The 56308-nt window shown below is 74.8% G+C and carries 50 protein-coding genes and 1 pseudogene (1 of these 51 only partly in view); 28 read left to right on the top strand and 23 right to left on the bottom strand.

Going from position 1 to position 56308, the window contains the following annotated elements:
• Together ACPFP2_RS01325 and ACPFP2_RS01320 are read right to left on the bottom strand one after the other, a co-directional pair.
• Window positions 1-123 carry the beginning of a sensor histidine kinase gene (locus ACPFP2_RS01325; protein WP_424085190.1) on the bottom strand. 1233 nt of this gene lie to the left of the window's left edge, so the window shows 123 of its 1356 coding nt (coding positions 1-123); the start codon lies at window positions 121-123; the stop codon falls past the left edge of the window.
• Entirely contained in the window at window positions 120-794 is a 675-nt protein-coding gene (locus ACPFP2_RS01320) for a response regulator transcription factor (protein ID WP_424085188.1), read from the bottom strand. The genes ACPFP2_RS01325 and ACPFP2_RS01320 overlap by 4 nt, the downstream gene beginning before the upstream one ends.
• A gap of 198 nt (window positions 795-992) precedes the next feature.
• On the opposite strand from ACPFP2_RS01320, the gene ACPFP2_RS01315 reads away from it, so the two are divergent.
• Window positions 993-2111 carry an FUSC family protein gene (locus tag ACPFP2_RS01315; RefSeq protein WP_424085187.1) on the top strand — a complete coding sequence of 373 codons (1119 nt, stop codon included), beginning with the start codon at window positions 993-995 and terminating at the stop codon, window positions 2109-2111.
• A gap of 58 nt (window positions 2112-2169) precedes the next feature.
• Here ACPFP2_RS01315 and ACPFP2_RS01310 read toward each other — a convergent pair whose 3' ends face one another.
• A complete protein-coding gene (locus ACPFP2_RS01310; protein WP_424085185.1) occupies window positions 2170-4083 on the bottom strand; it encodes a sulfatase-like hydrolase/transferase in 1914 nt (637 codons plus the stop codon).
• A gap of 103 nt (window positions 4084-4186) precedes the next feature.
• Window positions 4187-4945: pseudogene (locus ACPFP2_RS01305) on the bottom strand (CDP-alcohol phosphatidyltransferase family protein); the annotation flags it as partial.
• Between the two features lie 93 nt (window positions 4946-5038).
• On the opposite strand from ACPFP2_RS01305, the gene ACPFP2_RS01300 reads away from it, so the two are divergent.
• The 11 genes from ACPFP2_RS01300 to ACPFP2_RS01250 all read left to right on the top strand — a co-directional run bounded on the left by ACPFP2_RS01300 (window position 5039) and on the right by ACPFP2_RS01250 (window position 14099).
• Complete coding sequence (locus ACPFP2_RS01300) at window positions 5039-6016, top strand: zinc-dependent alcohol dehydrogenase (RefSeq protein WP_424085679.1); 978 nt, start codon at window positions 5039-5041, stop codon at window positions 6014-6016.
• A 2-nt stretch (window positions 6017-6018) separates the two neighbouring features.
• The gene (locus ACPFP2_RS01295; RefSeq protein ID WP_424085183.1) at window positions 6019-6417 is read left to right on the top strand and encodes a 6-pyruvoyl trahydropterin synthase family protein; all 399 of its coding nucleotides are present in this window, start codon (window positions 6019-6021) and stop codon (window positions 6415-6417) included.
• Between the two features lie 3 nt (window positions 6418-6420).
• The gene (locus tag ACPFP2_RS01290; RefSeq protein WP_424085181.1) at window positions 6421-7452 is read left to right on the top strand and encodes a glycosyltransferase family 4 protein; all 1032 of its coding nucleotides are present in this window, start codon (window positions 6421-6423) and stop codon (window positions 7450-7452) included.
• On the top strand, window positions 7449-8270 hold the full coding sequence (locus ACPFP2_RS01285) for a class I SAM-dependent methyltransferase (RefSeq protein ID WP_424085179.1): 822 nt from the start codon (window positions 7449-7451) through the stop codon (window positions 8268-8270). Before ACPFP2_RS01290 ends, ACPFP2_RS01285 begins: the two co-directional genes overlap by 4 nt.
• 59 nt (window positions 8271-8329) lie before the next feature.
• Window positions 8330-9355, top strand: a complete 1026-nt coding sequence (locus ACPFP2_RS01280) for a lysylphosphatidylglycerol synthase domain-containing protein (protein ID WP_424085176.1) — start codon at window positions 8330-8332, stop codon at window positions 9353-9355.
• Window positions 9356-9367: 12 nt separating this feature from the next.
• On the top strand, window positions 9368-10024 hold the full coding sequence (locus ACPFP2_RS01275; RefSeq protein WP_424085174.1) for a GTP cyclohydrolase II: 657 nt from the start codon (window positions 9368-9370) through the stop codon (window positions 10022-10024).
• Window position 10025: 1 nt separating this feature from the next.
• Window positions 10026-10763: a RibD family protein gene (locus tag ACPFP2_RS01270; protein ID WP_424085172.1), complete on the top strand. Its 738-nt coding sequence runs from the start codon at window positions 10026-10028 to the stop codon at window positions 10761-10763.
• Window positions 10764-10913: 150 nt separating this feature from the next.
• Window positions 10914-11465, top strand: a complete 552-nt coding sequence (locus ACPFP2_RS01265) for a sigma-70 family RNA polymerase sigma factor (RefSeq protein WP_424085677.1) — start codon at window positions 10914-10916, stop codon at window positions 11463-11465.
• A 12-nt stretch (window positions 11466-11477) separates the two neighbouring features.
• Entirely contained in the window at window positions 11478-12281 is an 804-nt protein-coding gene (locus tag ACPFP2_RS01260; RefSeq protein ID WP_424085170.1) for a zf-HC2 domain-containing protein, read from the top strand.
• 101 nt (window positions 12282-12382) lie between these two features.
• Complete coding sequence (locus ACPFP2_RS01255; protein ID WP_424085168.1) at window positions 12383-13078, top strand: response regulator transcription factor; 696 nt, start codon at window positions 12383-12385, stop codon at window positions 13076-13078.
• Window positions 13071-14099: a sensor histidine kinase gene (locus ACPFP2_RS01250; RefSeq protein ID WP_424085166.1), complete on the top strand. Its 1029-nt coding sequence runs from the start codon at window positions 13071-13073 to the stop codon at window positions 14097-14099. The genes ACPFP2_RS01255 and ACPFP2_RS01250 overlap by 8 nt, the downstream gene beginning before the upstream one ends.
• Window positions 14100-14134: 35 nt before the next feature.
• On the opposite strand, the gene ACPFP2_RS01245 is transcribed toward ACPFP2_RS01250, so the two are convergent.
• Genes ACPFP2_RS01245 through ACPFP2_RS01235 form a run of 3 tightly spaced genes read right to left on the bottom strand, consistent with a single transcriptional unit; the run spans window position 14135 to window position 16112 of the window.
• The gene (locus tag ACPFP2_RS01245; protein ID WP_424085164.1) at window positions 14135-14764 is read right to left on the bottom strand and encodes a class I SAM-dependent methyltransferase; all 630 of its coding nucleotides are present in this window, start codon (window positions 14762-14764) and stop codon (window positions 14135-14137) included.
• Complete coding sequence (locus ACPFP2_RS01240; protein ID WP_424085162.1) at window positions 14761-15441, bottom strand: TIGR04282 family arsenosugar biosynthesis glycosyltransferase; 681 nt, start codon at window positions 15439-15441, stop codon at window positions 14761-14763. Before ACPFP2_RS01240 ends, ACPFP2_RS01245 begins: the two co-directional genes overlap by 4 nt.
• Complete coding sequence (locus tag ACPFP2_RS01235; RefSeq protein WP_424085160.1) at window positions 15438-16112, bottom strand: glycosyltransferase family 2 protein; 675 nt, start codon at window positions 16110-16112, stop codon at window positions 15438-15440. Before ACPFP2_RS01235 ends, ACPFP2_RS01240 begins: the two co-directional genes overlap by 4 nt.
• Before the next feature lie 145 nt (window positions 16113-16257).
• Between ACPFP2_RS01235 and ACPFP2_RS01230 the strand changes: the two genes are divergently transcribed.
• Entirely contained in the window at window positions 16258-17673 is a 1416-nt protein-coding gene (locus tag ACPFP2_RS01230) for a hypothetical protein (protein WP_424085158.1), read from the top strand.
• A 37-nt stretch (window positions 17674-17710) separates the two neighbouring features.
• Here the strand turns inward: ACPFP2_RS01230 and ACPFP2_RS01225 are convergent, their stop codons facing one another.
• Entirely contained in the window at window positions 17711-18772 is a 1062-nt protein-coding gene (locus ACPFP2_RS01225; protein WP_424085156.1) for an NAD-dependent epimerase/dehydratase family protein, read from the bottom strand.
• Window positions 18773-19083: 311 nt separating this feature from the next.
• Between ACPFP2_RS01225 and ACPFP2_RS01220 the strand changes: the two genes are divergently transcribed.
• Both ACPFP2_RS01220 and ACPFP2_RS01215 read left to right on the top strand, forming a co-directional pair.
• On the top strand, window positions 19084-20376 hold the full coding sequence (locus tag ACPFP2_RS01220; protein ID WP_424085676.1) for a molybdopterin-dependent oxidoreductase: 1293 nt from the start codon (window positions 19084-19086) through the stop codon (window positions 20374-20376).
• Complete coding sequence (locus ACPFP2_RS01215; protein ID WP_424085154.1) at window positions 20369-20896, top strand: hypothetical protein; 528 nt, start codon at window positions 20369-20371, stop codon at window positions 20894-20896. Before ACPFP2_RS01220 ends, ACPFP2_RS01215 begins: the two co-directional genes overlap by 8 nt.
• Before the next feature lie 63 nt (window positions 20897-20959).
• Here the strand turns inward: ACPFP2_RS01215 and ACPFP2_RS01210 are convergent, their stop codons facing one another.
• From ACPFP2_RS01210 to ACPFP2_RS01200, 3 genes are all read right to left on the bottom strand, one after another.
• A complete protein-coding gene (locus tag ACPFP2_RS01210; RefSeq protein WP_424085152.1) occupies window positions 20960-21397 on the bottom strand; it encodes a DUF4395 domain-containing protein in 438 nt (145 codons plus the stop codon).
• A gap of 158 nt (window positions 21398-21555) precedes the next feature.
• Complete coding sequence (locus ACPFP2_RS01205; RefSeq protein WP_424085150.1) at window positions 21556-21993, bottom strand: TlpA family protein disulfide reductase; 438 nt, start codon at window positions 21991-21993, stop codon at window positions 21556-21558.
• A gap of 107 nt (window positions 21994-22100) precedes the next feature.
• On the bottom strand, window positions 22101-22505 hold the full coding sequence (locus ACPFP2_RS01200) for a four-helix bundle copper-binding protein (protein ID WP_424085148.1): 405 nt from the start codon (window positions 22503-22505) through the stop codon (window positions 22101-22103).
• Window positions 22506-22708: 203 nt separating this feature from the next.
• On the opposite strand from ACPFP2_RS01200, the gene ACPFP2_RS01195 reads away from it, so the two are divergent.
• A complete protein-coding gene (locus ACPFP2_RS01195) occupies window positions 22709-22918 on the top strand; it encodes an SHOCT domain-containing protein (RefSeq protein WP_424085146.1) in 210 nt (69 codons plus the stop codon).
• Window positions 22919-22961: 43 nt separating this feature from the next.
• On the opposite strand, the gene ACPFP2_RS01190 is transcribed toward ACPFP2_RS01195, so the two are convergent.
• On the bottom strand, window positions 22962-25235 hold the full coding sequence (locus ACPFP2_RS01190; RefSeq protein WP_424085143.1) for a heavy metal translocating P-type ATPase: 2274 nt from the start codon (window positions 25233-25235) through the stop codon (window positions 22962-22964).
• A 229-nt stretch (window positions 25236-25464) separates the two neighbouring features.
• Between ACPFP2_RS01190 and ACPFP2_RS01185 the strand changes: the two genes are divergently transcribed.
• Entirely contained in the window at window positions 25465-26697 is a 1233-nt protein-coding gene (locus ACPFP2_RS01185) for an acetyl-CoA hydrolase/transferase family protein (RefSeq protein WP_424085141.1), read from the top strand.
• Between the two features lie 4 nt (window positions 26698-26701).
• On the opposite strand, the gene ACPFP2_RS01180 is transcribed toward ACPFP2_RS01185, so the two are convergent.
• Window positions 26702-27598 (bottom strand): DUF4231 domain-containing protein, encoded by an 897-nt coding sequence (locus ACPFP2_RS01180; protein ID WP_424085139.1) that lies wholly within the window; start codon window positions 27596-27598, stop codon window positions 26702-26704.
• A 291-nt stretch (window positions 27599-27889) separates the two neighbouring features.
• Between ACPFP2_RS01180 and ACPFP2_RS01175 the strand changes: the two genes are divergently transcribed.
• Complete coding sequence (locus tag ACPFP2_RS01175; RefSeq protein WP_424085137.1) at window positions 27890-29230, top strand: PHB depolymerase family esterase; 1341 nt, start codon at window positions 27890-27892, stop codon at window positions 29228-29230.
• Window positions 29231-29299: 69 nt separating this feature from the next.
• On the opposite strand, the gene ACPFP2_RS01170 is transcribed toward ACPFP2_RS01175, so the two are convergent.
• On the bottom strand, window positions 29300-29641 hold the full coding sequence (locus ACPFP2_RS01170; RefSeq protein WP_424085135.1) for a hypothetical protein: 342 nt from the start codon (window positions 29639-29641) through the stop codon (window positions 29300-29302).
• 292 nt (window positions 29642-29933) lie between these two features.
• On the opposite strand from ACPFP2_RS01170, the gene ACPFP2_RS01165 reads away from it, so the two are divergent.
• Both ACPFP2_RS01165 and ACPFP2_RS01160 read left to right on the top strand, forming a co-directional pair.
• Complete coding sequence (locus tag ACPFP2_RS01165) at window positions 29934-30524, top strand: hypothetical protein (RefSeq protein WP_424085133.1); 591 nt, start codon at window positions 29934-29936, stop codon at window positions 30522-30524.
• Window positions 30525-30535: 11 nt separating this feature from the next.
• Window positions 30536-31177, top strand: coding sequence for a copper resistance CopC family protein (locus tag ACPFP2_RS01160; RefSeq protein ID WP_424085131.1), 642 nt, complete (start codon window positions 30536-30538; stop codon window positions 31175-31177).
• Between the two features lie 637 nt (window positions 31178-31814).
• Here the strand turns inward: ACPFP2_RS01160 and ACPFP2_RS01155 are convergent.
• Window positions 31815-33995 carry a peroxidase family protein gene (locus ACPFP2_RS01155; protein ID WP_424085129.1) on the bottom strand — a complete coding sequence of 727 codons (2181 nt, stop codon included), beginning with the start codon at window positions 33993-33995 and terminating at the stop codon, window positions 31815-31817.
• Between the two features lie 308 nt (window positions 33996-34303).
• The gene (locus tag ACPFP2_RS01150; protein WP_424085127.1) at window positions 34304-35158 is read right to left on the bottom strand and encodes an AfsR/SARP family transcriptional regulator; all 855 of its coding nucleotides are present in this window, start codon (window positions 35156-35158) and stop codon (window positions 34304-34306) included.
• A gap of 379 nt (window positions 35159-35537) precedes the next feature.
• Between ACPFP2_RS01150 and ACPFP2_RS01145 the strand changes: the two genes are divergently transcribed.
• Window positions 35538-36518 (top strand): NAD-dependent epimerase/dehydratase family protein, encoded by a 981-nt coding sequence (locus tag ACPFP2_RS01145; RefSeq protein WP_424085125.1) that lies wholly within the window; start codon window positions 35538-35540, stop codon window positions 36516-36518.
• 127 nt (window positions 36519-36645) lie between these two features.
• On the opposite strand, the gene rfbH is transcribed toward ACPFP2_RS01145, so the two are convergent.
• From rfbH to ACPFP2_RS01125, 4 genes are all read right to left on the bottom strand, one after another.
• The gene (rfbH, locus tag ACPFP2_RS01140) at window positions 36646-37947 is read right to left on the bottom strand and encodes a lipopolysaccharide biosynthesis protein RfbH (protein WP_424085123.1); all 1302 of its coding nucleotides are present in this window, start codon (window positions 37945-37947) and stop codon (window positions 36646-36648) included.
• A 119-nt stretch (window positions 37948-38066) separates the two neighbouring features.
• The gene (locus tag ACPFP2_RS01135; protein ID WP_424085121.1) at window positions 38067-38684 is read right to left on the bottom strand and encodes a TIGR03086 family metal-binding protein; all 618 of its coding nucleotides are present in this window, start codon (window positions 38682-38684) and stop codon (window positions 38067-38069) included.
• A gap of 208 nt (window positions 38685-38892) precedes the next feature.
• Window positions 38893-39915: an alcohol dehydrogenase catalytic domain-containing protein gene (locus ACPFP2_RS01130; protein WP_424085119.1), complete on the bottom strand. Its 1023-nt coding sequence runs from the start codon at window positions 39913-39915 to the stop codon at window positions 38893-38895.
• Between the two features lie 181 nt (window positions 39916-40096).
• Entirely contained in the window at window positions 40097-41506 is a 1410-nt protein-coding gene (locus ACPFP2_RS01125; protein WP_424085117.1) for a nucleotide disphospho-sugar-binding domain-containing protein, read from the bottom strand.
• Window positions 41507-41858: 352 nt separating this feature from the next.
• Between ACPFP2_RS01125 and ACPFP2_RS01120 the strand changes: the two genes are divergently transcribed.
• From ACPFP2_RS01120 to ACPFP2_RS01110, 3 genes are all read left to right on the top strand, one after another.
• On the top strand, window positions 41859-43076 hold the full coding sequence (locus ACPFP2_RS01120) for a cytochrome P450 (RefSeq protein ID WP_424085115.1): 1218 nt from the start codon (window positions 41859-41861) through the stop codon (window positions 43074-43076).
• 33 nt (window positions 43077-43109) lie between these two features.
• Entirely contained in the window at window positions 43110-44225 is a 1116-nt protein-coding gene (locus ACPFP2_RS01115; RefSeq protein ID WP_424085113.1) for an abortive infection protein, read from the top strand.
• Window positions 44226-44405: 180 nt separating this feature from the next.
• Window positions 44406-46589 (top strand): molybdopterin oxidoreductase family protein, encoded by a 2184-nt coding sequence (locus ACPFP2_RS01110; RefSeq protein WP_424085111.1) that lies wholly within the window; start codon window positions 44406-44408, stop codon window positions 46587-46589.
• Between the two features lie 156 nt (window positions 46590-46745).
• On the opposite strand, the gene ACPFP2_RS01105 is transcribed toward ACPFP2_RS01110, so the two are convergent.
• Window positions 46746-47927: an acyltransferase family protein gene (locus ACPFP2_RS01105; RefSeq protein WP_424085109.1), complete on the bottom strand. Its 1182-nt coding sequence runs from the start codon at window positions 47925-47927 to the stop codon at window positions 46746-46748.
• Window positions 47928-48286: 359 nt separating this feature from the next.
• Between ACPFP2_RS01105 and ACPFP2_RS01100 the strand changes: the two genes are divergently transcribed.
• Complete coding sequence (locus ACPFP2_RS01100) at window positions 48287-49534, top strand: cytochrome P450 (protein ID WP_424085107.1); 1248 nt, start codon at window positions 48287-48289, stop codon at window positions 49532-49534.
• Between the two features lie 77 nt (window positions 49535-49611).
• A complete protein-coding gene (locus tag ACPFP2_RS01095; protein WP_424085105.1) occupies window positions 49612-50832 on the top strand; it encodes a cytochrome P450 family protein in 1221 nt (406 codons plus the stop codon).
• A 63-nt stretch (window positions 50833-50895) separates the two neighbouring features.
• On the opposite strand, the gene ACPFP2_RS01090 is transcribed toward ACPFP2_RS01095, so the two are convergent.
• Both ACPFP2_RS01090 and ACPFP2_RS01085 read right to left on the bottom strand, forming a co-directional pair.
• On the bottom strand, window positions 50896-51450 hold the full coding sequence (locus ACPFP2_RS01090; RefSeq protein ID WP_424085103.1) for a TIGR03086 family metal-binding protein: 555 nt from the start codon (window positions 51448-51450) through the stop codon (window positions 50896-50898).
• A 192-nt stretch (window positions 51451-51642) separates the two neighbouring features.
• Window positions 51643-53028 (bottom strand): aspartate aminotransferase family protein, encoded by a 1386-nt coding sequence (locus ACPFP2_RS01085; protein ID WP_424085101.1) that lies wholly within the window; start codon window positions 53026-53028, stop codon window positions 51643-51645.
• A gap of 497 nt (window positions 53029-53525) precedes the next feature.
• Between ACPFP2_RS01085 and ACPFP2_RS01080 the strand changes: the two genes are divergently transcribed.
• Both ACPFP2_RS01080 and ACPFP2_RS01075 read left to right on the top strand, forming a co-directional pair.
• Window positions 53526-54341 carry a hypothetical protein gene (locus ACPFP2_RS01080; protein WP_424085099.1) on the top strand — a complete coding sequence of 272 codons (816 nt, stop codon included), beginning with the start codon at window positions 53526-53528 and terminating at the stop codon, window positions 54339-54341.
• Window positions 54342-54725: 384 nt separating this feature from the next.
• Window positions 54726-56081: an FAD-dependent oxidoreductase gene (locus tag ACPFP2_RS01075; RefSeq protein WP_424085097.1), complete on the top strand. Its 1356-nt coding sequence runs from the start codon at window positions 54726-54728 to the stop codon at window positions 56079-56081.
• The last annotated feature ends 227 nt before the right edge of the window (window positions 56082-56308 follow it).

Here is a 56308-nt window from a genome sequence, read left to right as displayed (position 1 = left end):
CCGCTCCTCCAGCAGCGAGCGCCGGACCAACTCGTACGAGACCAGGGCCATCAGCGCCGACAGCAGCAGGGCGCCCACGGCGAACGCGGCCGTCACCCGGGCCCGCAGGCCGAGACGCCTCATCGCTGCAGCTTGTAGCCGAGACCGCGGAGGGTGACCAGGTGCCGCGGGTTGGCCGGATCGGCCTCGATCTTCTGCCGCAACCGGCCCACGTGCACGTCGACCAGCCGTTCGTCGCCGGTGTCGTACCCCCAGACCCGGCTGAGCAACTGCTGGCGCGACAGCACCCGGCCGGCGTGCTCGGCCAGCTCGCACAGCAGCCGGAACTCGGTGCGGGTGACCGACACCGGGTGGCCGTCCCGGCGTACCTCCCCCTCCTCCGGGCTGATCTCCAGGCTGCCGAAGGCGTACACCGGCACCGGCGCGGCGGCGGTGCGGGCCCGGCGGCGCAGCGCGCGCAGCCGGGCGGAGAGCTCCTTGATCGCCACCGGCTTGACCACGTAGTCGTCGGCGCCGGCCTCCAGAGCGGCGACGATGTCGTGGGTGTCGTCACGAGCGCTGACCACCACGATCGGCACGTCGTCGTCGCGGCGCAGCTGCCGGATGCACTCGAAGCCGTCCAGGCCGGGCAGCATCAGGTCGACCAGCACCTGGTCGGCGGGGTCCTGCCGCTGCGCGCGCAGCCCCTCCTCCGCGGTGGCCGCCCCACGCACCACGTAGCCCTCGTCCTCCAGGGCCAGCAGCAGCGCCAGACGGATCCGGTCGTCGTCCTCGATCACCAGTACGCCCGCCATATCCGCATCGTGCCCGGGCCGGGGCGGGGACGGCCAACCGTGTCGGCCGGACGCGAAATTTGTCACCCAACTGTCATCCGAGCGGCGGTCCGGTCCACCCGGCGCGCCGTACCCCGTTTGCGCCACGCGCCGCTCGGGGTAGTCACGGCCCCGGGGCCGGGCGGCACGATCCGGTGGACAGCCGGAGGAGAGTCGGGGATGACGCGCGTGCGGCAGTGGGCGGGGACGGCGGCGGGCCGGCTGCGGCAGGGCTGGCGGCCCGCGCTGGAGGCGGCCGTCGCCGCGACGATCGCCTGGGTGGTGGCGGCCCGGCTGATCGGCCATCCCGACCCGTTCTTCGCGCCGAGCGCCGCGCTCATCGTGCTCGGCGAGGCGCGCGGCAAGCGGGTACGCCAGACCGTCGAGATGGTGCTGGGGGTGGCGGCCGGGGTGCTCGCCGCCGACCTGGCCGTGCAGGCGCTGCCCACCGGCACCGGCACCATCTTCCTCGTCCTGCTGCTGACCATCGGTCTGATGGTCGGCGTCGGGGCGAGCAGCACCCTGACCGTCCAGGCCGCGATCTCCGCGCTCTACCTGGTGGTGGTGGCCGCGCCGCAGGGCACGATGGTGCCGTTCCGCTTCGTCGACGCGCTGATCGGCGGCGCGGTGGCACTGGCCGCCAGCCAGCTCATGGTGGCCCGCGACCCACTCGCCCCGCTCGTCGCCGAGGCCCGCCGCACCTACGGCGACCTGGCCGAGCTGCTCACCCGGCTCGACGACGCGCTGTGCCGCTGCGACGAGCAGGCCGCGCGGGCGGCGCTGGAGCGGGCCCGCGAGGTGGACGGCTGCGTGGACCGGTTCCGCACCGCCGTGCGGGCCTGCACCGAGTCGCTGCGGCTGCGGGTGCGCAAGCGCCGCCACCTCGGCCAGGTGGAGGAGGTCGAGGCGACCTGCCGCCAGCTCGACTACGCCGTGCGCAACATCCGGGTGCTGGCCCGCAACGCGGTCACCCTGACCCGGCTGCACACCGCGACCCCGCCGGAGCTGGGCGCCGCGTTGCGGGCGCTCGCGCGGGCGGTCCGCGCCGCCGCCGACGCCCTCTCCACCGACCTGGTCGGACGCTCCGACGCCGACCGGCACGCCCAGCGGGCCGACGAGCACGCCATGGAGGCGGTCCGGATCGCTGCCGGGCTGCTGCGGACCGACCCGCCGCTGCCGGTGGTGATGATCGTGGGCCAGATCCGGGCCACCGCCATCGACCTGCTGCGCGGCGTCGGCGTGGACGACGCGGCCGTGCTGGGTCGGGTCGACGAGGCTCTCGGCCTGCCCCACGGCTGACCGGTCCCGCGGCACCGCCGTCCGGGCGGCGCACCGCAGCGACCGGCGGTGGGACCGGTCAGCGGGACGGCGGGGTGGCGTGGGCCGGTGGCTGGGGTCCGAAGGTGGTGAGGAAACGGTCCCGGAAGGCGTCCATCCGCCACACCGGCGCGTCCCGGCCGGGCCGCAGCCCCTCGTGCCAGCCCCAGCCGTCCACCCGGGCCAGCACCGCCGGGTCCCGGGCGACGATGGTGACCGGCACGTCCCGGCCGGCGTCCTCGCCGGTGACCATCGGGGCGGGCTGGTGGTCGCCGAGGAAGACCAGCACCAGGTCGTCGTCGCCGTACGTCTCCACGTAGGAGATCAGGCTGTTCAACGAGTACTCGACGGCCCGCCGGTAGCCGGTGCGCACCTCCGGGACGCTGCGCCCCACCACGTCGGACGGGTTGGCCGCCACCGAGGTGGGCCGCCGGTAGATCGAACCGTCGCCGACGTGGTCCCAGTCGAGCATCCGGGGGATCGCCGCCCACGGCGAGTGGCTGGAGATCAACGGGATCTCCGCCATGATCGGGGCGCGGTCCTTCGTGGCGCGCTCGCGGCGCTGGAACTCCGCCAGGGTGTACTGGTCGGGCATCGGGGCGTAGCTGAACTTCGGGCCCCGGTAGCCGAGACCGGCCGCGTCGTGGTAGCGCACGTAGTCGAAGAACTTCCCCTCCGGCCAGGGCGCGGTCGCCGCCGGCATCACCCCCACCGTGTCCCAGCCGGCCCGCCGGAACGCGCCGTTGAGGGTGAGCCGGTCACTGGCCAGCAGGGTCAGGTGGCGCTGCTGGTTGTCGACCCAGAGTCCGGACAGCAGCGTGTCGTGGGCCAGCCAGCTGCCGCCGCCCGCCGTCGGGGAGGTGAGGAAGCCGCTGCGGGCCGCATACCCGGCCGCCGCCAGCCGACGGGTGCCGCCGTCGAGGACCGCACCGACCCGGGGCGCGTACTGCGGGTCCTCGACCGCGTCCCGGCCGTAGCTCTCCACGAAGGCCAGGACGACGTCCTTGCCGCGCAGGCCGGTCAGCAGCCGGTCGCCCGGGACGTCCCGGAAGGCGTCGGCGGCGAGTTCGTCGGTGAACGCCTGCCGGTCCCGCAGCCCGGCGCCGACCTGGCCGACGTGCTGGCCGACCAGGACCGACGAGCGGGAGTCGGCGACCGGCACCCCGATCGTCGCCCCGGCCACCCAGACCGCCACGAGGGCCGCGAGCACCCGGACCGTCGCCCGGTCGTGCCGGGCCACCAGCCGGGTCAGCCGCAGCACCGACCGGATGGTCAGCACCAGCAGCGCGAGGACCAGGGCGACCAGCCCGACGGCGGCGCCGACCGCGCCACCGGGGCCGACCGAGTCGGTGACGAAGCCGTACGCGTCGTCGAGCAGCACCCAGTCGAGCACCAGGTCGAAGGGGCGGGCCAGGCTGGCGGACATGCCCATGTCGAGCAGCTTGACGATGGCGAGCAGCCCGAGGGCGGCACCCAGCAGCAGGGCCGCCGCCCGCCGGGCCCACCCGCGCAGCACCAGCAGCAGCACACCGGCGGCCAGCGCCTCCACCGGCACGCGCAGGAACGCGGTGGGGGTGAGCTGGTCGAGCCGGTTCGGCGCGGCCAGCACCGCGAGGACCAGCAGCCCGGCCAGGACGCTGGTCACCGCCCCGGCCACGGTACGCAGCCGACCGCGCGCGGTGGCGGCTCCGCCGTCGACGCGGGCGGCGTCGGTGGCGACCTCCCGCGGCACGCCGGCCGGGTCACCGTCCGGAGCGGGCACCGACGTGGAACCGCCCTCGCCGGCCGGGGTCGGGGCAGCGTCCGGGCCGGCGGGTGGGCGGACGGCGTCCGCCGTCGACGCGTCCCGCTCGGGCCCGGTGTCCCGGGACGGGTCGGGGCTGGCGGCGTCGCCCCCGATGCCGGACGGGTCGTCCGCCGCCGGTCGGGGCTCGGAACGCGACGGCACTGACACGGTGGTGTCCCTTCCTGGGCAGGTCCCGGCGCTCGCCGGGCGGGCGTACGGCTCAGACCGGCTGGTGCGCGACCAACGGACGCTCGGGCACGGCGGCCTCCCGCCGGGACCGTCCACCCGCGACGGGCTGCGGCGTCCCGACGGGCTGCGGCGCCGGGGGCACGGTGGCGGCGCGGGCCGGACGGTGCCACCAGAGCCAGCCGACGTCGTGGCCGAACGACTCCACCAGCAGCGCCAGCGAGACCGCCACCAGCACGGCGGTCACCGGCCGGGGCAGCAGGTCCGCGACGGCGGTCAACAGGAAGACGCCCTGCGCGGCGGCGACCACCTTGCGCCAGTAGCGCGGCGGCAGGGAACCGCGCATCCAGGGCAGCACCCAGCTCGCGGCGACGAAGGCGTACCGCATGCCGCCGATGGCGAGCGCCCAGGGCCCGACGACCGGGGCGACGTGCAGGCTCAGCACCAGGATGAGGAACGCGTCGACCTCCATGTCGAACCGCGCCCCGAGCGCGCTGGCGGTGCCGGTGCGCCGGGCCACCCAGCCGTCCACCGCGTCCAGGGCCAGCGCCACCGCGGTCAGCGGCACTAGCACCGCCAGCGGGGCCGGGGAGTCGACGGCGTCCACCACCAGCGCGGTCACCCCGCCGGCCAGCACCGCCCGGGTCAACGTCACCCGGTCGGCCGGTCCGAGCCGGCCGCCGTGCCGGCGCAGGCCGCGCGCCAGCACGACGCACAGGACGATCCCGTACCCGGCGCCGGCCAGCCACCCGGCGACGTCGAGCCCGACGGTCGCGGCCAGCACGGCCAGCAGGACGAGCTGCGCGGTCAGTCCGAGCACCGGACCGGTTCGAACCCTGGACACGCTGCCTCCGTGTTTATGATCGACGACCTCGACAGAGCAGTACGCAGCGCGCGGCCGATCGGTTCGGTTCGCCGCCGGATGGGAGACGACCGCGTGATCCGCGACGCCCGCGCCTTCTGGCTCCGCTCCCCCGGCGAGGGCGAGATCCGACCGGTGACGCTACCCGGGCCGGGACCCGACGACGTGCTGGTGCGCAGCCTCTTCTCCGGCGTCAGCCGGGGCACCGAGACGCTGGTGTTCACCGGCGGCGTGCCGCAGGGCCAGTACGCCGCGATGCGCGCCCCGTTCCAGGAGGGCGACTTCCCCGCCCCGGTCAAGTACGGCTACCTCAGCGTCGGGGTGGTCGAGGCCGGGCCGGCGCGGCTGCACGGGCGTACCGTCTTCTGCCTGCACCCGCACCAGACCGCGTACGTGGTGCCCGCCTCGGCGGTGACCCCGGTGCCGGACGGCGTGCCGGCCGCGCGGGCGGTGCTGGCCGGCACGGTGGAGACCGCGGTGAACGCGCTCTGGGACGCCGCCCCCATGGTCGGCGACCGGGTCAGCGTGGTCGGCGGCGGCATGGTCGGCTGCGCGGTCGCCGCCCTGCTCGCCCGCTTCCCCGGCGTCCGGGTGGAACTGGTCGACACCGACCCGGCGCGCGCCGCCGTGGCCGACGCGCTCGGCGTCGGGTTCGCCGCCCCGCAGGACGCCACCGGCGGGCGGGACCTGGTGGTCCACGCCAGCGCCACCGGCGCGGGCCTGCAACGCTCGCTGGACCTGCTCGCGCCGGAGGGGACGGTGGTCGAGCTGAGCTGGTACGGCGACCGGCCGGTGCAGGTGACGCTGGGCGGCCCGTTCCACTCGGGACGGCTGACGATCCGCAGCAGTCAGGTCGGCACGGTCTCGCCGAACCGGGCCCGGCGCAGCTACGCCGAGCGCCTCGCGCTCGCCCTGGAACTGCTCGCCGACCCGGCGTTCGACGCCCTGCTCACCGGCCGGTCACGCTTCGACGACCTGCCCGACGTGCTCGACCGACTGGCCGCGGGGACCCTCCCCGCGCTGTGCCACCTCATCACCTACGACGGGGAGTGACCGTGTTCAGCGTGACCGTACGGGACCACATCATGATCGCCCACAGTTTCCGGGGAGAGGTCTTCGGGCCGGCGCAGAAGCTGCACGGGGCCACCTTCGTGGTGGACGCGACGTTCCGCCGGGCCGACCTCGACGCCGACGGCATCGTGGTCGACATCGGCCTGGCCACCACCGAGCTGAAGGCCGTGCTGGCCGAGCTGAACTACCGCAACCTGGACGACGAGCCGGCCTTCGCCGGGGTCAACACCACCACCGAGGTGCTCTGCCGGACGATCGCCGACCGGCTGGCCGAGCGGGTGCACGCCGGCTCGCTCGGCGAGGGCGCGCACGGGCTGGCCGGGATCACCGTCACGCTGCACGAGTCGCACGTGGCCTGGGCCGCCTACGAGCGGTCGCTGTAGCCCGTGCCCGTGGTGCACGTCGTCCTGCCCGGCGACATCGACGACCCGGCGACCCCGAGCGGCGGCAACAGCTACGACCGGCGGGTCTGCGACGGGCTGGCCGAGCGGGGCTGGACGGTGCGCGAGCACGCCGTACCCGCGGACTGGCCGCGTCCGGACGGCCCGGCGCGCGCCGGGCTGGCCGGGCTGCTCGCGGGCCTGCCCGACGGCACGCCGGTGCTGCTGGACGGGCTGGTCGCCTCGGTGGTGCCGGAGGTCCTGGCCGGGCACGCCCGGCGGCTGCGGCTGGTGGTGCTGGTGCACATGCCGATGGAGGGCGACACCGAGGACGCCGCGCTGGCCTGCGCCGCCGCCGTGGTCACCACCAGCGACTGGACCCGGCGGCGGCTGCTCGACCGGTACCGGCTCGACCCCGCCCGGGTGCACGTGGCCGTCCCCGGCGTGACGCCGGCCGAGGCGGTCGCGGGCACGGCGGCCGGCACCCGGCTGCTCTGCGTCGCGGCGGTCGTCGCGCACAAGGGACACGACGTGCTGCTGCGCGCCCTCGCCGAGGTGCCGGCGCCGTGGACCCTGGACTGCGTCGGCGCGCTCACCCGGGACCCGCGGTTCGCGGCGGGGCTGCGCCGGCTCGCCGGCGACCTGGGGCTGGCCGGGCGGGTACGGTTCACCGGCCCGCGTACCGGCGCCGCCCTGGACGCCGCGTACGCCGACGCCGACCTGCTGGTGCTCGCCTCACGCGCCGAGACGTACGGGATGGTGGTCACCGAGGCCCTCGCCCGCGGCCTGCCGGTGCTCGCCACGGCGGTGGGCGGGGTGCCGGAGGCGCTGGGCCGGGCCCCCGACGGCGACCTGCCCGGCCTGCTGGTGCCGCCCGACGATCCGGCCGCCCTGGCCGACGCGCTGCGCCGCTGGCTCGGCGAGGCGCGGCTGCGTGACCGGCTGCGCCGGGCCGCCCTGGCCCGGCGCGGCACGCTGGCCGGCTGGCCGGCCACCGCGACGCTGATCGCCCACGTCCTGGACGGAGTGACGACATGACCCTGCCCGCCACCGACCCCTTCGCCGACTGGCTCGCGCTGCGCGAGCCCGCCGACGCCGCCGCCCGCGCCGAGGACCTGGTCGACCGGGTCCGCGCCCGGCTGACCCCCGGCCGGCCGCTGGTGGTGCACGACCTCGGCAGCGGCACCGGTTCGATGGCCCGCTGGCTGGCCCCGCGACTGCCCGGACCGCAGCAGTGGATCCTGTACGACCGCGACCCCGGCCTGCTCGACCGGGCCCGCGCACGGCCGCCGGTGGCGGCCGACGGCAGCCCGGTGCAGGTGCGGACCCGACAGACCGACATCACCCGGCTCACCGCCGCCGACCTGTCCGGGGCCGGCCTGGTCACCGCGTCCGCGCTGCTGGACATGCTGACCGGCGAGGAGATCGACCGGATCGTCGCGGCCTGCGCCGGGGCCGGCTGCCCGGCGCTGTTCGTGCTGTCGGTCGTCGGGCGGGTGGCGTTCGACCCGGCCGACCCGCTGGACGCCGAGGTCGCCGCCGCGTTCGACGACCACCAGCGCCGTACCGTCGACGGCCGGACGCTGCTCGGGCCGGACGCCGCCGCGGCGACCGTCGCCGCGTTCACCCGGCACGGCGTGCCCACCGAGGTGCGGTCCACCCCGTGGCGGCTCGGCCCGGCGCAGGCCGCGCTGACCGCCGAGTGGTTCACCGGCTGGCTGGAGGCCGCCGTCGAGCAGCGCCCCGAGCTGGCCGACCGGACGGTCGGGTACGCGCGCCGCCGGCTGGCGGCGGCCGCCGAGGGTGAGCTGACGGTGACCGTGGGGCACGACGACCTGCTCGCCGGGGCGGAATGAACCGGCCGGCCGGTTGGTACGTGCAAGGAGGTGACGATCTTCGCGCTAGGAGGCTCCGCGTGCCACAGGCTGCCGGCGACACATCCCCCGCGTCCGCCCGCCCGGTCTGGGCGTGGGTGAGCAACCTGGGCGGCGTGGCGCTGGTGGCGGCGCTGCTGTGGGGGTTGGGCACCGGACCGGTGCTGGCGGCGCTGCGCCGCATCGACGCCCCGACGGTGGTGGCGGCGCTGCTGCTCGGCGCGGTGGCCACCCTCTGCTGCGCCTGGCGGTGGCGGCTGGTCGCCGAAGGGCTCGGCGTGCGGCTGCCGCTGGGCACGGCCGTCGCCGACTGCTACCGCTCGGTCTTCCTCAACGCCACGCTGCCCGGCGGGGTGCTCGGCGACGTGCACCGGGCCGTCCGGCACGGGCGCGAGGCGGGGGACGTCGGCCGGGCGGTGCGGGCCGTGGTCTGGGAGCGCGGCGCCGGGCAGGTGGTGCAGGTGGCCCTGGCGGCGGTGATCCTGCTGACGCTGCCCTCACCGGTGCGGCCGTACCTGCCGGCCGCCGTCGGGCTGGCCGTGGCCGCCGCCCTGGCCCTGGTGCTGCTGGTCCGGGCGCTGCCCCGCTCCGGGCCGTCGCGCCGGGCCCGCGCGCTGCGCGCCGCCGCGTCCGACGTCCGCGCCGGCCTGCTGGGTCGCCGGAGGGCGTCGGGCGTGCTGCTGGCCTCGGTGGTGGTGGTGCTGTGCCACCTGGCCACGTTCGTGCTCGCGGCCCGGGTGGCCGGGGCCACCGCCCCGGTGGCGCACCTGGTGCCGTTGACCCTGCTCGCGCTGCTGGCGATGGGGCTGCCGGCGAACATGGCCGGTTTCGGCCCGCGCGAGGGCACGGCCGCCTGGGCGTTCGGGGCCGCCGGCCTCGGCGCGGCCCAGGGGGTGTCCACCGCGCTGGTGTACGGGGCGCTGGTGCTGCTCGCCGCGCTCCCGGGCGCCGCCGTGCTGTTGCTGCGCCGCCGTCCGGCCAGTCGGCGGGATCGGTCCACGGCTCGTACGGTGAACCAGGGTGGTTCTGCCGCGGTACCCGCTGCCGGGCTGGCCGGCGGCGTCTGACGGAGGAGACACATGTACGAAGCACTGCCGGTCGCGACGGTCCGCACGCAGGTCACGGTCCCCCTCCGCTTCCCCGACGGGTACGCCACGACGGCCCGGGTCTTCTCGTTCGACGGGTTGGTGGACGGCCGGGAGCATCTGGCGTTCGGGTTGGGCGACTGGGCGGGCTCGCTGCGGCGTCACGCGGCGGGCGGCGTCGCGCCGCTGGTCCGCCCGCACAGCGAATGCCTCACCGGGGACGTCTTCGGCAGCCAGCGCTGTGACTGCGGCCCCCAGTTGCGCGAGGCGGTGGAGCGGATCGCCGAGGCCGGCGGGTTCCTGCTCTACCTGCGGCAGGAGGGCCGGGGCATCGGCCTCTACCCGAAGCTGGACGCGTACGCGTTGCAGGACGCCGGCCTGGACACGTACGAGGCGAACGTGGCGCTCGGGCACGGCGAGGACGAGCGGGACTACCGGGCCGCCGCGCAGATGCTCGCCGTGCTGGAGGTGGAGCAGATCGCCCTGTTCAGCAACAACCCGGAGAAGGCCGAGCAGCTCGGCCGGCTCGGGGTGACGGTGACCGAGGTGGTGCCGACGGGGGTGTTCCTCTCCCCCGCCAACGCCGACTACCTGGCGGCGAAGGCGAACCGGGCCGCTGCCCGGACCGTCGACGCGCCGTCGCTGACCTGACATGGACGCGGCACCGAACCCGGCGGCGGTCGCCGCGGTCCCGGCGTCGACCGGGCGGCCGTACGTGCTGCTCAGCTGCGCCACGTCGATCGACGGCTACATCGACGACGCCACCGAGCAGCGGCTGCTGCTGTCGAACGACGAGGACCTGGCGCGCATCGACGCGGTCCGGGCCGGCTGCGACGCCATCCTGGTCGGCGCGGGCACCGTCCGCTGCGACGACCCACGCCTGGTGATCCGCTCCGAGGGGCTGCGCCGGGCGCGGGTGGCGCGGGGGCTGGCGCCGTCGCCGGTGAAGGTCACCCTGACCGCCCGCGGCGATCTCGACCCGCAGGCCCGGTTCTTCACCGTCGGCGACGCCGACAAGCTCGTCTACTGCGCGTCGCCGGCGGTGGAGAAGACCACCGAGCTGCTGGACGGCCTGGCCACCGTGATCGACGCGGGAGATCCCCTGTCGCACGACGTCGTGCTGGCCGACCTGGCCGCCCGGGGGGTGCGGCGGCTGATGGTGGAGGGCGGCGGCACGGTGCACGCCCAGTTCCTCGGCGCCGGGCTCGCCGACGAGTTGCACCTGGTCGTCGCCCCGTTCTTCGTCGGCGACGGCCGGGCGCCGCGCTTCGTCGGCGACGGCCGGTTCCCCTGGCACCCGGGGCGGCGGGCCCGGGTGGCCGAGGTCCGCCAGATCGGCGACGTGGTGCTGGTGCGGTACGCCCTCTCGGAGCGCTGCGACGGCGAGTGACGCAGGTTACCGCGGGTGACCGCTCGTCGCGGTTGAACCACCAGGCGTGTCCGTCCGTACCATCGGGCGCAGCCGACCGACGATCTACTACTGTCCGTCGTACAGTCGAGCCGTCGGACGACGGGCTGCCGGTGGACGGAGGTCAGGGTGATCGCGGAGGAGGACGACGGCCAGGTGACCGCCTGGGCGCTGGCCGCCGGTCAGGGTGACCGGCAGGCCCTGGCAGCGTTCGTCCGGGCCACGCAGGCGCAGACCTGGCGCTTCCTGCGCCACCTGCTCGCCTCGGCGGAGACCGACGACCTGGTGCAGGAGACCTATCTGCGGGCGATGCGCTCGCTGCCCCGCTTCGCCGGCCGCTCCTCGGCCCGGACCTGGCTCTTCAGCATCGCCCGCCGGGTCGCCGCCGACCATCTGCGCGCGGCCCGCGCCCGGCCGGAGGTCACCGCTCTCGACGGCCGGGAGCCGCCGGCGGACGGGCGGTTCGAGAACGGGGTCGTCCTCGACCAGTTGCTCCGGGAGCTGCCGGCGGAGCGGCGGGAGGCGTTCGTCGCCACCCAGGTCCTCGGCCTGTCCTACGCCGAGGCGGCCGAGGTGTGCGGCTGCCCGGTGGGCACCATCCGGTCCCGGGTCGCCCGCGCCCGGGAGGACCTGGTCGCGGCCGTCGAGGGGCGTACCGGCCGGCGCGCGGGACGCGTCGGCTGACGGCGGGACCTGATGAACGACCTCCGGTACGTGCGGTGCGCGAGCTGGCGGGAGATCCTGTCGGCCCGGCTGGACGGTGAGGAGAGCGCCGAGGAGGCCACCGCCGCGCAGCGGCACCTCGACGGCTGCGCCGACTGCCGGGACTGGCTGGACGGGGCCGCGGCGGTCAACCGGCGGGTGCGTACCCGGGCGGCGACCCCGCTGCCCGACCTGACCGACGCCATCCTCGCCGCCGCGCCGCCACCGCGCCGGCTGGCCGGGTGGCGGGTCCGGCTGGTGGCCGCGCTGCGGGTGGCGCTCGGCGTGCTCGGCGCCGGGCAGTTGGTCCTCGGGCTGGCGCAGGCCGGCCGGGGCGCGCTCACCGACCACCTGCACCCGGCCGGGCAGCACCTGTGGCACGAGGCGGCCGCCTGGAACGTCGCCGTGGGGGCGGGTTTCGTCTTCGTGGCGCTGCGCCGGACCCCACCGGCGGGTCTGTTGCCGACGCTCAGCGCGTTCGTCGCCACCCTGGTGCTGCTGTCGGTCAACGACCTGCTCACCGCGCGAGTGGACCTGTCCCGGCTGGTCAGCCACGCCCTCCTGCTCGGCGGCTGGGTGGTGACGGCGCTGCTGTCCCACCCGGCGCTGCGCGCGGGCCGGCCGCCGCCGGTCGGTGGGCGGGCCGGACGGTCACGGTGGCGGCTGCGCCTCGACGAGGCCGAGCAGCCGGCGGTGGGGCCCCGCCCCGCCCCGCCGTACGGCGCGCGGGCCGCGGTCGCCGTTGCACCGGTCGCCGACCCGGCGGAGCAGGCCGACGCCGACCGGTCCGCCGCCTGACGCCGCCCGCGCGGCGGGCGTAAGGAGTTCGCAAGCATCAGGCGTCCCGCCGCGCCGGCCGCGCGCGGCTACGCTGACCCGGCACGTGGGGAGGCGGGGCGATGACGCAACGGGTGCTGGTGGTCGACGACGACCGGACGGTCAGCGACGTGGTCTGCCGCTACCTGGAGCACGCCGGCTACCGGGTGGAGCACGTCGCCGACGGCCTCGCCGCGCTGGCCGCCGTGGCCGCCGCCCCGCCGCACCTGGTGGTCCTCGACGTGATGCTGCCCGGGCTGGACGGGCTGGAGGTCTGCCGGCGGCTGCGGGAGCGGCCGGACGGCGTACCCATCGTGATGTTGACCGCGCGCGGCGACGAGGCGGACCGGATCCTCGGCCTGCAACTGGGCGCGGACGACTACCTGAGCAAGCCCTTCTCCCCGCGTGAGCTGGTGCTGCGGGTCCGGTCGGTGCTGCGCCGCGCCGGTGGTGAGCCGGCCGGCGTGGCGCCGGAGGTGCTCTCCGACGGGGGCCTGACCGTCGAGACCGGCCCCCGGGTGGCCCGGCTGCACGGCCGTGAGCTGTCCCTGACGCTACGCGAGTTCGACCTGCTGGCCCACCTGATGCGGCACCCGGCGCGGGCGTTCCGCCGCGCCGAACTGCTCGAGCGGGTGTGGGGCTGGCAGTTCGGCGACCAGTCCACGGTCACCGTGCACGTGCGCCGGCTGCGGGAGAAGGTCGAGGCGGACCCGGCCGATCCCCGCCGGATCGTCACGGTCTGGGGTGTCGGCTACCGGTACGAGCCGGTCGATGGCTGACCTCGCACTGATCTTCGGCGCGGCCCTCGCGGCGGCCTGCGCCGTCGGGCTGCTCGGGGCGGGCGCGCTGCGGCTGCTGCGCGGCCGGTCGATCACCGTGCACATCACCGTGCTGCTGGCGATGACCGTCAGCGCGGTGGTGGCCGGCGTCGCGGTGATCGCCGAGGCGATGTTCCTCTCCCCGCACGACCTGGAGGTCGTGCTGATCACCGTCTCCGCGGCGGCGGTGGTGAGCCTCGGCGTCGGCTGGCTGTTCGGGCGGCGGCTCGCCGCGGCGGCGGTCTGGGCCGACCAGGCGCGGGAGCGGGAGCGGCGGATCGAGAAGGGCCGCCGTGATCTGGTCGCCTGGGTGTCGCACGACCTGCGCACGCCGCTGGCCGGGCTACGCGCGATGGCCGAGGCGCTGGAGGACCGGGTGGTCGCCGACCGGCGCACGGTCGACGAGTACCACCGCCGGATCCGGGTGGAGACCGACCGGATGACCCGCCTCGTCGACGACCTGTTCGAGCTGTCCCGGATCAACGCGGGGGCGCTGCGGCTGTCGCTGTCCGCCGTGCCGCTGGGGGACGTGGTGTCCGACGCCCTCGCCGGCACCGCGCCGCTGGCCGCGGCCCGCCGGATCCACCTGGTCGCCGCCGACTCCGGCTGGCCCACGGTGAGCGCCAGCGAGCCGGAACTGGCCCGGGTGGTGGGCAACCTGCTGCTCAACGCGGTCCGCTACACCCCGGAGGACGGCACCGTACGGGTCGACGCCGGCCGCGACGGCGACGACGCCTGGCTGGCCGTCGCCGACACCTGCGGCGGCATCCCGGAGACCGACCTGCCCCGGGTGTTCGACGTGGCGTTCCGGGGCGAACCGGCCCGCACCCCCCGGCCGGGCAACGGCGGCGTCGAGGGCTCCGGCGGGCTGGGCCTGGCGATCGTGCGCGGGCTGGTCGAGGCGCACGGCGGCCGGGTGGACGTGCAGAACGTCTCCGGCGGGTGCCGGTTCGTGGTCCGGCTGCCGCTGGCGCACGCCTGACCGGGCCGCCCGCCGCGCCCGGTGCACCGGCCCGGTCAGGGACGGGTCAGTTCGGCGAACCAGCGCCGGCCGGCGCGGAACACCTCACGCACCGCCAGGCCCGCCGACGCCGCCGCGTCGGGCGTCGCGCCGGCGTCCAGCCGCGCCCAGCGGAACACCGGCCCCCGGCCCCGCCCCGACACCACGTGCGCCAGACCCTGCCAGGCCCCCGCGCCGGGCGGGTCCACCTCGACCAGCACGGTGCCGGCCGGACGGAGCAGCGCCCGGCAGCGCGCCAGCAGCGCCACCGGGTCGCCGCCGATGCCGATGTTGCCGTCGAGCAGCACGACGTGCGCCCAGCGGCCCTCCGCCGGCAGCGGATCGAACAGGTCTGCCCGCACGGCGACCGCGCCACGGGACCGGGTCAGCGCCACCGCCCGCGCCGAGACGTCGACGCCGAGCGCGGTCAGCCCGGCCCGGGTCAGCGCCACGGTGAGCCGGCCGGGCCCGCAGCCCAGGTCCAGCGTCGGGCCGGCGCAGCGGGCCACCACCGGGACGGTCGCCGGCTCCGCCGGGCCGTGCCACCGGTCGACCGGCAGGCGGCGGCGGACCCCGTCCGGCCCCACCAGCCAGTGCCTGCCGGCGTCACGGTCACGCAGCGCGGTGGCGAAGCCGTCGATGCTCACCGTCGGCCTCCCACCACCAGCTCGCGCCGGACCGCGGCGACCTGCCGGGCGAACCGGCCGCCCGGGGTCGCCGCCGCGACGGCGAGCGCGTCGGCCCAGCCGTCCACGTCGCGCAGCACCGGCAGCGGCGCGACCCGCACCCCGTCCCGGGTCAGCGCCGCCCGGGTGAGCCGGCCGGTGTCGGCGGTGGACATCGGCACCGCCCGCAGCACGGCGGCCCGCCGGGGGTCGCGCAGGCCCAGCGCCCACCAGCCGCCGTCGGCGGCCCGGCCCAGCACCGCGTCGACGTCGGCCAGCCGGCGTACGGCCCCGGCCAGCGACGCCGGGGTGAGCTGCGGGGTGTCCATGCCGACCTGGAGCACCGCCCGCCCCGGGAACGCGTCCGCGACGTCGGCGTGGGCGCACGCGAGCCGCTCCGCCAGGTCGACGCCGCGCTGCGGCAGGACGGTCCACCCGGCCGTGGCGGCGGTCAGCGCGGCGGCGTCCACCCCGTCGGCGAGGCGGCCGGCCAGCGCCAGCACCGGGGTCACCCCCGCAGTGGCGGCGACGACGTCCAGGGTGTCGCGCAGCGCGGCGGCGGCGATCCGGGCCGCCCGGTCGGGCGTGGCGGGCGGGCAGAGCCGGGTCTTCACCGCGCCGGGCACCGGCGCCTTCGCCACCACCAGCAGCACGGTCACCGGGGGCCGTCCACGCTGCGCAGCACGGCGGCGAAGTCCCGGGTGGCGCGCAGCGTGCCGCGTACCGAGCCGGAGACCTTGGAGCGGGTGCCGGCGGCCCGCGGGGCGTACGCGACGTCCCGCTCGTGGATGCGCCAGCCGGCGGCGGCGGCGCGGATCAGCAGTTCCAGGGGGTAGCCGAAGGCCCGGTCGGTGACGCCGAGCCCGAGCAGCGCCTCGCGGCGGGCCACCCGGATCGGACTGAGGTCCCGCAGCGGCACGCCCCGGTGCCGCAGCAGCGCGGCGACCAGCGCGGTGCCGGCCCGGGCGTGCCACGGCCAGACTCCGGCCCGCACCGGCCGGCGACGGCCCACCGCGAGGTCGGCGACGCCGGCGGCGACCGGGGCGACCAGGGCGGGCAGCTCCCCCGGGTCGAACGAGCCGTCGGCGTCGAGCACGCAGACCAGCTCCGTACCGGCGGCCTCGACACCGGCGTGCACGGCCGCGCCGTACCCCCGGCGGGGTTCGTGCACCACCCGGGCGCCGTGCCGGGCGGCCACCTCCGGCGAGCCGTCCCGGGAGCCGTTGTCCACCACGATCGCCCGGTAGCCGGGCGGCAGCGCGGCCAGCACGCCGGGCAGGGCGGCGGCCTCGTCCAGGCAGGGCAGCACCACGTCGATCTGAGTCGGCATGCCGCCGACGCTAGGTCCACGCCGGGCCGCCGGAGTCCTGATCTGCCTTACGGAACCCTTACCGACCAGGGATTCCTTACCATCCGGTGACGGACCGGCGGTTCCGCTGACGGGCGCGGCCGGTGGTGCGTACCGTCCGGTCGACATGAGACCCGCCACCCTCGCCGACCGCCGCAGCGCCGACCGGCAGCCGAGACGGGACCGGGGCGACCTGGTCGTGCTGGGCGTCGAGGCGGCGCTGCTGCTCGCCGCCGTGGCGGTCGGCGCGGTGCTCAACCACCGGGGCGTGGGCCTGCACGCCGACGCCGCTCCGCTCTACGCCACCTGGCAGCCGCACGCCGGCTGGGGCACGCCGGCCGCGGTGCTGGTGGCGCTCGCCGTGCTCGGTCCCGGCACGCGCTGGGCGCGGACCGCCCGGTGGGGGCCGCTGCTGGCCGCCGGCTGGCTGGCGGCGACCGCCTGGACGCTCGCGCTGGCGCTGGTCGACGGCTGGTCGGCGGGGTTCACCCGGCGGCTCACCGTGCAGGCGGAGTACCTGCACGAGGTGCCCGGAGTGACCGACGTGCCCCGGATGCTGGCCGGTTTCGCCGACCGGATCCTCGACTTCCAGCCGGACTCCTGGTCGACCCACACCGCCGGGCACCCGCCGGGCGCGTTGCTGGTCTTCGTCGGGCTGGACCGGGTCGGCCTCGGTGGCGGCACGGCCGCCGCGCTGGCCTGCGTCCTGGTCGGGGCGACGGTGACGGTGAGCGTCCCGGCCGCCCTGCGGGCGCTGGGCGCGGCCGACGCGGCCCGCAGCGTGCTGCCGTTCCTGGTGCTGCTGCCGGGCGCGGTCTGGGTGGGCGCCTCGGCGGACGGCCTCTTCACCGGCGTGGTCGCCGCCGGGCTGGCCCTGCTGGTGGTGCGCGGACCGGGCGCGGCGCTGGCCGGCGGACTGCTGCTCGGCTGCGCGCTGTACCTGTCGTACGGTTTCGTGCTCGTCGGACCGCTCGCCCTGGCGGCGCTGGCGTTGCGCCCGACGGGCCGGGCCCGGGCCCTGCTCGCCGGGGCGGTCGGGGTCGGCGCGGTGGTGGTGGCCTTCACCCTGGGCGGTTTCGCCTGGTGGGAGGGGTACGACCGGGTGGTGCAGCGCTACTACCAGGGCTGGGCCGCCGACCGGCCGTACGTCTACTGGATCTGGGCGAACCTGGCGGCGCTGCTGCTCTCGGCGGGGCCGGTGCTCGGGCCGGCGGTGCGGCGCACCCTGCTGGCCGCCCGGGCGGGCCGGTGGGGCGCCACGGCCGACGGCGCGCGGGCAGGTCGGTGGCGGTGGTCCGTGCCCGCCGACCGGGTCCGGGCGCTCGGCCCGACGGTCGCCCTGCCGGCGGCCGCCGCGCTGGCGGTCGTCGCGGCGGACCTGTCCGGGATGAGCAAGGCCGAGGTGGAGCGGATCTGGCTGCCGTTCGTGGTCTGGGCGCTGGTCGCCACCGCGCACCTGCCCGCACCGGCCCGGCGCTGGTGGTTGGCCGGGCAGGCGGCCACCGCGCTGGCCGTCAACCACCTGCTGTTCACCGTCTCCTGAGCGCCGCCGGCCGGATCGGCCGGCCAAGCAGGCCGGGTCAGCCGGCCACGGCGGCCGGGTCGCGCAGCGGGTCGGTGGCGAAGGCGGTCACCCCGTCGACGAAGCCGACCACGGCGGTGTAGCCGAGCAACTCCCGCGCCCGGCGGGGGTCGGCGACCACGTGCCGCACGTCGGCCGCCCGGGCCCCGCCGACCACCACCGGGGCGGGGCCGTCCATCGCCGAGGCGAGCGCTGCCGCGAGGTCGCCGACGGTGTGCGGCTCACCGGAGCAGACGTTGACCGGGACCAGGCCGTCCGGCGGCGGCGCGGTGAGCGCCAACAGGTTCGCCCGTGCCACGTCGGTGACGTGCACGAAGTCCCGCCGCTGCCGGCCGTCCTCGTACAGCCGGGGCGGCTGCCCGTCGGCCAGGGCCGAGCGGAAGATCGAGGCCACCCCGGCGTACGGGGTGTCGCGGGGCATCCGGGGGCCGTAGACGTTGTGGTACCGCAGCGCCCACACCCCGCCGCCGGTCTGCCGGGCCCAGGCGGCGGCCAGGTGTTCCTGGGCCAGCTTGCTGGCCGCGTACGTGCTGCGCGGTTCCAGCGGGGCGTCCTCGCCGACCAGACCGGGGGCGAGGGTGCCGGCGCAGTGCGGGCAGGTCGGGTCGTACCGGCCGGCGGCCAGGTCGGCGGGGCGGCGGGCGGTGGGACGGACGGCCCCGTGCCGGCCACACTCGTAGCGCCCCTCGCCGTAGACCACCATGGAACTGGCCAGCACCAGGCGGGACACCCCGGCCCGGTGCATCGCGGCGAGCAGCACCGCCGTGCCGTAGTCGTTGTGGCTGGCGTAGTCGGGGGCGTCGGACGGGTCGAGCCCGTGTCCGACCATGGCCGCCTGGTGGCAGACCGCGTCGACACCGGACAGCAGCCGGTCGAGCAGCACGGGATCGCGGACGTCCCCGACGACCGGGGCGTGCCGGCGGGACCACTCGGGCAGCCCGCCCCCGTGTGCCTGGGGCAGCAGCGCGTCCAGGCACACCGCCTCGTGCCCCTCGGCGACGAGCAGGTCCGCGACCTGCGATCCGATGAAGCCGGCCGCGCCGGTGACCAGTACCCGCATGCCGGTCAGGCTAGGCCGGCCGCGGTGCCCGGCGGGCCGGTTCGGCGACGACGTCAGCACTCCGTAAGGCACCGCCGGTAAGCCTTCGGTAATGCGGCGAAGCGGATCCGCCGGCGGCGGCGACGTCTAGCGTTCGGGATGACGTCCTGCCCACGAGAGGCGGGAGTCGGCGACCGACAGGAGGTCCCGTGTCCACGCCGCCGCCCGATCCACCGCCGACCGCCGGCCACGGCGGGTCCGCCCGGCGAGGCGATCCCGGTGGTCCGGGCGCCGCCGGGTCCGGCCGACCGGACGCGCCCACCGGGTACGCCGTGCCGGCGCGGCTGTGGCGGGCGCTGGACCGACGCCGTCCGCCCGGTGCCGACGCCGTCGCCGACGCCTGGCGCAGCCCGGTACGCGGTGAGTGGCTGACCTCGGTGCTCGGTGCGGTGCTGCTCGCCACGCTGCCGCTGGTGATGCTCACCGGCCTGCTGGACTGGATCGCCTACGGCCCCCGCCTCGACCAGGCGTTCCCGCGCGACGTGGGTTGGCTGCGACCGCCCGTCTTCGACTGGCCGACCCGTCCGGCCTGGCTGTTCCGGCTCACCCAGGGGCTGCACGTGACGCTGGGGATCGTGCTGGTCCCGGTGGTGCTGGCGAAGCTGTGGTCGGTGGTGCCGAAGCTGTTCGCCTGGCCGCCGGCCCGCTCGACGGCCCAGGTGCTGGAGCGGCTGTCGCTGCTCCTGCTCGTCGGCGGGATCCTCTTCGAAACGGCCACCGGCCTGCTCAACGTCCAGTACGCCTACCTGTTCGGGTTCGACTTCTACACCGCGCACTGGTACGGCGCCTGGGTCTTCACCGCGGCCCTGGTCACCCACGTGGCGATCAAGCTGCCCCGGCTGGTCGCCGCGCTGCGCGGGCCGGGCCTCACGGGTACCCCGGTCGGACGGACCGGGCCGGAGCCGGCGGATCCGGACGGTCTGGTGGCCCGACGGCCCGGCCCGGCGACGATGAGCCGGCGCGGCGTACTGGCGTTGACCGGCGGCGGCGCGGCGCTGCTGGCGGTGCTGACCGTCGGGCAGAGCCTGGACGGCCCGCTGCGCCGCACGGCCCTGCTGCTGCCCCGGGGCCGGCAGCCCGGCGAGGGACCGAACGGCTTCCCGGTCAACCGGACCGCCGCCGCGGCCGGTGTCGGTGCCGACGAGACCGGCGACGGGTGGCGGCTGACGCTGCGTGCCGCCGGGCGGACGGTCGAGCTGGACCGGCCGGCGCTGCTGGCGATGGCCCAGCACACCGCCCGGCTGCCGATCGCCTGCGTGGAGGGTTGGTCGACCACACAGACCTGGACCGGAGTACGGCTGCGTGACCTGGCCGCCCTGGCCGGCGTGCCCGCGCCGGACACCGCGCGGGTCCGTTCGCTGGAACGCGCCGGCCTGTTCAACCGGGCCGCGCTCACCGCCGGCCAGGTCCTCGACGGCGATTCGCTGCTCGCGCTGCGGGTCAACGGGGTCGACCTCTCCCCCGACCACGGCTGGCCGGCGCGGATCATCGTGCCGGCGCTGCCGGGGGTGCACTGCACCAAGTGGGTCCGGGAGATCACCTTCGAGGGGGCCGGCGGTGGTTGAGTTCCGGCGTCGCTACGGCGCGGCCCCCTGGCACCTGCTGCTGCTGTTCGGCTGCTTCGCGGTCACCGGCGGGATCGCGCTGCGGCTGGCCGGGGAGCCGACCGCCGGGCGCATGCTGCTCTGGTTCCTCGGCGCGGTCGTCGCCCACGACCTGCTCCTGTTCCCGGCGTACGCGCTGGCGGACCGCGCCCTGCGGCGTGCTTTACGCCCGGACGACGCGCCCCGCACGCCGGGCGACGAGCCCGGCGTGGCCGGGCGGCCGGGCGACGCGCCGGTGCGGGACGGCGGGCGGCCGTCGGCGCTGAACCACGTGCGGGTCCCGGCGCTCGCCGCCGGACTGCTCCTGCTGGTGTACCTGCCGGGTGTGCTCGGGCTCGGCGGCGACACCTATGCGGCGGCGACGGGTCTGACGCCCAGCCCGCTGCTGGACCGCTGGCTGGCGCTCACCGCCGTACTCTTCGCCGCCAGTGGGGCGATCTACGCGCTCCGCCGGCTGCGGGGCGGCCGGGCCGGGGCCTGACCGACGCCGTCGCGGCTACGGGCGGTGTCCCGGCCCGGGGCACCTCTGATCGGGGTCGGGCGGTCAGGGACCGACCGGCACCCGGGCGGTGACCGGCCGGCCGGTCACCCGGCGCAACGCCAGGTACGCCTCGCAGCCGAGGCAGAGGTCGAAGGCGACGTTGAGGAAGGCGGCGGCGAGCGCCGCGCCGGTCGCCGCCAGGGCGAGCACCGGCGCGCCGGTCAGCGCTCCCGCGATCGCCAGCAGCGTGAAGACCAGCCCGACGAGCTGCGCGAAGCGCACCGGAGCGGCGGGTTCGAGTTCGGTCGGCGGGTCGAGCCGCGGCGCGACGAGCACCCGCCAGGCCAGCGAGTACGGGCCGAGACGCGGGTTGGCGGCGGTGAGCGCGAAGACTGCCGCCTGGGCGAGCAGCACCGGCACCGCGCCGGTGACCAGCGCGGCGGCGAGGACGACGGTGGTGACGGCCGCGGCGAACCGGGGCGCGCGAGGATCGAGCAGCATGCGGGGATTCCGTTCGGCGACGAGGGCGCGACCGCCCGGACCGGTTGGACCGGCGGGCGCGCGGGGGCGGAGACGTCAGGCGGAGCGGAAGCCCGGACAGAGGCTGGCCGAGAGCCAGCCGTGGTCCACCGTGCGCCGGCGGGTCAACCGCACGCCGGTCATCGCCGGGCCTGCGTCAGCAGCGGCCGCAGGGCGGCGGTCAACTCGTCGGGGGCCGGCACCCCGGCGGCGCGGCGCACCACGCGACCCGCGCCGTCGACCAGCAGCACGGTGGGGGTACGCCAGACGTCCAGCGCCCGTGCCGCGTCGAGGTGCCGCTCGGCGTCGACCTCCAGCAGGCGTACCCCTCCGACGTCACCGGTGACCTGTTCGAGCACCCGTCGGGTGGCCCGGCAGGGCGCGCAGACCGGGGCGGAGAACTGCACCAGGGTGACCTCGCCGGACCGTACGCCGAGGGTGTCGAGCGCGGCGTGGCCGGGCGCGGCGGCTGACGCGGCGCGGAGCCGGCCGTCGCGACGCCGACGCCACACGCCGAAGGCGGTGGCGGCCATCAGGACGGCCACCACCACGACGACCCCGGTCATCGACACGCGCACCGCTCCAGCCTGCCACAGTCGTCGTCGGGGCGTCCCGACCGTCCCGCCGGCCGGGAGCCCGCGCCGGGGCAGGTCGGCCTCGGACGGCCGGCGGGGTGCGGGCCCGGTCAGCTCATGGTGGCGAGCAGGTCCCGGCAGGCCCGCTCGCAGGCGCGGCAGGCGTCGGCGCAGATCCGGCAGTGCTCGTGCATCTGGGCGTGGGCGGCGCACTCGTCGCCGCAGGAGCGGCAGGCCGTGGCACACGCCTCCACCAGGGCGCGGCTCAGGTTGGCGTCATAGCCGGTGTGTCGGGACAGCACCCGGGCGGTGGCGGCGCAGACGTCGGCGCAGTCGAGATTGGTCCGGATGCACTTGGTCAGCTCGGCGACCATCTCCTCGCTCAGGCAGGCGTCGGCACAGGCGGTGCAGGCCTGCGCGCAGGCGTTGATCGCCTCGATGGCCGCCGCCAGCTTCGCCCGGTCCAGGTCGATGGTCCGCGGGTAGGTCTCCAGCATCGGCATGGTCGTGGTCATGGTCGGCCTCCTGCTCGTCTCGTGGAATCTCCTTCCGATGCCGTACCCGACCGGCCGGAGGCCATGCCGGATGCGGTCGTCCGGAGGCTGCGAGCGGCCACCCGTCCGGGCGGACCGGAGCCGGACGACCGCCCGGCGGGTCCGGACGGCCGTAGCGTGGACGGACGCGGGGGGAGCCGGGACGCCGTGGGAGGGGACCGACGATGCACGGCACGGGAATGGCGGGCTGGATGTGGATCTGGCCGCTGCTGGTGGTGGCCGCCCTGGTGGTCCTCGCGGTGCTGGTGGTCCGGGCCGTCGCGGGAGGTCCGCAGCCGAAAGCCCGCTCCGCCCGGCAGATCCTCGACGAACGCTACGCACGCGGCGAGATCGACGAGGAGGAGTACCGGCGCCGCCGCGACGCCCTCGGCTGAGCGGGGGCGTCGCGGCGGCGGTCGGGGCGCGGTGCGGTCCGTCTCAGCGCCGGCCCGGGGTGAGCCGGACCCGGCGCAACAGCTGCGCGTTGAGCGCCACCACGATGGTGGAGGCGGACATCAGCACCGCCCCGACGGCGGGGCTGAGCGCGACGCCGGCCCAGGCGAGCGCACCGGCCGCGAGCGGGATCGCCACCACGTTGTACCCGGCGGCCCAGGCCAGGTTCTGGATCATCTTCCGGTACGACGCCCGGGACAGCCGGATCACCCCGGTGACGCCGCGCGGGTCGGAGGAGGCGAGCACCACCCCGGCGGACTCGATCGCCACGTCGGTGCCGGCGCCGATGGCCACCCCGACGTCGGCGCGGGCCAGGGCGGGGGCGTCGTTGACGCCGTCGCCGACCATTGCCACGGTCAGTCCCCGGGCCTGCAGGTCGGCCACCGCCCGGTCCTTGTCGGCGGGCAGCACCTCGGCGAAGACCTCGTCCACGCCGGGGCGGAAGCCCAGGTCGGCGGCGACCGCCTCGGCGACCGGCCGGGCGTCACCGGTGATCATGACGATCTTCCGGACGCCCTGGTCGCGCAGCTCGGCGATCGCCTCGCGGGCCTCGGGGCGCACCTCGTCCTCCAGGGCGAACGCGCCGACCGCCGTCGGCCGGCCGTGCGTCGGCAGCCGGAGCAGGTGCAGCACCGCCGCGCCCCGACGGGACCACCCCTCGGTCGCCGCGACCAGGTCCTGCGGCACGGTCACGTCGAGTTCGCGCAGCAGCGCAGGGCCGCCGACGGCGTACGCCTCGTCCCCCACCACGGCGCGGACGCCGCGACCGGTCATCGAGCGGAAGTCACCGGCGGCCGGGACGGGCCCGCGCGCCTCGGCGGCGGTGACGATCGCCCGGGCCAGCGGGTGCTCGCTGTCGGCCTCCACCGCGGCGGCGATCCGCAGCGCGTCGTCCTCGTCGAGGCCGTCGGCCCCGACGGCTCCGGTGACGGTGTGCGCGCCCATGGTCAGGGTGCCGGTCTTGTCGAACAGGACGGCGTCGACGGTGCGCATCCGCTCCAGGGCCAGCCGGTCCTTGACCAGGATGCCGGCCCGGGCCGACACCGCGGTGGAGAGCGCGATCACCAGGGGGATGGCCAGCCCGAGGGCGTGCGGGCAGGCGATCACCAGCACCGTCACGGTCCGGACCACCGCCTCGTCGACGTCGCCGAACGCCCACCAGCCGACGAAGGTGACCAGCGCGGCGACGGTCGCGACGTAGAAGAGCATCGCGGCGAACCGGTCGGCGAGCGCCTGGGCCCGGCCGCTGGACGCCTGCGCCTGGGCGACGAGCCGGCCGATCCCGGCCAGCGCGGTGTCCTCGCCGACGGCGTCGACCCGGACCCGCAGCGCCGAGTCGGTGGCGACGGTGCCGGCGACCACCCGGTCACCCACGCCCCGCGGCACCGGGCGGGACTCGCCGGTGATCATCGACTCGTCCAGTTCGGCGGCGCCCGCCACGATCCGGCCGTCGGCGGGGACCCGCCCGCCGGAGCGGACCAGGACCACGTCGCCGATGCCCAGGTCGGCCACCGGCACCGGGCGCACCGCGCCGTCCGGCTCGACCCGCTCGGCGTCGTCCGGGAGCAGGGCGGCCAGCGCGGCGAGCGCGCCCTGCGCCTGGCCGATCGCCTTCATCTCCTGCCAGTGGCCCAGCAGCATGATGGTGACCAGGGCGGCCAACTCCCACCAGAAGTCCAGGTCGAACGCGCCGAGGCTGGTCGCCAGCGAGGCCCCGTACGCGACCGTGATCGCCATCGAGATCAGCAGCATCATGCCCGGCGCCCGGTCGCGGACCTCGCGGACGCCGCCGGCCAGGAACGGCCAGCCGCCGTAGCCGAAGACCACCGTGCCGAGGACCGGGCCGACCCAGGCCATGCCGGGGAAGTCGAGGGAGTAGCCGAACCAGTCCATGACCATGTGGCTGGTCGCCACGATCGGCAGGGTCAGGGCCAGGCTCAGCCAGAACGTGCGGCGGAACTGCTCCGGGTCGTGCCCGGCGTGCTTGTCGTGGCCGGCGTGGCCGTGCCCACCCGCGTGACCGTGGTGCCCGGCGTGGCCGTGGCCGCCGTGCGCACCCGCTCGACCGTGGCCGCGGGGGCGGCCGTGCCCGTCCGCGTGACCGTGGTCGCCGGCTGCGGCGTGGGACGCCGAGTCGGGCCCGTCGCGGCGCGGGTGGGATCCGGAGTCGTGCGGGTCGTGCGAGGACGTGGCCACCGCCGCGCCGTGGGTGCCGTGGTCGTGGGATCCGTGCCGGTGAGTCGTGTGCTCGTCAGTCATGCCGTCCACCTCCGCACCTGACGCTATACCCCTAGGGGGTATGCCGCAAGTACCCCCTGGGGGTACCTGGCTCCGACTCCGGCCCGGCGGCTCCCTGACCTGCGCATCGACCGGCGCCACCGGCGGACCGGCCCCCCGGTGAGCCGGCTCACGGACCTCCGGCCCTGTCCGGCGGGACTTCCCCGGCGGCATGCTCCCGTCGGAACAGGAATTCGACGGGCGGAGTGTCATGCGCGTGGTGTCGGAAACGGAGTTGGCGGCGGCGTTCGGGCGACTGCCCGACCGGCCACGGGTGGTGGCCGGCGGCAACCACGCCGCGCCGATGCGGGCCCTCGGGCTGCTGGACGCCGCCGTCGAGCGGTACCGGCTGTACATGCTCAACGCCCCGCGCGGCATCCCCGACCGGGAGGGGGTCGACTACGAGACGTCCTTCGTCGGCGCCGGCATGCGCGGGCACCCCCGCCTGTCGTACCTGCCGAGCCGGCTGTCCCTGGTGCCGGCGCTGCTGCATGACCGGCTCGCGCCCGACGTGGTGCTGCTGCACACCACGGTGCCGCACGGCGGCACCCTCAGCCTCGGCGTCGAGGTCAACATCCTGCCGGCGGCGATCGAGGCGGCGCACGCCCGGGGCGCCCTGGTGGTCGCGCAGGCCAACCGGCAGATGCCGGTGACGTACGGGGACGCGATGCTGCCCCTGGACGCGGTCGACCTGGTGGTGGAGGTCGACGAGCCGCTGCCGGTGCCCGCCGCCACCGAGCGCGACCCGGTCAGCGCGGCCATCGGCGCGCGGGTGGCCACCCTCGTGCCCGAGCAGGCCACGCTGCAACTCGGCATCGGCGGCATCCCCGACGCGACCCTGCTGGCGCTGACCGGCCGGCGAGGGCTGCGGATCTGGTCGGAGATGTTCAGCGACGGCGTGCTGGCCCTGGAGAAGGCCGGCGCCCTGGACCCGGACGCCCCGGTCACCGCCTCCTTCTGCTTCGGCTCCGACGAGCTGTACGACTGGGTCGACGGCAACCCACGGGTACGGATGCTGCGAACCGAGCAGACCAACGACCCCGGACGGATCGCCCGGAACCCCCGCCTGGTGTCGGTGAACAGCGCCCTGGAGGTGGACCTGTTCGCCCAGGCCAACGCCAGCCGGATCGGCACCCGGGTCTACTCCGGCTTCGGCGGGCAGACCGACTTCATCGTCGGCGCGCTGCACTCCCCCGGCGGGCAGGCGATCGTGGCGCTGCGGTCCTGGCACCCGAAGGCGGACGTGTCCACCGTGGTCCCGCTGCTCTCCGGGCCGGTGACGTCGTTCCAGCACAGCGCGATCGTCACCGAGCAGGGGTGCGCGGCGCTGTGGGGTCGGGACGCCGTCACGCAGGCACAGGAGCTGGTCGACCGGGCCGCCCACCCGGACGCGCGCGACGGGTTGCGCGAGGCGGGTCGGCGGCTGGGGCTGCCGTTGCGCTGAGCGCTCACCTCGGCTCGTCGTCGTGCGTCCAGGCGGCCAGCCAGCTCTGGTTCTCCCGGGCGATCGCCTCCTCGCAGGCCCGTACGAACGCCCCGGCGGCGGCGGGCGTCCGGTCCGCCGTCGCCTCCCATCCCTCGAGCAGCGCGCGCAGCTGCCGGGCGGTCGCCAGGTACGACACCACCAGGTGCTCGTACCGGGCGGCGGAGACGTGCGCGGTGAGCGACGCGCCCACCACCGTCACCACCGCGACCCACGCGCCGACGCCACCGGCTCCGGTCGTGGCGGCGACCGCCCCGAGCGCCGCGCCGAGGGCCGCGACGACGAACTCCGCCGTCCGGAACCGGGTGAGCCGGCGCTGGTGCCGAGCCGCTCCGGCACGGTAGTAGCCGTCGATCTGGGGGCGCAGCCGGCGGGCGGCGTAGTCGTCACCGTCGCGCACGGCGGGCAGCGGGGTGTCGGCGTCGGCGACGGTCAGCGTCAGGCCGGCCAGGTCCGCCACGTCGTCCTCGACCGCCCCGGCCACGGCCCTGAGCCGCTGGTCGCGGTCCGGCCCGTCGTACGGCTGCGCACCGGCGAGGTGGAGGTACACCTGCGCCTTGAGGGCCTCGCTGGTGGCCCGGACCCGGGTCCACGCCTCGACCCGGTCCCTACCGAGGCGGGACACCCGCACCACCGGGACGACGGCCAGCGCCACCGCGCTCAGCAGGGCCATCGCCCGCCCCACCGGGCTGCCCGGCCCGACCTGCACGGCGGCGGTGGCCAGCACCGCGCCGCAGAGCCCGGCCGCCAGCGCGGCGCCGCGCCAGATCACGATGCTCCGCTTGACCGCGCCCGCCGCCCGGGACCACCGCCGGTGCTCCCGCCACACACCCGCCACGGCGGACGTGTCGACCTGCTCCATCCCCACCACCCCCCTGCCTCCCTCGCCGGCGCCGGCTCCGGGGACCACGGTCCGTCGGCCCGGTGGCGTCACCCGGCCGGCGGGCCGGGCGGCTCCGTCCACTCGGGATCGCCACGATTCCAGCATGCCCATCCAGATCAATGTCCGAAAGTTCCGGAGCGCCGGGCAGCCTTGCCACCCCAATCCGGGCCTATCCATACTTGTTGATGTTCCTGAGCCGGACATGATCGGGCGCCGGGCAGCCTCGATCGGAACCCCGACCCATCGGCCTATCCGGAGGAACCCCATCCCATGAGATCCAGGCTCAGACTGATCGGCGCCGCCCTGGCCGCCGCCGCGCTGACCGCGCTGGCCGCCGTGTCCGTCCCCGCGCCGGCATCGGCGGCCGCGCTGACCGAGGTGACGAACTTCGGCGCCAACCCCAGCAACCTCAGGATGTACCTGTACGTCCCGGACCGGGTCGCGCCGCAGCCGGCGCTGCTGGTCGCGGTGCACTACTGCACCGGCACCGGCCCGGCCATGTACTCCGGCACCCAGTACGCGGCACTGGCCGACCGGTACGGCTACATCGTGGTCTACCCGTCGGTGACCCGCAGCAGCCAGTGCTTCGACGTCTCCTCGCCGCAGGCGCTGCGGCGCGACGGCGGCAGCGACCCGGTCGGCATCAAGTCGATGATCGACCACGTCCGGCAGCGGTACCCCGTAGACCCGAACCGGATCTTCGCCACCGGCATCTCGTCCGGCGCGATGATGACCAACGTGCTGCTGGGGCTCTACCCCGACGTGTTCGCGGCCGGCGCCGCCTTCTCCGGCGTCCCCTTCGGGTGCTTCGCCACCACCAACGGCTCGGAGTGGAACAGCGAGTGCGCCAACGGTCAGGTCGTCCGGACCCCGCAGCAGTGGGGCGACCTGGTCCGCAACGCGTACCCGGGGTACACCGGCAAGCGGCCCCGGATGCAGCTCTGGCACGGCACGAACGACGAGGTGCTGCGCTACCAGAACTTCACCGAAGAGATCAAGCAGTGGACCGACGTGCACGGCCTGAGCCAGACGCCGACGTACACGGACACCCCGCAGTCCGGCTACACCCGCACCCGGTACGGGAGCAGCGGCGGCCAGGCGCCGGTCGAGGCGATCAGCATGCAGGGCGTGTCGCACAACCTGCCGGTCGACGCCGCCCAGGCGATCCGTTTCTTCGGCCTCGACACCAGCACCCCGCCCACCTCGCCGCCGCCCACCACGCCGCCGCCGAGCAGCCCGCCGCCCACGTCGCCGCCGCCCAGCAGCCCGCCGCCCACCACCCCGCCGACGTCCGGCCCGTGCCGGGTGGACTACACGGTCAACGCCTGGAACACCGGGCTGACCGCGTCGGTGACCGTCACCAACACCGGCACCATCACGGTCAACGGCTGGAGCCTGGCGTTCACCCTGCCGGCCGGGCAGACCATCACCAACGGCTGGAACGCGACGTACGCCCCGACGAGCGGAGCGGTGACCGCCCGTAACGTCTCCTACAACGGCACCATCGCGCCGAACACGTCGGTGACCATCGGCTTCCAGGCCACCCACACCGGCAACACCGCGCGGCCCACCTCGTTCACCCTCAACGGATCGCCCTGCGCGACCGCCTGACCCGACTCCGGTCGGCGGCGGCGGGCGTCGTGTCGCCCGCCGCCGCGACGGCGTCCGCCGTCGCGCGGGTCAGCCCGGCGGGGGCTCGCCGCCGGGGGGACCCGAATGGGCCCGGCGCGAGACCGCCACCAGCGTCGCCGTCACCGCGCCCCGGTTGTGCAGCGCCCGCAGCGGCAACGCGGCCAACCACAGCACGTCGCCGCACCCGACGATCTGGCGTGTGCCGCCCACCGCCTCCAACTCGACCTGGCCCTGCTCGACCACGACGATGGCGTCGCGCCAGTCGGCCTCGTCGTAGTCGAGCGCGCCGCCCGGCGGCAGGGCCACCACCCGCATCTCCATGTCCGGCCCGAGCCGGGAGTGCAGGAAGGAGAGCGGTCCCTCGCCGTCGTCCATCAGCGGGCGGCGCACGGGCCGGACGGGCAGGGGGCACCAGCGCGCGGGGGCCGCCCCGCCTGAACCACAGTCACGGACCGCTCTCCGCTTCGACTGGCGGCCTGGCGCCGCGTCCGACTCCGTTGGTGGTATGACGGCCGGGGGCCGGAAAACTCATCGCCGCGCCGCCCGTCCCGTCGACGTGGACGTCGGGGTGGGCATGGTCGATTCCGGTCACCGCAACTGCGCACGGACGAATAAGCGTCGTCACGTGGTGACACCTAGTGTGTTCGCTGAGTTGTCCGGCCCTTCTGGATGGAGTGCACACATGACAGTGGCCAAGGGGCACACCTCGCGGCGCGGTCTGATCGGCGCGATCAACGAGAGGCACCATCGCGCGGTTCTCGGGCTGTACATGGTCATCGTGCTGGGCCACTGGGCCGAGCACCTGGTCCAGGCGTTCCAGATCTGGGGTCTGGGCTGGGCCCGTCCCCAGGCACGAGGCGTGCTGGGCATGCCGTTCCCGTGGCTGGTCAGCTCCGAGTGGCTGCACTACGGGTACGCGATCGTCATGCTGATCGGCCTGTTCGCCCTGCGACCCGGCTTCGTCGGCAGGGCCCGCACCTGGTGGACGGTCGCCCTGGTGATCCAGTTCTGGCACCACGTCGAGCACCTGCTGCTGCTGGCGCAGGTCCAGATGGGCTTCCTGCTGCCCGGGACGACCGTCCCGACCAGCCTGGCCCAGCTCGTCGTGCCCCGCGTCGAGCTGCACCTGTTCTACAACTCCGTCGTCTTCCTCCCGATGCTGATCGCGATGTACCTGCACCTGCGGCCGAACGACGGCGAGCTGCGGCAGATGCAGTGCAGCTGCACCCACGAGAGCCGTCGGCGGCTGACCCTCGCCCCGTCCGCCGGCTGACCGGGGCCGTCTTGTCCGCCGGACGCCGTACCCTGGCCGTCGCCACCGCCCTGGCCGCCATCGGCATCGCCGTCGCAGTCGGGGCGGTCGCCCGGCAGTCGGACGCCACGCCGGCCCGGGTGCTGGCGGTGACCCCGGCCGACGGGGCCGCCCTGACGAGCACCCCGGACGAGGTCACCCTGCGGCTCTCGACCGGCGCCGACCCGGTGCTGTCGCACGTCACCGTCCGCGACAGCGCCGGGGCCACGGTCAACGACGGCCGGGTCAGGGCCGACGGGGAGCGCGGGTTGCGCCAGCCGGTCCGTCTCGCCCGGCCCGGCGACTACAGCGTCGCCTACCACATCACCTTCGCCAACGGGCAGGACGACACCGGCGTGCTGCGGTTCAGTGTCGGCACCGGCGTGGCGCCCCGGTCCACGGGCGAGATCCCCGACGCGATCACGGACAGCGCCGACCACGCCCACGGCGTCGACCCGGTGGGCGCCACCCTGCTGGTCGTCGACGGACTGGTGCTGCTCGCCGTCCTCGTCCTGCTGCTGCGCCGACGCCCGTCCGGCACACCGGACCCGGCCACCGTCGGCACACCGACGCCCGCCGGCCCGACCGCGTCCGGGCCCCGCGACCGAGGGCCGTCCGAGCCGCTGGGCGACTGACCGGCGTCCGTCTTCGGCGGCCGCCGGCCCGCTCCCCCGGCGGCCGCCGGACCGCCGTCCCCTTCACCCCGACGTCGCCCCTCCGGCACCCTCCGGATACGACGGTGGGGCCGGATGACGGGTGTCCCGCCAGCCGTGCACGATGCTGTCCGTGCGTACCGAGCGTCTGGGCTTCTCCGTCGAGTCCGTCCAGGCAGTGCCGGGCGGCCGGCAGCTGGAGGGTGAGCCGGGGTATCACCCGTGGCACCGGGCTCGCCCGGGTGACCGCTTCGACCGTGCCTGCTGCGAGCACGGCCGCGTATGGGGAGCACCACCGAGTCGGATTCTCCGCAGCACTGGTCGGCCTCCTCACCGGCGAGATCCGATCCGCATACCTGAGCCGTCGCCCCGGTGGACCGCACACCTATGGCCCATGACGAGCTGATCTCGGCATACAGCTCCTCCACAGGGGTGCCACTGGTCCGCCGACAGCCACCCGGACGGCACACCGCACCGAGGGTCGGTCCGCGGAAGCACGCGCCGCCCGACCCGACGGCGCGAACCGGCAGCACCGACGAGGGCCGAGGCGGCATCCGCCGGGCACACGGATCGGGCCGGGTGCGCGCGGCACCCGGCCCGATCGTGATCGGTGCGGTGGTTACGGCCGGCTGTGCCGGCGCGACGCCCGCCGGGGCGTACGCGACGCCGACCCGGACGGGGCGAGGCCCGGCGGGAGCAGCGCGGCGCCGTCCGCCGGCAGCTTGGCGGGGCCGGCCTTGCCGATGACGAGCGCACGTGTGCCGGAGCGACCGGGCAGCAGCCGCTCGGCGCCGGTGGCCGGCGGGACGGCCCGGTCCTGGGCCTGCGGGGTGCGGAACACGTCGGCCGACAGGTGGTCGCGGGGGATGTCGGTGTTCAGGGCGATGATGTCACCGAGCGACTTCCGATAGTCGATTTTGAAGGCGGCCCGGATCAGCGGCAGCAACGGGTCGTTGCCGTAGTGGAACCGGTCGCCGTCGCGCAGCGCGGTGAACTGCTTGCGCCAGATCGCCAGCTGCAACTCACCGAACTCCTTGCCCGGCAGGTTCGGCTCGGCCATCATGCCGACGAACGCGTCGAGCCGGTCCACGCTGCCGTAGACGGCCTTGAGCCGGGCCGCGAGCGGGGTACGGCGCTCCGCGCGCACGGCGTTGTCGGCCGCTGCCGTGGTGCGCCTGCCCTCGGCGTCGTACAACGCGGTGAAGTCCAGGCTGTCCAGGTCGTCGATCTCCGCGCCCGGGGTGAGCTCCGGGTCGGCCGGGAAGGACTCCGACGGCTCCCCGGTGATCGCCGCGAACGACGGCTTGGCCGGCAGGCCGTACGCGGCCCGCAGGTCGTTGTAGCTCGGCATGCCGTGGTCGCGGCTGCGGGCGATGTCGATCGCGCCCAGGTCGTTGCGACCCGGAAGGCAGGGCGGCAGGGCCGGGTCGTCCGAGCAGCCGGGGTTGCCCGGCACGGGGACGAAGAACGGGAAGCTGCGCAGCATGTTGCTGATCAGCTCGTCGTTGCGGGTCTGCGGGCGCAGCCCGACGCCGTGCAGCATCGGCCCGAGCTGGAGCAGTTCCAGCAGGTCCGGGTTGAAGAAGGCGTCCTCGCCCAGCGGGATCATCAGCCGGACGGTGTCGCCCTCGACCGTCACCTCGACGTCCAGCTCCCGCAGCCGGTCGAGGGTCGCCTCGCTGTAGCGGCCGACCTCCGCCTCGAGCCGGAAGTCACCGCGGATCTGGCTGTGCGCGCGGTACCCGACGGTGGCGAACTCGTTGCTCACCGAGACGTCCACGTCGGACTTGTAGCCCTTGTAGCGGGGCAGGTCGACGCCGAGCGACGGCAGGAACTGGGTGTAGGTGATGTACTGCTGCTCGGCGACGACCACCGCCCGGGCGATCTCGAACTTGTCCTGTTCGGACAGCCACTTCGGCAGCTGCGCGACGATGCGGTTGTGCTCCCGGGCGAACAGGGTCTGGATGGCCAGCAGCGCCGGGTTCTCGTTGGCCCGCTGGTCGCCGGTGACCGCCGCCTTCTCCGGGGTGTTGAACAGCTGCCCACCGGCGACCATGTTCGGCGCGGTGGAGGCGTCGCCCCGGGTGTCCCGCCGGGGCAGGTAGTTGCCGGGCATCAGCAGGGTGGCCTTGTTGTTGCGCGGGTCGCCGTCGACGGTGCCCTCGCGCAGCCAGTCCAGCCGGTCGGTGGCGTTGCCGTAGACGGCGGCCCCGTCGAGGTAGGAGCTGACCGTGTTGATCTGCTCCCGGGGGGTGGTGATACCGGTGCCGTCGGCCGGGCGGGACCGGTCGAACGGGACGATGCCGATGTCGTTGCGGAACGACTCCATCGGATCGGCGTTGTCGAACACGATGTTGCGGGTCTCACCGGGCGGGCTGACCAGCCGCCGGCCGAGCCGCTGGGCGATGGTGTGGTCGACGAACTGGCCCCACACGAAGCCCCACTGGCTGACGCCGTTCGGCGAGTAGATGTTCTGGTCGACGTCGTTGAAGATCCGGTTGCTGACGTACCGCTCGGGCGGCAGGTCGACGATCTCGTTGAGCCCGTCGGCGTACCAGGCCGGCCCGACCCGGGGGTAGATGGTGTCGATCTTTCCCCAGCTGGGATTCGCCCGGTTGTTGCCGGACCCGTCGATGCTCTGCACCTCCCAGAGGCCGAGTATCCGGTCCGGGCGGGCGGCGCCGGCGTTGGCCGGACCGCTCAACCCCACACCGGCAGCCACCACGAGGGCGACGACCGCGGCCTGGGCCGCCTTGGCAGATCGGGCCCGGCCACGCCGGCCCCGTGCGACTGCACGCATGCCCATCTCCTCCCCTTTGACTAGACGAACACGATGGGCCGGAGACCCGGCCACCCCGCCACCGGACGTCCGTCCGGGCGCGACAGGTCAGGTCGACCGGCGGGTACGACCGGGCGTCGCGTGGCGTCGACGGGCGAGGCCGCCGAGCGCCGGGTACGGCTGTCGATCTCCCCGGTAGTGTGGACGCCACCCGGGGATGGCGCTTCTTCCGCCGTGCGCAGCGGGCCGGCCGGCGCATCCGGTCACCGACGCGTCCCCACCCACCCGTCGGTCCGGCAGCGGTTCGGCCACCGCCGCGGCGCGGCGGGTCACGGCCGGCCGGCGGGGGACGGCCGCGGCCCGACGAGGGGCCGACGCTCCGACGACCAGCCGTCGACGTCGTTGTCGGCGTTGAGGATCGCCTGGTGCAGGCGCTGCACCGGCGGGCCGGGTTCGAGGCCCAGTTCGGTGACGAGGTTGCCCCGTACCCGGTGGAAGACCTCCAGGGCCTGGGCCCGCCGGCCGCTGAGGTGCAGCGCCCGCATGTACTGCGCGTGCAGCCCCTCGTGCAGCGGGTTCTCCACGGTCAGGGCGGCCAGTTCGGTCAGCACCTCGCGGTGCATGCCCAGCCTCAGCTCGGCGTCGACCAGGTACTCCAGGGTGACCAGCCGGGACTCCTCCAGCTGCCGGCGGCGCGCCTCCAGCAGTCGTCCCACGGGCACGTCGACCAGCGCCCGGCCCCGCCACACCCGCATCGCCTCGGCCAGGTGCCGCACGGCCCCGTCGTCGTCCCCGTCGGCCAGCGCCTGCCGCCCCCGCAGGGCTAGCAGTTCGTAGCGGCGCAGGTCCAGGCCGGTCAGTCGGCTGCGCAGCAGGTACCCGCCGGCCCGGGTGACCAGCAGGTCGTTGCTCACCTCCGCCACCGACCGGCCGGTCGCGGCCGCGAAGTGCTTGCGCAGGTTGAGGATGTACGTCTGCACCGTGGTCGACGCGCTGGCCGGCGGCTCGTCCCCCCACAGCTCGGTGCTCAGCGAGGACGCGGGCACCACCTGGTCGGCGTGCGCGATCAGCACGGCGAGGACGTTGCGCACCTTCGGCGCCGTCGGCGTCCAGGCGACGCCCCGCACCCGTACGGACAGCGGCCCGAGCACGGCCATGTCGATGAGTTGACCCGTAGCTTCCACGCGCGCCCCTGATCGGCTGGACTTGAGCGGATCCTTATGGTCATCGGCGGCCCGTCGCGCCTGCATCTTCTACCGTGCCGGCCGCCGCCGTGCCGTGCCAGGACGCCTCGAGCGAGATGCGACCGGCCGTCGAGCGTGGCCTTCCTACGCTTGCCGACACCGGTCGGCCCGTCGGCGTACCCGAGGTGGCCGCCGGCCGCCCACCTGCGCGCCGCGGAAGTGGGCCGGGACGGCCCCGAGCCGGCCCGCGCCGGCAGTCCCCTCGCACCGCCGTCGGTCCGGTCTCACCGGGACGTCGTGGCCCCGCCCGGCCCGGCCGTGGCGCGCCGGGCGGCGGCCCGGCCCACCGGCCGACCGGGGCCGAGAGGAGGGTGTGCCGATGACCGACGGGACGAGCACCGAGGGGACGAGCCGCCGGGCGCGGTCGGGCCACCGGCCGGGCCGGGGCGCCGGCGACCGGCCGGGCACGACGGTCGCGGTGCTGGGCGCGACCGGCTGTGTCGGCCGTGCCGTCTGCGCCGCGTACGCCCGGCGGGGTGACCGGGTCCTCGCCATCGCCAGGACGGCGCCGCCCGGCGGCGACCACCCGTTCCTCGCCCTGGACGTCGCCGACACCGCCCCGGCCGACCTGGCCCGGATCCTCGGCGACGCCGGGGTGGACACGGTGGTCAACGCCGCCGGCGGCTGGGCGCGCACCGAGGAGCTGAACCGGGGACACGTCCAGCTCGTCCGCCGGCTCGTCGCCGCCGTCGGCGCGACGCGGACCCGGCCCCGGCTGGTGCACGTCGGCTCGGTCCACGAGTACGGCCCGATCGCCGAGGGCACCAGCGTCAGCGAGACCGCCGAGGTCCGCCCGGACACCGCGTACGGCCGGGTGAAACTGGCCGGGAGCCGGATCGTGCTGCGGGCCGCGCAGGCCGGGTCGGTGGACGCCGTGGTGCTGCGGGCGGTGAACGTCTACGGCCCGTACACCACCCCGGCGAGCTTCCTGGGGACGCTGCGCGACCGGCTGCGACGGGCCGGCCCGGAGGGGTTGACGGTGACCGTCGCCGCGGCCCGCCGCGACTTCGTCGACGCCCGCGACCTGGCCGAGGCGGTGGTGCTGGCGGGCCGCGCGCCGGTCACCGGAGAGGTGATCAACATCGGACGCGGTGTGGCCGAGGACGTGCGGGAGCTGGTCCGGGTGCTGTTGGAGACGGCGGGGCTGCGGCCGGACGCCGTGCCCCTGGTCGACGCCCCGGTGCCCAGCAACGGGGGCGCGTGGACCCGGGCCGACATCGGCCGGGCCCGACGCCTGCTGGGGTGGCGGCCCCGGGCCGGGGTGCGGGAGTCGATCGAGGCGCTCTGGGAGCAGGGCTGACAACGGGTGTGCCGATCGGGGCGCTTGGGGAGGAGGGTGGAAAATGGTTGTTCTGGCGGCTGGGTGACCGGCCGCCGGCACGGGTACGCCGGTGGCGGGAGAGCGGACTCCCGCCGTGGTCGCCGCGTCAGTGCCGCCCGGTCACGAAGGTGCGGACGGTGTCGATCACGAAGTCGGCCATCTCCAGCGTGATGCCGGGGTACACGCCGATCCAGAAGGTGTGCTCGGTGACGAAGTCCGAGTTGGCCAGGTCCCCCACGATCCGGCACGGCACGTCCTGGTAGGCCGGGTGCCGGGTGAGGTTGCCGGCGAAGAGCCGGCGGGTGCCGATCCTGCGCTCCTCGAGACGCGCCACCAGCTGCTGCCGGGTGAACGGCGCCTCGGGCCGGACGCTGATCGGGAAACCGAACCAGCTCGGGTCGCTGTCCGGGGTCGCCTGCGGCAGCAGCAGGCCGGGCAGGTCGGCCAGGCCTTCGTAAAGGCGGCGGAAGTTGCGCCGCCGGGTCTCGATGAACTCCGGCAGCCGGCGCAGCTGGCTGAGCACGAGCGCGGCCTGCGGATCGGTGGCCTTCAGGTTGTAGCCGACGTGCGAGTAGACGTACTTGTGGTCGTAGCCGGCGGGCAGGGTGCCCAGCTGGTAGTCGAACCGCTTGAGGCAGGTGTTGTCGGTGCCGGGCTCGCACCAGCAGTCCCGGCCCCAGTCGCGCAGCGACTCGACGATGCGGGCCAGCTCCAGGCTGCCGGTCAGCACGCAGCCGCCCTCACCGGCGGTGAGGTGGTGCGCCGGGTAGAAGCTCACCGTGGTCAGGTCGCCGAAGGTGCCGGTCAGCTTGCCACGGTACGTCGAGCCGACCGCGTCGCAGTTGTCCTCGACGAGGAACAGGTCGTGCTCGGTGGCCAGGTCGGCGATCTCCGCGACCGGGAACGGGTTGCCCAGGGTGTGCGCGATCATGATGGCCCGGGTACGCGGCGAGATCGCCTCGGCGACCCGCTCGGCGGTGGTGTTGTAGGTGCCGAGCTCCACGTCGACGAAGACCGGCACCAGACCATTCTGCAGGATCGGGTTGACCGTGGTCGGGAAGCCGGCGGCCACCGTGATCACCTCGTCGCCGGGGCGCAGCCGCGCCTCTCCCAGCTTCGGCGAGGTCAGCGCGGTCAGTGCCAGCAGGTTGGCCGACGAGCCCGAGTTGACCAGGTGCGCCTTGCGCAGCTTGTAGTAGGCGGCGAACGCGCTCTCGAAGCGCCGGGCGCTGATCCCGGCGGCGATCCGCATGTCCAGCGCCGCCTCCACGAAGGCCGCGCGGTCGTCCTCGTCGAGCACCGCACCCGAGGACAGGATCGGGGTCACCCCGGGGACGAAGTCTCCCGGCTCCTGCTCCCGGTGGTACTTGCGGGTCTGTTCGAGCACCAGCGCCTTCAGCGACGTCATATTCGCGCCCCCTCCGCTCCACGTTGCGTACGCCCATGGTCAACGGCGCCGGTCGAGGATGCGTCGAGGAACGGTGGAGGCACCGCCGGCCGGGGTGTCCCGGCCGGCGGTGCGGCACGTCAGGCCCGGCGCCCCAGGTACGCCAGCAGCTTGGTCTGCTCGTCCGCGCCGGGCGGCGGCTCGAGGGCGGGCCCGCTGACCATGCGGCTGCGCACCACCTCCTCGCCGACCATCCGCAGCGCCTCCCACGCCTTGTCGATGTCGGCCTGGTCGATGCGCTCGTCCTGCCCGGTGGCCCGGGCCAGGTCCCAGCCGTGCACGACCAGCTCGGTGCAGACCGCGCTGTCGATCGCCTGGGAGAAGCTGCGCAGCCCGAAGCGCCCGTCGAACTCCGCGCGGGCCTGCTCGGGGTCGTTCAGGCTGGACTCGATCTGGTCGCGGACCCGCACGAACGCCTTGTACGGGTCGACGTCCACGCCGGGGCCCTGCGGCACCGGCAGGCCGACCATGTTGAGGTGGATCTCGCTCATCTCGACGACGTGCGCGACGAGGTCGCGCACGCTCCACTCGGTGCAGGGCGTCGGCCCCGACCAGGCGTCCGCGCCGACCGCGGCGATCCGGTCGGCGAACTGGGCCCCGAGCCGCGCGAAGCGGTCGGCGACGGCTCGTTCCTCCGCCGTGAGCCCCGCACCGCTCACCGACGGACCGGCCGTCCGTCCGGGCTTCACCGTTGACATAACCGTTCTCCTGCCACTCGACGTCAGGTGACCCCGGTGTACGCCTGTCGTGGCGCCACCGGGGCCCTACCTGTACGACGGGTGGGCAGCGGGAAAGTCATCGCCGCAGCGCCCGGCCCGGCGTGTCGCGCACCGCGCTGGCCTGCGACGACACGGCGGACAGGGGCCGGGCGGACCCGGTCGGCGGGCGGCGGACGGCCGCCCGCGCTCAGTACTCGACGACGGCCCGGAACCGCACTTCGCCCTTGGCGACGCGGTCGACGGCCTCGGCGACCCGGGTCGCCGGGAAGGTCTCCACCCACGGGGTGACCCGACCCGCGGCGACCAGCTCCAGCGCCTCGCGCAACAGGTGGGGGCCGCCGTGGGTGGCGCCGGTGATCCGCTGGCCCTGGGAGAAGAACGGGTAGGTCATGGCCGGCGGGATGGTGAACGGCTCGACGCCGTCGATGCCGGCGAGCACCATCCGCCCCTGCACGCGCAGGCCGGGCAGGCAGGCCGCGGCGGCCCGGTGCGACGGCGCGGTGAGGATGACCACGTCGGCGCCGCCGGCGGCGCGCAGCTGCTCCCCGTCGGCGACCACCAGGTCGGCGCCGAGCCGGCGGGCCGCCTCGTGCTTGTCCGCCGAGCCGGTGATCGCGATCGTCTCGTGCCCGCAGGCCTTCGCGTACTGCACGGCCAGGTGGCCGAGGCCACCGATGCCGATCACGGCCACCCGGTCGTGCGGGCGGGGCTCCGCCGCGCGCAGCGCCGACCAGGCGGTGTAGCCGGCACACATCACCGGGGCGGCCAGCTCCCAGGCGAGCCCGTCGGGCAGCAGCACGGTCGACTCGGCGGCGGCCACCAGGTACTCGGCGTGCCCGCCCGGCGCGGTGAACCCGGTGGTCGTCGGCGCGGGGCAGTTCAGCGCCGTCTGGCCGGTCACCGGCAGGTCCCGCAGGCAGTAGTCGCACCGGCCGCAGCCGGACCGTACCCAGGTCACCCCGACCCGGTCACCGGGCCGCCGGCTGGTCACCCCGGCGCCCACCTCGACCACCTCGCCGACCGGCTCGTGCCCGGTGACGGCCGGGTCGACCGCCGGGAAGGGCAGCATCCCCCGGGTGGCCAGCACGTCGTTGACGCAGACCCCGCAGGCCCGCACGCGTACGAGCACCTCACCGGGACCCGGCGAGGGCGTCGCCACCTCACGCAGCTCCCAGGCAACGTCGACTCCCGGCACGACCGCCGCTCTCATCACCGACCACCACCGTCCTGTGCACGACTCGAAGGAGGATCCGCCCCGGACGCCACGGCGTCGGGACGGGCGGCGCCGACGGATGCTCCTCCGCCCGCGCCGCCCCTGCATGCTCGCCCTGCCCCGACCGGCCGGACATCCTCGCGATTGCCGCACGGCCGACGGGTCGACTCCTGGCCGGTCAGGACCGGCGGGCGGCGAGCGCCTCCAGCGCCGGGACGATCTCGTTGGGGCTGGGCATCGCCTGCCAGGTCTCGCGCAGCGCGCTCGCCCCCTCCCGGAAGGCCGGTTCGGTGAGCACCCGCCGGATCTGCGCCCGGATCTCCTCGACGCTCTGCTTCTGGTGGTCGAGCCGGACCCCGGCGCCCTGCTCGGTGACGTAGCCGGCGCAGGGGGTGGCCAGCAGGTTCTTCTCCGGGTGCAACCAGCCGGCGGCCTCCTCGGCCACGTCCTCGTCCTGGACCCCGAACTCCCGGCCGGCCCGGTAGGTGCCGCTGTCGGCCTCGGCCGGCGCGGCCGTCGCCGGGCGGAACAGCAGCGAGTCGTCGGTGTCGCAGACCAGCTGCGGGATGCCCGCGGCGACGGCGGAACTGAACGTGCCCATACCGCCGTGGTGCACGAGGGCGTCACAGGTCGGCAGCAGCTGGGTCAGCGGCACCCACTCGATCGCCCGCACGTTGTCCGGCAGCATGTCCACCGCGGCCAGCTGAAGCGGGCTGAGCGTGGCGACCACCTCGACGTCGAGGCCGGCCAGGGCGGCGAGCAGCTTCGGGGTACGACCCCAGTCACCGGCGACGTAGCGGCGGGTCGACTCGCCGAGCGACAGCGCGATACGGGGCCGCCCCTGCGGCCGGGTGTGCAGCCAGCGCGGGAAGACCGACGCGCCGGTGTAGGGGACCTTGCGCACCGGCACCTTCACCGTGGCGGTGGGCAGACTCAGCCCCTTGGGCAGCGGGTCGACGGTGAACTGCCCGAGCAGCAGCTCGTCGTCGACGGGCACCCCGTACCGGTCGGCCAGCGGCCGGACCAGGTCGGCCAGCGGGTCGTCGGCGAGGCCGGCGGCGCGGACCGCCTGCCGGTGCGCGGCCAGCCGCTCCTGGCTGTAGGCGAAGTAGTCGAGATTGCTGCCGAGCAGCCGACCGTGCGCCGCGCCGGCGGCCCGCGCCGCCACCGCCCCGGCCGGGAAGACCAGGTCCCACAGCACCAGGTCCGGCCGCCAGGCGCGGGCGAACTCGACCAGGTCCGGGGCGTCGGGCAGGTCGGCGCGCACGTAGTCCGAGGCCGGGTTGAGGTTCCACTGGTAGAAGGCGATCCAGTGCTCGGCCTCCTCCGGGCTCAGGCCCATGGCCCGCACGTACGCGTTGACCTCCTCCGGGGCCGGCGGCTGCCGGGCGTCCTCGCGCAGCCGCGGCTCCGGCGAGCCCGCGTCGCCCAGCGCGACCGGGACCAGGCCGGTGCTGGCGATGGTGTCGGCGAAGCCGGCGTGGGACGCGACCCGGACCTCGTGCCCGGCGGTCTGCAACGCCCAGGCGTACGGCACCACGGGATACAGATGCGCCACGGCGGGATAGACGGTGATCAGCACACGCACAGGGGTCCTCCTTGGGCACACGGGGTGGCACCGGTCCCCCGGCGTCCGGGCGCGGAGCACCCCCGGCGGGTCGCCGCCGGGGCAGGCGCGGACGACGGGTCGTGCCGGCACGGCGTGTCGCCGTGTCGGCCTGGAGATCAGGATGCCGATCCCGCGCCGTGGCGGCTTCTCCTGCCATGCGCAGGCCCCGCCGGGCCGACCGGCGGGCGGGGACGGCCGCTCGGCGGTGGGCAATCAGGAAGATGCCGCCGCCGGGCGGCCGGTTGGACGATGAGCGCCGGACGACATCGGATCCTGCGGGCGACGTGTGTGCCATCACGCGTGGCGACCCGTGGTGAGTGAGGGGTGACCCATGGCGATGCCCGAAGCCGCCGACCCGCCGGCCTTCCCGATCCCACGGGAATGCCCGTACCGGCCGTCGGCCCGACACGTCGGCCTGCGGGCGGACAGCCCGATGACCAAGGTGAAGCTCTACAACGGACGGACCGCCTGGCTGGTCACCGGCGCGGCGCAGGCCCGTGCGGTGCTCTCCGACTACCGCCGGGTGTCGATCCGCCCGTACCACGGCAACTACCCGTTGCTGAACGAGGAGTTCGAGAAGGTCGTCGACAGCGGCTACGCCGACGTGCTGTTCGGGGTCGACCCGCCGGAGCACACCAAGCAGCGCTCCATGATCATGCCGAGCTTCACGCTGCGGCGCACCGCGCTGCTGCGCGACGACGTCCAGCGCATCGTCGACGGGAAGCTCGACGACATGATGCGCCACGGCGCGCCGGCGGACCTGGTGAGCATGTTCGCCCAGCCGGTGCCGTCGATGGTGATGAGCACCGTGCTCGGCGTGCCGTACGACGAGCACGAGGACTTCGAGACCCCGGCGCACAAGCTCTTCGTGCCGGAGCTGGCCGAGGAGGCCACCGCGGAGCTGGGCGAGTACCTCGACCGGCTGATCCAGAAGAAGGAGAACGACCCGGGCGCCGGGGCGGTCGGCCTGCTCGACGACCTGATCGCCAACCACCTGCACACCGGTGAGCTGACCCGCTCGGAACTGGTGCACATCGCCATGGCGATGCTGGTGGCCGGCACCGACACCACCACCAACGTGATCTCGCTGGGCACGATGGCGCTGCTGGACAACCCCGAGCAGTGGGAGGCGCTCCGGGCGGACCCGGAGATCGTGCCCGCCGCCGTCGAGGAGATCCTGCGCTACGTCTCCCTGGTCGAGGCGTTCGCCCGGGTGGCGGTCGAGGACATCGACCTGGGCGACGGCAACGTCATCCGCAGCGGTGAGGGGATCCTGATCAGCTGCGCCGGGGTCAACTTCGACCCGGCGCACGTGGCGGAGCCGGACACGTTCGACATCCGCCGGCCGGCCAAGCCCAGCTTCTCGTTCAGCCACGGCATCCACCGCTGCCCCGGCGACAACCTGGCCCGGCTGGAGCTGGAGATCGCCTTCCGGACGCTGGTCGAGCGGATGCCGAACCTGCGCCCGGCGGCCGACCTCGACAAGCTGCCCAGCAACAACAACGACGGCACCCTGCAACGGCTGTACGAGCTGCCCGTGGTGTGGTGACCGGCCCCGACGGCTACGAGGAGAAGGAGCAGCATGGCACAGCCCCGCACCGACCAGGCCGGCGGCGCGACCGGCGAGGTCCTGGAGTACCGCGGCGTCGCCTACGACACCGGTACGAACTTCGCCACCGGTCAGGGCGACCTCTCCCGCACGGCGTGGAGCAGGCGACAGATGCTGGAGGAGCTGAGCCTGATCAGCGACCAGCTCAACTGCAACTCGATCACGATCTACGGCAGTGACCTCGATCGGCTGCGGGAGACCGCGGAGGCCGCCGTCGAGCGGGACCTGCACGTGCGGTTGCAGCCCCGGCTGGCGGACCGACCGCAGGGCGAGGTGCTGGACCACCTGGCCGAGGCGGCCCGGCTCGCCGAGTCGCTGCGCCGGCAGGACGCCCGGATCGACCTGACGGTCGGCGCGGTGCACCTGCTGTTCACTCCCGGCATCGCCGACGGCGAGCAGTACCACGAGCGGATGGCCAACGCGTACGCCGACGCGGACCACCACCTGCTCAAGCCGACCGGGCGGATCGACTTCGCCGAGGCGGCGCCCCGGCTCAACGAGTTCCTGGCCCAGGCCAACGGGGTGGCCCGGCAGATGTTCACCGGCCCGGTCAGCTACTCGGCCGCGCCGTTCGAGCAGGTCGACTGGTCGCTGTTCGACCGGATCGCGCTGATGTGGCAGTACCTGCCGACGTACCACACGCCGGAGCAGCACCGGGCGGTGCTCGACGGCTACCGCCGCTGGGGCCTGCCCATCCAGATCGCCGAGTTCGGCACCGCCACCTACCAGGGCGCGGAGGAGAAGGCGTTCTTCTTCTGGGACGTCGTGGACCGGGCCGGCGACACGCCGCTCGTGTTCGACGGCGTGGTCCGCGACGAGGGTCGCCAGGCGGCGTACCACCTGCGGATGTTCGAGTTGTTCGAGCAGGCCGGGGTGAACGGGGCGTGGGTCTCGGAGTTCATCCACCCGACCCACCCCCACTCCCCCGACCCCCGCCTCGACCTGGACACCGCGAGCATGGCGATCGTCAAGACGATCCGGGACGACTTCGCCGACCCGGCCTCGACCTACCGGGTCGAGCCGAAGGAGTCCTTCCACGCCATCGCCGACCACTACGCGCACCTCGGCTTCCAGGCGGCGCGCCGCTGAGCGTCCGGGCCGGGCGGGTCACCGTCCGGCCCGGCACCACCGTCACCGCAGCCCGCCGCGTCGGCGTCCGGCACCACGGCCGGGGGACCCTCGGGGGTTCCCCGGCCGACGCGCGGGAGGGGTCACCGGCCCGTCCCGCGTACCGCCGTCGGCAGCCGGGCCCGACCCCTCAGGAGCACCATGAGAACCGCGCACCGGACCTGCCCGATCTGCGACGCCGTCTGCGGCCTGCGGCTCACCCTCGACGAGGCCGACCACGTCACCTCCGTCCGGGGCGACCCGGACGACCCGTTCAGCGGCGGGTACGTCTGCCCGAAGGGAGCCAGCCTCGGCCGCCTCGACGAGGACCCGGACCGGCTGCGCGCACCGATGGTGCGCGACGGCGACCAGTGGCGGGAGGTGAGCTGGGAGGAGGCGTTCCGCCGGGTCGACGAGGGCCTGAGCCGGGTGGTCGCCGAGCACGGCCGCGAGGCGCTCGCCGTCTACTTCGGCAACCCGACGTACCACACCATGGCGGGCTTCATGTACCGCGAGCCGCTGACCCAGGCGCTCGGCAGCCGTAACGTCTTCTCCGCCAGCACCATCGACCAGATCCCGAAGCACGTCTCGACCGGGTACATGTTCGGTGACCCGTTCGCCATCGCGGTGCCCGACGTGGACCGCACCGACCACCTGCTGATCATCGGGGCGAACCCGTTGGAGTCGCACGGTTCGCTCTGCGCCGCGCCGGACTTCGCCGCCCGGCTGCGGGCGCTGCGGGCCCGGGGCGGCCGGGTGGTCGTGGTCGACCCGCGACGCACGCGCACCGCCGCGTTCGCCGACGAGCACCTGCCGGTACGCCCCGGCACCGACGCGTTCCTGCTCTTCGGGATGGTGCACACCCTCTTCGCCGAGAAGCTGACCCGGGTCGACCTCGAGGTGGAGGGCCTCGACGAGCTGCGCGCCCTCGCCGAGGAGTTCAGCCCCGACGCGGTGGCGCCGGTCTGCGGCATCGCCGCCGAGGACGTGCGGCGACTGGCCCGCGACCTGGCCGCCGCGCCGACCGCCGCCGTCTACACCCGGGTCGGCACGTCCACCGTGGAGTTCGGCACCCTGGCCCAGTGGCTGGTCGACGTGGTGAACATCCTCACCGGCAACTTCGACCGCCCCGGCGGGGTGATGTTCACCCGCACCGCCGCGCTGGAGATCTTCCGCACCGGGCAGCCGTTCGCGACGGGACGCTGGCACAGCCGGGTCCGCAAGCTGCCGGAGGTGCTCGGGGAGATCCCGGTGGCGACCCTCGCCGACGAGATCGAGACCCCGGGCGAGGGGCAGGTCCGCGCGTTCGTCTGTCTCGCCGGCAACCTGGTGCTCTCCGCGCCGAACGGGCCGCGGCTGGACCGGGCGCTGCCCGGCCTGGACTTCATGGTCGCCGTCGACCCGTACCTCAACGAGACGACCCGGCACGCGGACGTCATCCTGCCCCCGCCGCGGATCCTGCAGATGCCGCACTACGACTTCCTGCTGCTGATCGTGACGGTCCGCAACTACACGCGGTTCTCCCCGCAGATCCTGCCGTTGGCGCCGGGCCAGCCGTCCGAGGCCGAGATCATGGCCCGGCTGCTGCTGATCATCTCCGGTCAGGGCGCCGACGCCGACCCGTCGCTGGCCGACGAGGCGATCCTCGACGCGGTGCTGCGGGGCGGCACGTCGATCCCGGGGTCGCCGCTGGCCGGCGCGGACGTGGCGCAGCTGCGCGCCGAGTTGACCGGCGACAGCGGGCCGGAGCTGATGCTCGACGCGATGCTCCGGCTCGGCCCGTACGACCTGTCGCTGGAGAAGCTGCGGGCCAACCCGCACGGCATCGACCTGGGCCCGCTGGAGCCACGCCTGCCGGAGCTGCTGCGCACCGCCTCGGGGCGGGTCGAGCTGGCGCCGCCGCAGCTGACCGCGGACGTGGCGCGGCTGCGCGCCCGCTTCGCCGGGCCGCAGCCGGAGTTCCTGCTCGTCGGCCGCCGCCAGCTCCGGTCCAACAACAGCTGGCTGCACAACACCCCGACGCTGGTGGGCGGCAGCAACCGGTGCACGTTGCACGTCAACCCGGCCGACGTGGCCCGGCTCGGGCTCGACGGGCACGCCGTCGTCCGCTCCGCCGCCGGCGAGGTGGTCGTACCGGTGGAGCCGAACGACACCGTCATGGCCGGCGTGGTGAGCCTGCCGCACGGCTGGGGGCATCGCCGTACCGGGCAGCGGCTGGCCGCCCAGGACCCGGGGGTCAACGCCAACGCCCTCACCGACGAGACGGTCGTGGACGTGCTCTCCGGCAACGCCGTGTTCAGCGGGGTCCCGGTGACGGTCGCCCCGGCGTCGGCTCCGGCGGACTGACCACTACGCAGTCGGCGCCCTCGCCCGGATCGGGCGGGGGCGCCGTGGCGTGTGGACGGTGGGCGCGCCGGCTCCGGACAGCCCGGATCCCCGGCGGGCGGCGACGCTGCCGCCCACCGGGGATCGTCCACCGGCCGGCCCGGAGCCGGCGGCAGGTCAGCGGGGCACGGCCGGGGCCGACGCCCGCCGGGGGTACGCCCAGAGCCGCATCGCGGGCCGTTCCACCAGGGCGTAGAGCGCCCAGGAGACGAGGATGCAGACCAGGTAGACCCCGACGAGGAAGGCGATGCCGGTGACCGTGTCGAACTGGTACGGCTGGTACGCGGCCCGCACGCCGAGCTGCCCGTTGACCGCCGCGTGCAGCAGGAAGAGCACGTGCACGTGGACCAGGAAGAAGGCGTAGGAGATCTCACCGAGCCAGACCATCGGACGGTTGTTCAGCAGCGAGGGGCGGCCGGCCACGTCGCTCGCGGCGGCGGCGGTGATCAGCAGCGCCATGGGCACGAGCAGCACCGACTGGTAGCCGTCCATCAGGCTCAGCGGCACGGTCGCCACGTAGACCACCACCAGCAGCAGCGCCGGCAGCATGGCGCGCAGCCCGATCCAGCGTCCGGAGAGCAGGATCCGGGCCATGACCATGCCGACCAGGAACTCGAACAGCCGCGCCGGCGGGAAGAAGTAGACGAACCACTGCTCGGTCCAGCTCAGCGTGGTCGACATCGGGCTCAGCGGCGCGTCCGGCAGGGCCGCCCGGGCGATCACCGGCAGCAGCATGGCGCCGGCGGTGAACAGCCCGGCGGTGAGCCAGAGCCGCTGCGGCCGGATCCGGTTCACCAGCGGCAGCAGCACCGGGAAGAGCGCGTAGAACAGCAGCTCGACCGAGAGCGACCAGGTGACGCCGTTGACGGCGAACAGGTGGTAGTTCGGGTCCGGCAGGAAGCCCTGGACGAGCGGGAGGCTGGCCAGCGTCGGCCCGAGCATGACGGGCAGGCCGGCGACCAGCATCAGGGCCAGCACCCCGAGGTAGACCACCACGTGGTTGGGGAAGATCTTGAAGAAGCGCCGGCGGTAGAACGCCCCGGTGCTGTCGGCCGAGCGGGCCGACCAGGTGAGGACGAAACCGCTGAGCACGAAGAAGAATGCGACGCCGACGGATCCGGTGTTGTGGGCGAGGATGCCGTACACCTCGTTGACGTCGTCGTTCCGGAAGAGCGGGAAGATGAGCCCGTGTCCGATGAACACCAGACTCGCGGCGATGATGCGTAGTGCGGTCAGGGACGGAAGTCTCGTCGGAACGGACTCCTTGGCCTGTGTCGCCGCCCCGTCTATCGCTGTCATATTCGCGGCCGTCCTTTCCAGGCGCCAGGGGCTGTGTGCACGGCTGATGCGATTGCCATTTGCGTTGCCGGCAATCTAGCAACGTGGATCCCCCGCCAGTTCTCTGGAATTGCGGATTTCCGCGCGCCCGGTTGCGGCCCGCGAACCGGTCCGGCCGGATGCCCGCACGGCCCATCGCAATCGGGAGGATGCGCAGGCCAACCGTGGAAAGCGACCGTTGACGCGTCGTGTCAGCAGCGCCGCCGGGCCGTGGCGCGACCGCGACGGGCGTCGCAGACGCCGGTCACCGGTCGGCCGTGCCGCGGCGGTGCGCGCCGAACGCGGGACGACGGTTCCGCTTTGACGTTCGAGGGGTGGCCATGGCCGTGCCAACGAAGACCACATCGGAGCCGGGCTCGTCGGAACTGCCCAGCTACCCGATTCCCCGGGAGTGCCCGTACCACCCGTCGCCGGAGACCGCCCGGCTGCGTGAGCCCGGGCCGATCTCGAAGGTACGACTCTACGACGGCAAGGTCGCCTGGTTCGTCACCGGACCGACCGAGGCCCGCGCCCTGCTCGCCGACCGGCGGGTCTCCAACCGCTCGGACTTCCCCAACTACCCGGTGATGGACGAGCGGCACACCCGGATGCGGGCGACCCGGGAGATGGCCAAGGAGGAGGAGGGCGGCTTCGCCGGCGCCCTGTTCGGGGTGGACCCGCCGGAGCACACCCGGCAGCGGCAGATGCTGGTGCCGCGGTTCACCGTACGACGGGTGGCGGTGCTGCGCCCGGAGATCGAACGCATCGTCGAGGAGTGCCTGGACGCGCTGATCGACGAGGGCGCGCCCGGCGACCTGGTGTCCACCTTCTCCACCCCGGTGCCGACCCGGGTGGTCTGCGCCTACCTCGGCGTGCCGTACGCCGACCGGGCCATCTTCGAGCCGCTGGCCCGGGACCTGTTCGAGCCGGAGCGGGCCGACGAGGCGATGGAGAAGCTGACCGCGTACCTGACCGATCTGGTCGAGGCGCGGCAGGCGCAGCCGGCCACCGGGCTTATCGACGACCTGCTCGCCGGCCAGGTCGCCAAGGGCACCCTGACCCCCAAGGAGCTGGTCTCCTTCGCGATGGCGATCCTGGTCGCCGGCACCATCACCACGTCGAGCATCATCGGGCTGGGCACCCTCGCCCTGCTGGAGCACCCGGAGCAGTACCAGCGCCTGGTGGCCGACCCCGACCTGGTGCCCGGAGCGGTCGAGGAGATGCTCCGCTACATCTCGCTGGTCGAGCAGCTCGCCCGGGTGGCCACCGAGGACATCGAGATCGGCGGGCACGTGATCCGGGCCGGCGACGGCATCCTGGTCAGCTTCGCCGGGGCCAACCTCGACCCGAGCGTGACCAGCCACCCCGACACCCTGGACATCACCCGGCCGCCGTCGAACCACCTCGCCTTCAGCTACGGCATCCACCACTGCCTGGGGCACAACCTGGCCCGGCTGGAGCTGGACATCGCCTTCCGCGCCCTGGTGCGGCGGCTGCCCGGGCTCCAGCTCGCGGTGCCGGCCGCGCACATCCCCACCTACCAGAGCGGGGACGTGCAGCGCCTGGCCTGCCTGCCCGTCGTCTGGTGATCCGTGCCGCCCCGACCGCCGCGCCGGACGCCCCGTCCGGCGACCTGCCCACCCCGCCGTAGCCCACGAGGAGTCCGATGCACAACGTAGACGGCGCGGTCGCGCTGAGCACCGAGGTGTTCGCCAACCCGTTGGCGCTGCTCACCCAGCTGGGCGAGCGGCGCCCGGTCCACCGGGTGACCCTGCCGGACGGGATGCCGTCCGTCCTGGTCACCGGCAACCGCGAGGCGCGGGAGGCGTTGTCCGACCCGAGGCTGGTCCGCAGCGTCGAGGCCGCCGACCCGGAGCTGCACAAGTACCACCCGTTGGCCAGTGACGACTACCCGCTCTCCCGGCACATGCTCTTCGCGGACCCACCCGACCACGCGCGGCTGCGTCGGCTGGTGTCCAAGGCGTTCACCCGACGCCGGGTGGAGCAGATGAAGCCGCGGATCCAGGAGATCACCGACCGGCTGCTCGACGCGGTGATCGCGCAGGGGCGGGCCGACCTGGTACGCGACTTGGCGCTGCCCCTGCCGATCGCGGTGATCAGCGAGATGCTCGGCGTGCCGTTCGAGGACCGTGACGAGTTCGAGCAGCACGCGGAGACACTGACCGGGATCAACGCCTCGGCCAGCTTCGACTCGATCATCGCCGCCGGCACCTGGTTCGACCAGTACCTGACCGAACTGGTCGAGCTGCGCCGCAAGGATCCCCGCGACGACCTGATCTCGGCCATGATCGCGGCCCAGGAGCAGGGTGACCGGCTCAGCGACCTGGAGCTGCGCTCCAACGCGCTGCTGCTGCTCAGCGCGGGCTTCGAGACCACCGTCAACCTGGTGGCCAACGGGCTGCTGGCGCTGCTGCGGCACCCCGAGGCCATCGACCTGCTGCGGGCCGAGCCGACGCTGATGCCGAACGCCGTCGACGAGCTGCTGCGCTACGACAGCCCCGTCTCCTGCGTGACCTACCACTTCGCCCGGGAGCGGCTGGAGATCGGCGGCTTCGAGATCCGTCCCGGCGAGCACGTGGTCATCGCCGCCGCGGCGGCCAACCACGATCCCGCGGTCTTCGACGACCCGGGCCGGCTCGACCTGCGCCGGGAGAACAAGGGGCAGATCCTCAGCTTCAGCCACGGCATCCACTTCTGCCTCGGGGCGCCGCTGGCCAAGCTGGAGGGCGAGGTAGCGTTCGAGACGGTGCTGCGCCGGCTGGAGGGTCTCGCGCTGGCCGTGCCCGCCGACGAGCTGACCTGGAAGGCCAGCTTCGTCCTGCACCGGCTGGAGCGGCTGCCGGTCACCTTCACCGCACGGCCCTGAGCCGCTCCGGCCCGCCGCGGCGGGCCGGAGCGGATCCGGCGGCCGCCGGCCCGGTGACCCGGGTCAGCAGCCGTCGTCGTATCGGCCCAGGTGGGCCAGGAGGCGGGCCTGCTCGTCCGCGTCGGCCGGCGGCGGCACCGCCGGCCCGAAGCCGAACCGGACCTCCTCCTCGCCGACCAGCTCGATGGTGCGCCAGAGGTGGTCGGTGTCGGCGGGGTCGATCCGGGCCCGCCGGCCGAGGGCGCGGGCCAGGTCCCAGTGGTGCACCACCAGCTCCATGCCGATGGCCCGGTCGATGACCTCGGCGTACGTCCAGTCGCCGAGCCGGCCGCCGACCCGCGCGCCGGCGACGGCGGGGTCGGCGAGCGCGGCGAGCACCTGCTCCCGGATGCCCCGCCACGCCCCGAGCGGGTCCTCGGCCACCGACGGCACGGCACGCGGCGGCGCCCCGGCACGTCCGAGGTGGACGGTGTTCATCTCGGCCACGTGGGCGACCAGGTCCCGCACGGTCCAGTCCCCGCAGGGCGTGGGGCCGTCCCAGCCGTCCTCCGGCACCGAGGCGACGGTGCGGGCGAAGGCGTCCGAGCGGCGCAGGTACCGGTCCGCGACCTCGTCCATGCCGGCACTATAGGGCGCGGCGGGCGGCCCGACGGCGCGCACACGCCGGGCATCCGCGGTGGCGGGACCGCCCGGTACTGCGGCGACCGCGGCACCGCGCCCACCGCCGGTGCGGCGGCGGGGCCGCGCGCACACGCCGGTGCCCGGCAGCGGCGGGGACGGCCGCTGCCGGGCACCGGGGATCGGGGCCGGTCAGCTGGGGTTGACCTTGCCGGCCTTGACGTCGAGCCGGGACAGCACGTCCACGATCGCCGAGGACGCCCGCTTGGCCTGCTGGTCGTCGAGGACCAGCGGCGGGGAGAGCACCAGCGTCGGACCGTAGTTGCGGGTGATGACCCGGTGGTTCTCGTAGAGCTCGTCGGCGACCGCGAGGGCGAGGTCCGGCGCGACCGGCTCGCGCGTCTCGGGGTTGGCGACCAGCTCGATGCCGACGGTCGCGCCCTCGACCCGGACCTCGCCGACGACCGGCAGCGCCGCGGCCGGGGCCAGCCCCGCCCGCAGCCAGTCGCCGATCTCCAGGGACCGCTTCAGCAGCCCCTCGTTCTCCAGCAGGTCCAGGTTGGCCAGCGCCACCGCGCAGGCCGTGGGGTGACCGGAGTAGGTGTGACCGTGGAAGAAGCTGGCGTCCCCGGCGGCCATGACGTCGGCCACCCGGTCCCGCATCAGCACCGCGCCGAGCGGCAGGTAGCCGCTGGTGAGGCCTTTGGCGGTGACGATGATGTCCGGGTCCATGCCGCGCTCGGCGGAGTCGAACCAGGCGCCGGTGCGCCCGAACGCGGTGATCACCTCGTCGGCGATCAGCAGGATGCCGTAGCCGGTGAGCAGCTCACGCACCCGAGGCCAGTAGTCGGCGGGCGGGGCGATGACGCCGCCGCCACCGAGGATCGGCTCACCGATCATCGCCGCGACGTTCTCCGGCCCCAGCCGCTCGATCGTCGCCTCCAACTCCCGCAGGAGGAAGTCGGTCGGGTCCTCGCCGCCGTACATCTCGCTGTGGTACGGGTACGGCGGGGTGACCTTCTCCACGTGCGGCAGGTTCGGACCGACACCGACCTGCATGTCCGGGATGCCGGTCGCGGTGCCGCCGCCGAGGGTGGCGCCGTGGTACCCGAAGTGCCGGGCGATGATCCAGTTCCGCTCGGTCTGCCCGCGCCGGTGGTGGAACAACCGCGCCAGCTTGATGGCGGTGTCCACGCCCTCCGACCCGCCGGAGGTGTAGAAGACCCGGTTGACGTCGCCCGGGGCGAGGTCGGCCAGGCGCTGGGCGAGCAGCGCGGACTTGTCGTTGCCGAACTCGAAGAAGCTGGTGAAGTGGGCCAGCTCGGTGATCTGCGCGGCGGCGGCCTCGGCCAGCTCCCGGCGGCCGTGGCCGACCTGGGCGACCCAGATGCCACCGCCGAGCATGTCGAGCAGTTCCCGCCCCTCGGCGTCCCACACGGTGGAGCCGACGCCCCGGACGATCATCCGGCGGAACGGCCGCTGGTCGCGCTGGTGCGAGTGCAGGACGTAGCGCTTGTCCAACTCCCCCAGTTCGGCGCCGGACACGGCGCGCCCGGCCCTGGTCGTAGAAATCGTCACGTGACCACTCCCTCGTTTGCAGACGATGCGGGCTTGCCGGTACGTGGTGTGCGGCCCGGGATCACCGGCACGGTGACCCACCACTGCGGACGACGCCGGGGCGACCCGCGCCGCAGCGCCGTCGCCGGTGACGACGGCCGCGTGGGCGGCGTCCACCGTGTCCACCGCCCGACCCGCCGGCCGGGGCGTGGACGGCCGGGCGTACCTGCGCCCCTGCTGGTGGATTCCCCGAAACAATGGCAGCCGGCCGCCGCGGGAACATCTTCCGGCGTGCGCAGCCCTGATCACGGACCGTTCCGGCACCACGTCACTTCGTGACGGCGCCGACCCCGCCAAATAAGCATTCTGGAAGATGCCCGGACGGTACGCCGCTGATTACGGTACGCGTTCGAGGTGGGAATGGCGGCGGCTGGGACAGCGTGCAGCGGCACCTTCCACACCGGGCAGTAGCGGCAAAGAACGGAATTGGCGCCGCGTTTACCAGGATGGGGGAGAATATGCCCGTACGGGGCAGCAAGATAGCCACCGCGTTGGCTGCGGTGACGCTGGTGTTCGCCGCCGGGTGCGCCGACGGCGAGTCGGCGGCCAAGGAGACGAAGGCCGAGGCGTCGGCCCCGGCGTCGCCGAAGGCGCCGGCCGACCTGAAGGACCTGCTGACCAACCCGCACGCCGATCCCAGCAAGGACGAGGTGCTGACCTTCGACTTCAAGCAGGTCGCGGAGAAGTCGCTGCTGGCGCCCCCGAAGGGGATGGCCTTCACGCCGGACTCCTGCGTCAACTACGTGACCCTGGGCGACGCCGCCGGCACCCCGCTGCAGACCGCGCCGGCCGCCACGATCGCCGGCCTCAACGGCTGGATGCAGTTCAACACCGCCAGCCCGGTGGGCAAGGACCACAACCTGGGCCACGACAACTTCTTCGCCCAGTTCGTGGTCGAGCTGCCGGAGGGGCCGAAGCTGGCGGAGATGCACAAGGCCGCGACGGAGTGCGCCAACGGTGACATCACGCTGGACGGCAAGGTCCCGGGCAAGCTGAGCAACGTCGACTTCCAGACGCCGGCCCTGCCCGGCGCGGAGACCATGGGCCTGCGCCAGCGGATCACCTTCCCGCCGCAGAAGGACAAGGCGGCCGCCAAGGTGCTCCAGACCTTCTACGGCCACGTCGACCCCGACGGCGGGGTCGACCGCCCCAAGCACATCGTCATGGTGGTGATGGGCAACGTCTTCTACTACGGCATCGTCACCGACGCCGAGACGGCGAACAAGATGGCCGCCAACTTCCACCGGCTGGCGACCGCGCGCGGTATCGCCTGACCCCACCCCACCCGTGCCCACGCCCGTTGCGGGCGTGGGCACGGTCGTGTCCGCAGCCGGTCGCCGGCGACGAGCGGGCACTCTTCCGCGCGAACGAGCGGACCGGGGCAACACAGAAGATGCCCGCCCCACCATCGAATGCCACCATTACCTCGTGGCCGAAAAGGCGGAAAATCAGTCCGCGTAACAGTTTCGGAGATTGCTGGTCGATGGTTCGCCACCAATGACCTCGATCGACCCGGAGTTCACCTCGCAAATCAATTCGGCACCGTTGTCGACAGCTTCCGGAACGGCGTTGGCCGGGGGTGCGAGGGTCGCCGGCCACGATTCGTAGAACCGCTGACAGCGTCCCCGGTTTCGCTCGACAGGCAGGAGATGGTCGCCGTGGGTTCCGAAGTTGGAAATCGCGTGGTGGTGCTCGGCGGGAGCATCACCGCGCTGTTCGCCGCCAGCGCGCTGAGCGAGGGCTACCGGGAGGTCGTCCTGGTCGACCGCGACGAGCTGATCGACGTCTGGGACGCGCGCCGTGGCGCGCCGCAGGGCCGGCACATCAACGGCCTGATCGCCCGTGGCGCGCGGGCGATGGAGGACCTGTTCCCCGAGATCACCGCCCAGATGGTCGCCGCCGGGTGCCCGCTGACCGACCTGGCCGGCACGGTCAAGTGGTACATGAACGGCAGGCCGCTTGCCCAGACCCGGGCCGGGCTGACCTGCGTGGCCGCCCGGCGGCCGGTCATGGAGGCGCACGTGCGCCGGCGCGTCGCCGCGCTGAAGAACGTCACCTTCATGGAGCGCACCGACATCACCGGCCTGGTCTTCAGCCCGGACAAGTCGCGGGTCATCGGCGCGCGGGTGCAGCGCCAGGGCGAGGGCAACAGCGAGGAGATCCTCACCGCCGACCTCGTCGTCGACGCCACCGGCCGGGGCTCGCGCACCCCGGTCTGGCTGGAGGCGCAGGGCTACCCGCGGGTGCCGGAGGAGGGCACGAAGATCGGGCTCGGCTACGCCACCCGGCACTACAAGCTGCGGCACGACCCGTTCGGCACCAGCCACTCGATCATCTCGGTCGCGTCGGCGGACAACCCCCGGGGCGCCATCTTCACCAAGTCCGACGGCAACAAGGTCGAGCTGACCACGTACGGCATCATGGGCGACCACCCGCCCACCGACCCGGAGGGCTTCAACCAGTTCGTCAAGTCGCTGTCCGCCCCGGAGATCTACGAGGGCATCTCCGACGCGGAGCCGCTCGACGACCCGGTGCTGTTCAAGTTCCCCACCACCCTGCGCCGGCGGTACGAGCTGATGTCCCGCTTCCCCGACGGCCTGCTGGTGCTCGGCGACGCGGTCTGCACCCCGAACCCGGTGTTCGCGCAGGCGCAGACGCTGGCCTCCCTGCAGGCGCTGGCGCTGCGGGACCTGCTGCGCACCGGTCAGGCGCCCCGGTCGAAGGAGTTCATGCGCACGGTCGGACGGATCATCGATCCGGCCTGGGAGATGACCGAGGCGATCAACCTCACCTTCCCCGACGTCGAGGGCCGGCGTACCCGCAAGGTCCAGGTGCTGCACGCCTACATGAAGCGGCTGCAGCTGGCCGCCACCAAGGACGCCAGCCTCACCGAGGCGTTCATGCGCTCCGCCGGGCTGGTCGACCCGCTGGAGGCCCTGCTGCGCCCGAGCACGGTCTGGCGGGTGATGCGCCTCTCGCGTGCCGAGATGCCGCTGCTCGGCGGACGGTTCTGACCCGCCGCCGTCCCGGGACCTGGTCGCATCCCGGGACGGCCGGACAGCGCCGGCACGCACCACCCGACGGACCCCGTCCCCGCCCGGGACGGGGTCCGTCCGTGTCGCCGCGCCGCGTCGAATCACCCCCGGCGGTCACCGGGAGCACGTATCCTCCGACGAGGCGTCGACCGGAGCGCCGGCACGGCCGGGCCCGGGGCGCCCGGCGGCGTACCCGGCCGCCCCGT

The sequence above is a fragment of the Micromonospora citrea genome (genome assembly GCF_049629545.1).
In the GTDB taxonomy this organism is placed as follows: domain Bacteria; phylum Actinomycetota; class Actinomycetes; order Mycobacteriales; family Micromonosporaceae; genus Micromonospora; species Micromonospora citrea_A.
This window is presented reverse-complemented; position numbering and strand designations above follow the sequence as displayed.

Excerpts from the sequence above, each read along its gene's own strand:
- ACPFP2_RS01185 (WP_424085141.1), top strand. The coding sequence starts at position 25,465 with ATGCGCGTGGTGTCGGAAACGGAGTTGGCGGCGGCGTTCGGGCGACTG.
- ACPFP2_RS01115 (WP_424085113.1), top strand. The coding sequence starts at position 43,110 with ATGGCACAGCCCCGCACCGACCAGGCCGGCGGCGCGACCGGCGAGGTC.
- ACPFP2_RS01235 (WP_424085160.1), bottom strand. The coding sequence starts at position 16,112 with ATGCCGACTCAGATCGACGTGGTGCTGCCCTGCCTGGACGAGGCCGCC.
- ACPFP2_RS01190 (WP_424085143.1), bottom strand. The coding sequence starts at position 25,235 with ATGACTGACGAGCACACGACTCACCGGCACGGATCCCACGACCACGGC.
- ACPFP2_RS01080 (WP_424085099.1), top strand. The coding sequence starts at position 53,526 with ATGCCCGTACGGGGCAGCAAGATAGCCACCGCGTTGGCTGCGGTGACG.
- ACPFP2_RS01105 (WP_424085109.1), bottom strand. The coding sequence starts at position 47,927 with ATGACAGCGATAGACGGGGCGGCGACACAGGCCAAGGAGTCCGTTCCG.
- ACPFP2_RS01130 (WP_424085119.1), bottom strand. The coding sequence starts at position 39,915 with ATGAGAGCGGCGGTCGTGCCGGGAGTCGACGTTGCCTGGGAGCTGCGT.
- ACPFP2_RS01270 (WP_424085172.1), top strand. The coding sequence starts at position 10,026 with ATGGACGCGGCACCGAACCCGGCGGCGGTCGCCGCGGTCCCGGCGTCG.
- ACPFP2_RS01155 (WP_424085129.1), bottom strand. The coding sequence starts at position 33,995 with ATGCGTGCAGTCGCACGGGGCCGGCGTGGCCGGGCCCGATCTGCCAAG.
- rfbH (WP_424085123.1), bottom strand. The coding sequence starts at position 37,947 with ATGACGTCGCTGAAGGCGCTGGTGCTCGAACAGACCCGCAAGTACCAC.
- ACPFP2_RS01285 (WP_424085179.1), top strand. The coding sequence starts at position 7,449 with ATGACCCTGCCCGCCACCGACCCCTTCGCCGACTGGCTCGCGCTGCGC.
- ACPFP2_RS01180 (WP_424085139.1), bottom strand. The coding sequence starts at position 27,598 with ATGGAGCAGGTCGACACGTCCGCCGTGGCGGGTGTGTGGCGGGAGCAC.
- ACPFP2_RS01250 (WP_424085166.1), top strand. The coding sequence starts at position 13,071 with ATGGCTGACCTCGCACTGATCTTCGGCGCGGCCCTCGCGGCGGCCTGC.
- ACPFP2_RS01275 (WP_424085174.1), top strand. The coding sequence starts at position 9,368 with ATGTACGAAGCACTGCCGGTCGCGACGGTCCGCACGCAGGTCACGGTC.
- ACPFP2_RS01175 (WP_424085137.1), top strand. The coding sequence starts at position 27,890 with ATGAGATCCAGGCTCAGACTGATCGGCGCCGCCCTGGCCGCCGCCGCG.
- ACPFP2_RS01145 (WP_424085125.1), top strand. The coding sequence starts at position 35,538 with ATGACCGACGGGACGAGCACCGAGGGGACGAGCCGCCGGGCGCGGTCG.
- ACPFP2_RS01230 (WP_424085158.1), top strand. The coding sequence starts at position 16,258 with ATGAGACCCGCCACCCTCGCCGACCGCCGCAGCGCCGACCGGCAGCCG.
- ACPFP2_RS01315 (WP_424085187.1), top strand. The coding sequence starts at position 993 with ATGACGCGCGTGCGGCAGTGGGCGGGGACGGCGGCGGGCCGGCTGCGG.
- ACPFP2_RS01225 (WP_424085156.1), bottom strand. The coding sequence starts at position 18,772 with ATGCGGGTACTGGTCACCGGCGCGGCCGGCTTCATCGGATCGCAGGTC.
- ACPFP2_RS01090 (WP_424085103.1), bottom strand. The coding sequence starts at position 51,450 with ATGGACGAGGTCGCGGACCGGTACCTGCGCCGCTCGGACGCCTTCGCC.
- ACPFP2_RS01135 (WP_424085121.1), bottom strand. The coding sequence starts at position 38,684 with ATGTCAACGGTGAAGCCCGGACGGACGGCCGGTCCGTCGGTGAGCGGT.
- ACPFP2_RS01260 (WP_424085170.1), top strand. The coding sequence starts at position 11,478 with ATGAACGACCTCCGGTACGTGCGGTGCGCGAGCTGGCGGGAGATCCTG.
- ACPFP2_RS01255 (WP_424085168.1), top strand. The coding sequence starts at position 12,383 with ATGACGCAACGGGTGCTGGTGGTCGACGACGACCGGACGGTCAGCGAC.
- ACPFP2_RS01210 (WP_424085152.1), bottom strand. The coding sequence starts at position 21,397 with ATGCTGCTCGATCCTCGCGCGCCCCGGTTCGCCGCGGCCGTCACCACC.
- ACPFP2_RS01100 (WP_424085107.1), top strand. The coding sequence starts at position 48,287 with ATGGCCGTGCCAACGAAGACCACATCGGAGCCGGGCTCGTCGGAACTG.
- ACPFP2_RS01095 (WP_424085105.1), top strand. The coding sequence starts at position 49,612 with ATGCACAACGTAGACGGCGCGGTCGCGCTGAGCACCGAGGTGTTCGCC.
- ACPFP2_RS01120 (WP_424085115.1), top strand. The coding sequence starts at position 41,859 with ATGGCGATGCCCGAAGCCGCCGACCCGCCGGCCTTCCCGATCCCACGG.
- ACPFP2_RS01165 (WP_424085133.1), top strand. The coding sequence starts at position 29,934 with ATGACAGTGGCCAAGGGGCACACCTCGCGGCGCGGTCTGATCGGCGCG.
- ACPFP2_RS01110 (WP_424085111.1), top strand. The coding sequence starts at position 44,406 with ATGAGAACCGCGCACCGGACCTGCCCGATCTGCGACGCCGTCTGCGGC.
- ACPFP2_RS01195 (WP_424085146.1), top strand. The coding sequence starts at position 22,709 with ATGCACGGCACGGGAATGGCGGGCTGGATGTGGATCTGGCCGCTGCTG.
- ACPFP2_RS01200 (WP_424085148.1), bottom strand. The coding sequence starts at position 22,505 with ATGACCACGACCATGCCGATGCTGGAGACCTACCCGCGGACCATCGAC.
- ACPFP2_RS01320 (WP_424085188.1), bottom strand. The coding sequence starts at position 794 with ATGGCGGGCGTACTGGTGATCGAGGACGACGACCGGATCCGTCTGGCG.